The sequence below is a fragment of the Streptomyces sp. NPDC050856 genome (assembly GCF_040653855.1).
Classification (GTDB): domain Bacteria; phylum Actinomycetota; class Actinomycetes; order Streptomycetales; family Streptomycetaceae; genus Streptomyces.
Window position 1 is genome coordinate 1 of sequence record NZ_JBFAGV010000015.1, and the last position, 57,197, is coordinate 57,197.

At 73.8% G+C, this 57,197-nt stretch carries 49 protein-coding genes and 1 pseudogene (1 of these 50 running past the window's edge); 38 read left to right on the forward strand and 12 right to left on the reverse strand.

The annotated features are described in order from the left end of the window. The first annotated feature begins 455 nt into the window (after nt 1-455). From rplM to glmM, 3 genes are all read left to right on the forward strand, one after another. Nucleotides 456-899, forward strand: coding sequence for a 50S ribosomal protein L13 (gene rplM, locus AB0H53_RS15920; RefSeq protein WP_356898578.1), 444 nt, complete (start codon nt 456-458; stop codon nt 897-899). Between the two features lie 41 nt (nt 900-940). Further along, complete coding sequence (gene rpsI / locus AB0H53_RS15925) at nt 941-1,462, forward strand: 30S ribosomal protein S9 (RefSeq protein ID WP_362112484.1); 522 nt, start codon at nt 941-943, stop codon at nt 1,460-1,462. 150 nt (nt 1,463-1,612) lie between these two features. Continuing rightward, nucleotides 1,613-2,971 carry a phosphoglucosamine mutase gene (gene glmM / locus AB0H53_RS15930; RefSeq protein WP_362112487.1) on the forward strand — a complete coding sequence of 453 codons (1,359 nt, stop codon included), beginning with the start codon at nt 1,613-1,615 and terminating at the stop codon, nt 2,969-2,971. Nucleotides 2,972-3,037: 66 nt separating this feature from the next. On the opposite strand, the gene AB0H53_RS15935 is transcribed toward glmM, so the two are convergent. Further along, a complete protein-coding gene (locus AB0H53_RS15935; RefSeq protein ID WP_362112490.1) occupies nt 3,038-3,985 on the reverse strand; it encodes a DUF389 domain-containing protein in 948 nt (315 codons plus the stop codon). 27 nt (nt 3,986-4,012) lie between these two features. After that, nucleotides 4,013-5,002, reverse strand: a complete 990-nt coding sequence (gene coaA, locus AB0H53_RS15940) for a type I pantothenate kinase (protein ID WP_362112493.1) — start codon at nt 5,000-5,002, stop codon at nt 4,013-4,015. 223 nt (nt 5,003-5,225) lie between these two features. On the opposite strand from coaA, the gene glmS reads away from it, so the two are divergent. From glmS to AB0H53_RS15975, 7 genes are all read left to right on the forward strand, one after another. Then, a complete protein-coding gene (gene glmS, locus AB0H53_RS15945) occupies nt 5,226-7,073 on the forward strand; it encodes a glutamine--fructose-6-phosphate transaminase (isomerizing) (RefSeq protein ID WP_362112496.1) in 1,848 nt (615 codons plus the stop codon). Nucleotides 7,074-7,076: 3 nt separating this feature from the next. Next, nucleotides 7,077-7,445, forward strand: coding sequence for a holo-ACP synthase (locus AB0H53_RS15950; RefSeq protein ID WP_362112499.1), 369 nt, complete (start codon nt 7,077-7,079; stop codon nt 7,443-7,445). Between the two features lie 4 nt (nt 7,446-7,449). Continuing rightward, the gene (locus AB0H53_RS15955) at nt 7,450-8,904 is read left to right on the forward strand and encodes an NAD(P)H-hydrate dehydratase (RefSeq protein WP_362112502.1); all 1,455 of its coding nucleotides are present in this window, start codon (nt 7,450-7,452) and stop codon (nt 8,902-8,904) included. 57 nt (nt 8,905-8,961) lie between these two features. Further along, on the forward strand, nt 8,962-10,107 hold the full coding sequence (gene alr, locus AB0H53_RS15960; RefSeq protein ID WP_362112505.1) for an alanine racemase: 1,146 nt from the start codon (nt 8,962-8,964) through the stop codon (nt 10,105-10,107). An 86-nt stretch (nt 10,108-10,193) separates the two neighbouring features. Further along, nucleotides 10,194-11,429, forward strand: a complete 1,236-nt coding sequence (locus AB0H53_RS15965; RefSeq protein ID WP_362112508.1) for an alpha/beta hydrolase — start codon at nt 10,194-10,196, stop codon at nt 11,427-11,429. Then, a complete protein-coding gene (tsaE, locus tag AB0H53_RS15970) occupies nt 11,401-11,916 on the forward strand; it encodes a tRNA (adenosine(37)-N6)-threonylcarbamoyltransferase complex ATPase subunit type 1 TsaE (protein WP_362112511.1) in 516 nt (171 codons plus the stop codon). The genes AB0H53_RS15965 and tsaE overlap by 29 nt, the downstream gene beginning before the upstream one ends. 136 nt (nt 11,917-12,052) lie before the next feature. After that, nucleotides 12,053-12,250: a hypothetical protein gene (locus AB0H53_RS15975; protein WP_362112514.1), complete on the forward strand. Its 198-nt coding sequence runs from the start codon at nt 12,053-12,055 to the stop codon at nt 12,248-12,250. A gap of 153 nt (nt 12,251-12,403) precedes the next feature. On the opposite strand, the gene AB0H53_RS15980 is transcribed toward AB0H53_RS15975, so the two are convergent. After that, nucleotides 12,404-12,967 (reverse strand): hypothetical protein, encoded by a 564-nt coding sequence (locus AB0H53_RS15980; protein ID WP_362112517.1) that lies wholly within the window; start codon nt 12,965-12,967, stop codon nt 12,404-12,406. Nucleotides 12,968-13,068: 101 nt separating this feature from the next. On the opposite strand from AB0H53_RS15980, the gene tsaB reads away from it, so the two are divergent. The 6 genes and pseudogenes from tsaB to AB0H53_RS16010 all read left to right on the forward strand — a co-directional run. After that, nucleotides 13,069-13,722 (forward strand): tRNA (adenosine(37)-N6)-threonylcarbamoyltransferase complex dimerization subunit type 1 TsaB, encoded by a 654-nt coding sequence (gene tsaB, locus AB0H53_RS15985; RefSeq protein ID WP_362112520.1) that lies wholly within the window; start codon nt 13,069-13,071, stop codon nt 13,720-13,722. Between the two features lie 20 nt (nt 13,723-13,742). Further along, on the forward strand, nt 13,743-14,213 hold the full coding sequence (rimI, locus tag AB0H53_RS15990) for a ribosomal protein S18-alanine N-acetyltransferase (protein WP_362112843.1): 471 nt from the start codon (nt 13,743-13,745) through the stop codon (nt 14,211-14,213). Further along, nucleotides 14,206-15,306 (forward strand): tRNA (adenosine(37)-N6)-threonylcarbamoyltransferase complex transferase subunit TsaD, encoded by a 1,101-nt coding sequence (gene tsaD, locus AB0H53_RS15995; protein ID WP_362112523.1) that lies wholly within the window; start codon nt 14,206-14,208, stop codon nt 15,304-15,306. The genes rimI and tsaD overlap by 8 nt, the downstream gene beginning before the upstream one ends. After that, a complete protein-coding gene (locus tag AB0H53_RS16000; protein WP_362112526.1) occupies nt 15,303-15,557 on the forward strand; it encodes a hypothetical protein in 255 nt (84 codons plus the stop codon). Before tsaD ends, AB0H53_RS16000 begins: the two co-directional genes overlap by 4 nt. A gap of 128 nt (nt 15,558-15,685) precedes the next feature. After that, nucleotides 15,686-16,522 carry a polysaccharide deacetylase family protein gene (locus AB0H53_RS16005; RefSeq protein ID WP_362112529.1) on the forward strand — a complete coding sequence of 279 codons (837 nt, stop codon included), beginning with the start codon at nt 15,686-15,688 and terminating at the stop codon, nt 16,520-16,522. Between the two features lie 4 nt (nt 16,523-16,526). Further along, a pseudogene (locus tag AB0H53_RS16010) lies at nt 16,527-16,832 on the forward strand (RNA polymerase subunit sigma-24); the annotation flags it as partial. A gap of 288 nt (nt 16,833-17,120) precedes the next feature. Here the strand turns inward: AB0H53_RS16010 and AB0H53_RS16015 are convergent. Next, nucleotides 17,121-18,299 carry a class I SAM-dependent methyltransferase gene (locus tag AB0H53_RS16015; RefSeq protein WP_362112846.1) on the reverse strand — a complete coding sequence of 393 codons (1,179 nt, stop codon included), beginning with the start codon at nt 18,297-18,299 and terminating at the stop codon, nt 17,121-17,123. Between the two features lie 109 nt (nt 18,300-18,408). Between AB0H53_RS16015 and AB0H53_RS16020 the strand changes: the two genes are divergently transcribed. From AB0H53_RS16020 to groL, 3 genes are all read left to right on the forward strand, one after another. Further along, nucleotides 18,409-19,317, forward strand: coding sequence for a polysaccharide deacetylase family protein (locus AB0H53_RS16020; protein WP_362112532.1), 909 nt, complete (start codon nt 18,409-18,411; stop codon nt 19,315-19,317). Between the two features lie 247 nt (nt 19,318-19,564). Then, nucleotides 19,565-19,873, forward strand: a complete 309-nt coding sequence (groES, locus tag AB0H53_RS16025; RefSeq protein WP_010471835.1) for a co-chaperone GroES — start codon at nt 19,565-19,567, stop codon at nt 19,871-19,873. Nucleotides 19,874-19,990: 117 nt separating this feature from the next. Then, complete coding sequence (groL, locus tag AB0H53_RS16030) at nt 19,991-21,619, forward strand: chaperonin GroEL (protein WP_362112535.1); 1,629 nt, start codon at nt 19,991-19,993, stop codon at nt 21,617-21,619. 93 nt (nt 21,620-21,712) lie between these two features. Here groL and AB0H53_RS16035 read toward each other — a convergent pair whose 3' ends face one another. Both AB0H53_RS16035 and AB0H53_RS16040 read right to left on the reverse strand, forming a co-directional pair. Further along, complete coding sequence (locus AB0H53_RS16035) at nt 21,713-22,486, reverse strand: SDR family oxidoreductase (protein WP_362112538.1); 774 nt, start codon at nt 22,484-22,486, stop codon at nt 21,713-21,715. Between the two features lie 68 nt (nt 22,487-22,554). Continuing rightward, the gene (locus AB0H53_RS16040; RefSeq protein WP_362112541.1) at nt 22,555-23,211 is read right to left on the reverse strand and encodes an MOSC domain-containing protein; all 657 of its coding nucleotides are present in this window, start codon (nt 23,209-23,211) and stop codon (nt 22,555-22,557) included. An 81-nt stretch (nt 23,212-23,292) separates the two neighbouring features. On the opposite strand from AB0H53_RS16040, the gene AB0H53_RS16045 reads away from it, so the two are divergent. Continuing rightward, nucleotides 23,293-24,192 (forward strand): LysR family transcriptional regulator, encoded by a 900-nt coding sequence (locus AB0H53_RS16045; RefSeq protein WP_362112544.1) that lies wholly within the window; start codon nt 23,293-23,295, stop codon nt 24,190-24,192. A 61-nt stretch (nt 24,193-24,253) separates the two neighbouring features. On the opposite strand, the gene AB0H53_RS16050 is transcribed toward AB0H53_RS16045, so the two are convergent. Further along, nucleotides 24,254-24,571, reverse strand: a complete 318-nt coding sequence (locus AB0H53_RS16050; RefSeq protein ID WP_362112547.1) for a WhiB family transcriptional regulator — start codon at nt 24,569-24,571, stop codon at nt 24,254-24,256. A 389-nt stretch (nt 24,572-24,960) separates the two neighbouring features. Here AB0H53_RS16050 and AB0H53_RS16055 point away from each other — a divergent pair, with 389 nt between their 5' ends. The 4 genes from AB0H53_RS16055 (at nt 24,961) to AB0H53_RS16070 (ending at nt 29,365) form a co-directional block, all read left to right on the forward strand. Beyond that, a complete protein-coding gene (locus AB0H53_RS16055; protein WP_003948568.1) occupies nt 24,961-25,572 on the forward strand; it encodes a response regulator transcription factor in 612 nt (203 codons plus the stop codon). A 233-nt stretch (nt 25,573-25,805) separates the two neighbouring features. Next, nucleotides 25,806-26,408 (forward strand): sigma-70 family RNA polymerase sigma factor, encoded by a 603-nt coding sequence (locus tag AB0H53_RS16060; protein ID WP_362112550.1) that lies wholly within the window; start codon nt 25,806-25,808, stop codon nt 26,406-26,408. Nucleotides 26,409-26,613: 205 nt separating this feature from the next. Continuing rightward, on the forward strand, nt 26,614-28,119 hold the full coding sequence (guaB, locus tag AB0H53_RS16065; protein WP_362112553.1) for an IMP dehydrogenase: 1,506 nt from the start codon (nt 26,614-26,616) through the stop codon (nt 28,117-28,119). A gap of 115 nt (nt 28,120-28,234) precedes the next feature. Then, a complete protein-coding gene (locus AB0H53_RS16070; protein ID WP_362112556.1) occupies nt 28,235-29,365 on the forward strand; it encodes a GuaB3 family IMP dehydrogenase-related protein in 1,131 nt (376 codons plus the stop codon). 80 nt (nt 29,366-29,445) lie between these two features. On the opposite strand, the gene AB0H53_RS16075 is transcribed toward AB0H53_RS16070, so the two are convergent. Further along, complete coding sequence (locus tag AB0H53_RS16075; protein ID WP_362112559.1) at nt 29,446-30,690, reverse strand: nucleotide sugar dehydrogenase; 1,245 nt, start codon at nt 30,688-30,690, stop codon at nt 29,446-29,448. A 222-nt stretch (nt 30,691-30,912) separates the two neighbouring features. On the opposite strand from AB0H53_RS16075, the gene AB0H53_RS16080 reads away from it, so the two are divergent. The 8 genes from AB0H53_RS16080 (at nt 30,913) to AB0H53_RS16115 (ending at nt 47,925) form a co-directional block, all read left to right on the forward strand. Then, the gene (locus AB0H53_RS16080) at nt 30,913-32,619 is read left to right on the forward strand and encodes a glycerol-3-phosphate dehydrogenase/oxidase (protein ID WP_362112562.1); all 1,707 of its coding nucleotides are present in this window, start codon (nt 30,913-30,915) and stop codon (nt 32,617-32,619) included. A 1,077-nt stretch (nt 32,620-33,696) separates the two neighbouring features. Beyond that, the gene (locus AB0H53_RS16085; RefSeq protein WP_362112565.1) at nt 33,697-36,417 is read left to right on the forward strand and encodes a serine/threonine-protein kinase; all 2,721 of its coding nucleotides are present in this window, start codon (nt 33,697-33,699) and stop codon (nt 36,415-36,417) included. Nucleotides 36,418-36,524: 107 nt separating this feature from the next. Continuing rightward, nucleotides 36,525-38,957 carry a protein kinase gene (locus tag AB0H53_RS16090; RefSeq protein WP_362112568.1) on the forward strand — a complete coding sequence of 811 codons (2,433 nt, stop codon included), beginning with the start codon at nt 36,525-36,527 and terminating at the stop codon, nt 38,955-38,957. 71 nt (nt 38,958-39,028) lie between these two features. Further along, a complete protein-coding gene (locus AB0H53_RS16095) occupies nt 39,029-40,714 on the forward strand; it encodes a protein kinase (RefSeq protein WP_362112571.1) in 1,686 nt (561 codons plus the stop codon). 201 nt (nt 40,715-40,915) lie between these two features. After that, nucleotides 40,916-42,538, forward strand: coding sequence for a serine/threonine-protein kinase (locus tag AB0H53_RS16100; protein WP_362112574.1), 1,623 nt, complete (start codon nt 40,916-40,918; stop codon nt 42,536-42,538). 45 nt (nt 42,539-42,583) lie between these two features. Further along, a complete protein-coding gene (locus tag AB0H53_RS16105) occupies nt 42,584-44,251 on the forward strand; it encodes a serine/threonine-protein kinase (protein ID WP_362112577.1) in 1,668 nt (555 codons plus the stop codon). Between the two features lie 131 nt (nt 44,252-44,382). Next, nucleotides 44,383-46,059 carry a succinic semialdehyde dehydrogenase gene (locus tag AB0H53_RS16110; protein WP_362112580.1) on the forward strand — a complete coding sequence of 559 codons (1,677 nt, stop codon included), beginning with the start codon at nt 44,383-44,385 and terminating at the stop codon, nt 46,057-46,059. A 54-nt stretch (nt 46,060-46,113) separates the two neighbouring features. Continuing rightward, the gene (locus tag AB0H53_RS16115) at nt 46,114-47,925 is read left to right on the forward strand and encodes a GMC family oxidoreductase (RefSeq protein WP_362112583.1); all 1,812 of its coding nucleotides are present in this window, start codon (nt 46,114-46,116) and stop codon (nt 47,923-47,925) included. A 782-nt stretch (nt 47,926-48,707) separates the two neighbouring features. On the opposite strand, the gene AB0H53_RS16120 is transcribed toward AB0H53_RS16115, so the two are convergent. Beyond that, complete coding sequence (locus AB0H53_RS16120; protein ID WP_362112586.1) at nt 48,708-49,001, reverse strand: chorismate mutase; 294 nt, start codon at nt 48,999-49,001, stop codon at nt 48,708-48,710. Nucleotides 49,002-49,310: 309 nt separating this feature from the next. Here AB0H53_RS16120 and guaA point away from each other — a divergent pair, with 309 nt between their 5' ends. Next, on the forward strand, nt 49,311-50,894 hold the full coding sequence (gene guaA, locus AB0H53_RS16125) for a glutamine-hydrolyzing GMP synthase (RefSeq protein ID WP_362112589.1): 1,584 nt from the start codon (nt 49,311-49,313) through the stop codon (nt 50,892-50,894). 33 nt (nt 50,895-50,927) lie between these two features. On the opposite strand, the gene AB0H53_RS16130 is transcribed toward guaA, so the two are convergent. After that, nucleotides 50,928-51,380, reverse strand: coding sequence for a cupin domain-containing protein (locus tag AB0H53_RS16130; RefSeq protein ID WP_362112592.1), 453 nt, complete (start codon nt 51,378-51,380; stop codon nt 50,928-50,930). Nucleotides 51,381-51,686: 306 nt separating this feature from the next. On the opposite strand from AB0H53_RS16130, the gene AB0H53_RS16135 reads away from it, so the two are divergent. Continuing rightward, nucleotides 51,687-52,205 carry a DoxX family protein gene (locus tag AB0H53_RS16135; RefSeq protein ID WP_362112595.1) on the forward strand — a complete coding sequence of 173 codons (519 nt, stop codon included), beginning with the start codon at nt 51,687-51,689 and terminating at the stop codon, nt 52,203-52,205. Here the strand turns inward: AB0H53_RS16135 and AB0H53_RS16140 are convergent. Both AB0H53_RS16140 and AB0H53_RS16145 read right to left on the reverse strand, forming a co-directional pair. Beyond that, on the reverse strand, nt 52,112-52,375 hold the full coding sequence (locus AB0H53_RS16140) for a hypothetical protein (RefSeq protein ID WP_362112598.1): 264 nt from the start codon (nt 52,373-52,375) through the stop codon (nt 52,112-52,114). The genes AB0H53_RS16135 and AB0H53_RS16140 overlap by 94 nt on opposite strands. Next, a complete protein-coding gene (locus AB0H53_RS16145) occupies nt 52,362-53,717 on the reverse strand; it encodes a PspC domain-containing protein (RefSeq protein ID WP_362112601.1) in 1,356 nt (451 codons plus the stop codon). The genes AB0H53_RS16140 and AB0H53_RS16145 overlap by 14 nt, the downstream gene beginning before the upstream one ends. A gap of 163 nt (nt 53,718-53,880) precedes the next feature. Between AB0H53_RS16145 and AB0H53_RS16150 the strand changes: the two genes are divergently transcribed. The 4 genes from AB0H53_RS16150 to AB0H53_RS16165 form a co-directional block, all read left to right on the forward strand. Next, entirely contained in the window at nt 53,881-55,158 is a 1,278-nt protein-coding gene (locus tag AB0H53_RS16150; RefSeq protein WP_362112604.1) for a PspC domain-containing protein, read from the forward strand. Continuing rightward, nucleotides 55,155-55,838 (forward strand): response regulator transcription factor, encoded by a 684-nt coding sequence (locus AB0H53_RS16155; protein ID WP_362112606.1) that lies wholly within the window; start codon nt 55,155-55,157, stop codon nt 55,836-55,838. The genes AB0H53_RS16150 and AB0H53_RS16155 overlap by 4 nt, the downstream gene beginning before the upstream one ends. A 77-nt stretch (nt 55,839-55,915) precedes the next feature. After that, nucleotides 55,916-57,019 carry an alpha/beta hydrolase-fold protein gene (locus AB0H53_RS16160; RefSeq protein ID WP_362112609.1) on the forward strand — a complete coding sequence of 368 codons (1,104 nt, stop codon included), beginning with the start codon at nt 55,916-55,918 and terminating at the stop codon, nt 57,017-57,019. A gap of 60 nt (nt 57,020-57,079) precedes the next feature. Beyond that, nucleotides 57,080-57,197, forward strand: the 5' end (the start) of a protein-coding gene (locus AB0H53_RS16165) for a hypothetical protein (RefSeq protein ID WP_362112612.1). The gene runs 236 nt beyond the window's last position; only the first 118 of its 354 coding nucleotides appear in the window; the start codon lies at nt 57,080-57,082; the stop codon falls past the right edge of the window.

Genomic DNA, 57,197 nt, shown 5'->3' on the forward strand with positions numbered 1-57,197 from the left:
CCGGTCCGGGAGCAACGGCTCGATCCGCGCCCACTGCGCATCAGTCAACGGCACACCCGGACCAACGACCGACTGATCCAAACGAAACTGCCTAGGCCCGGGCCGGGACGCGACGACGTGCGGAGGCGGCCCGGCGGCGCCCGGGGCCGCGCCGGGCGGGCGGCCCCCGGGGTGGCGCGGAACGGTCGCGGCGCAGGTGGGAGGGGGGCCGGCCGGTGGCGCGGCGCGGGTACCGGGGGGCGGTTTTGACCCGGGTGGGGGAGCGCGCGTATTCTTCTGGTTCGTTATGCGTATTGGCTTGCTCGTTCTCACGTGAGAGGCCGTTACGCCGGTCCACCGGGCCGATGACCAGCGACTGGCACTCGGGTTGCGTCCCCGCCGTGCCGTCAAGGCTGTCGTGATCGTCCGGGTGGCCTTGTCAGGACCCACTCACTGAAGAAGCGAAGGCTACGACCGTGCGTACGTACAGCCCCAAGCCCGGCGATGTGACGCGCCAGTGGCACATCATCGACGCGCAGGACATCGTCCTGGGCCGTCTGGCGACCACCGCCGCCACCCTTCTGCGGGGCAAGCACAAGCCGATCTATGCGCCGCACGTTGACGCTGGTGACTTCGTCATCATCATCAACGCGGAGAAGGTGCACCTGTCCGGCAACAAGCGCACCCAGAAGATGGCGTACCGCCACTCCGGCTACCCGGGTGGTCTGCGTTCCGTCCGTTACGACGAGCTGCTCGCCAAGAGCCCCGAGAAGGCCGTGGAGAAGGCCATCAAGGGCATGCTCCCGAAGAACACCCTGGGCCGTCAGATGCTCTCGAAGCTGAAGGTCTACGCGGGCGAGAACCACCCGCACGCTGCCCAGCAGCCGGTTCCGTTCGAGATCACCCAGGTCGCGCAGTAAGTCCGGCCACCCCCTAAGACGAAAAGAATCTGAGGAGCATCGTGGCCGAGACCACTGTTGAAACCCCCGTCGAGGGCGAAGAGGAGACCTACGCGGAGGTCACGACCTTCGAGTCCGAGGTCCCCGTGGAGGGTGAGTACACCTCCGAGTCCCTCGCGTCCCGCTTCGGCGACCCCCAGCCGGCCGCCGGCCTGGGCCGCCGCAAGAACGCCATCGCCCGCGTCCGGATCGTTCCGGGCACCGGCAAGTGGAAGATCAACGGTCGCACCCTTGAGGACTACTTCCCCAACAAGGTGCACCAGCAGGAAGTCAACGAGCCCTTCAAGGTGCTCGAGCTCGAGGGCCGCTACGACGTCATCGCCCGCATCTCGGGTGGCGGCGTCTCCGGCCAGGCCGGCGCCCTGCGCCTGGGCGTGGCCCGCGCGCTGAACGAGGCGGACGTGGACAACAACCGCGGCGCCCTGAAGAAGGCGGGCTTCCTCAGCCGCGACGACCGCGCCGTCGAGCGTAAGAAGGCCGGTCTGAAGAAGGCCCGTAAGGCCCCGCAGTACAGCAAGCGTTAATCGCCTGCTCGGTCTGCTTCGTACGTACGCCCCGGCGGCACCTCTGTGCTGCCGGGGCGTCCGTCTTTCCATGACCTCGGGCGTATGCGTATAAACGGGCATCAGCGCGCTCAGAGGCTTGCATTTCTCGGAGTATTTCGGAGGACAGCTGTGGGACGACTCTTCGGCACGGACGGTGTGCGCGGTGTCGCCAACGCGGATCTGACGGCGGAGCTCGCGCTCGGTCTGTCGGTCGCGGCGGCGCACGTGCTCGCCGAGGCGGGGACCTTCGAGGGACATCGGCCGACCGCCGTGGTCGGGCGGGACCCGCGTGCGTCGGGAGAGTTCCTGGAGGCCGCGGTCGTGGCCGGCCTCGCCAGCGCGGGCGTGGACGTGCTGCGCGTCGGCGTGCTGCCGACCCCGGCCGTGGCGTTCCTCACCGGCGCGCTCGGTGCCGACCTGGGCGTGATGCTCTCCGCGAGCCACAACGCCATGCCGGACAACGGCGTCAAGTTCTTCGCGCGCGGTGGCCACAAGCTGGCCGACGAGCTGGAGGACCGGATCGAGGCCGTGTACGACCAGCACCGCACCGGTGAGCCGTGGGACCGGCCGACCGGCGCCGGCGTCGGCCGGGTGGCCGACTACCAGGAGGGCTTCGACCAGTACGTCGCCCACCTGCTGAGCGTCCTGCCGAACCGGCTCGACGGGCTCAAGGTCGTCCTGGACGAGGCGCACGGCGCCGCCTCCGGGGTCTCCCCGGCCGCGTTCCAGCAGGCCGGTGCCGAGGTCGTCACCATCGGCGCCACCCCGGACGGGCTGAACATCAACGACGGCTGCGGCTCCACGCACCTGGAGATGCTCAAGGCCGCCGTCCTGGAGCACGGCGCGGACCTCGGCATCGCCCACGACGGCGACGCCGACCGCTGCCTGGCCGTGGACCACACCGGTACGGAGGTCGACGGCGACCAGATCCTCGCCGTGCTGGCCCTGGCGATGCGCGAGGCCGGGACGCTGCGCGGTGACACCGTTGTCGCCACCGTCATGTCCAACCTGGGCTTCAAGCTGGCCATGGAGCGCGAGGGGCTGCGGCTGGTGCAGACGGCCGTCGGCGACCGGTACGTCCTGGAGTCGATGAAGGAGCACGACTACGCGCTCGGCGGCGAGCAGTCCGGGCACGTGATCGTGCTGGACCACGCCACCACCGGTGACGGCACCCTGACCGGCCTGCTGCTGGCGGCACGGGTCGCGGCCACCGGGCGCACGCTGGCCGACCTGGCCGGGGTGATGGAGCGGCTGCCGCAGGTCCTCATCAACGTCAAGAACGTCGACAGGTCCCGGGTGAAGACCTCCGCGGAGCTGGGCACCGCCGTCGCGGAGGCGGAGCGCGCCCTGGGCTCCACCGGCCGGGTGCTGCTGCGCCCGTCGGGCACCGAGCCGCTGGTCCGGGTCATGGTCGAGGCCGCCGACATCGAGCAGGCCCGCTCGGTCGCCGGGCAGCTCGCCGACGTCGTCAAGTCGGCCCTGGGCTGATCCCCGCACACCGAAGGGGCACCCCGCCGGTCGGGCGGGGTGCCCCTTCGGTGTGTGCCGGCCCTCTCAGACGGTTTGCCCGCGGGTCTCCCGCTCGCGCTGCCGCGCCCAGAAGAACTTCTGCGCCACCAGCGTCAGCGTCCCGGCGAGCACGATCGCCAGTAGGTTCAGCAGCAGCTGCTCCACGGAGCCCTTCGTCTGGCCGAGGTCGCCGTAGCCGAGCGCCACGGCGGCGTTGGCGGCGGCCGGGACGGTGGTGACCGAGATGGCGACGCCGACCAGCGCGCCGGACTTCGCCGAGGTCAGCGAGAGGGTGCCGGCGGCGCCCGCGAGCAGGCCGACGACGAAGGAGAACCAGTCCGGCGCGTAGACGAAGCCGGTGTTGGGGCGCTCCGCCCGCAGCCGGTCCTCGGTGAACAGGCCCGCCGCGTCCATCCCCAGGCTGAACAGCACGGTCAGTGCCATCGCCACCGCGAACCCGGCCACCAGCGCGATCAGCGACCGCCCGGCCAGCCGGGGGCGGCGCCGTACCAGCGCCGTGCAGATGCCCGCCAGCGGGCCGAACTCCGGGCCCACCGCCATCGCGCCCACGATCAGGATGGCGTTGTCCAGCACCACACCGCACGCCGCGATCATCGTGGCCAGCGTCAGGAACGCCACATAGGTGACGCTCAGCGTCGACTCCTCGTGGGTGGCCTCCGTGAGCTGGTCCCACAGCACCGCGTCGGCGCCCTCGCCGGGAGCTGCCCGCTCCGCCTTGTCGGCGTGCCGGGAGAGCGTCAGGCCGACGTCGTCCACGGCGATCGAGCCGGTCTCGTGGATGCCCAGCGCGCACAGGTCCGCGAGCAGCTCGTCGCCCGCCTCCCGCGCCACGTCGCACAGCACCAGGTCGCCGGCCGGGTCACGGGCCGCGCCGGGGAGGACGGCGAGGTGGGTGGTCCCGACGGTCCTCTCGATGGCGCGCACGACGTCGTCGGTGCGGTCGGGCGGAACGATCAGACGCAGGTGCAGCACGGCGGGCGCTTCCTTCGGACTCGGACCTCAGAGCTTGCGGAGGGAGAGGCGCTGGACCTTGTGGTCCGGTCCCTTGCGCACGACGAGGGTCGCGCGGCCCCGGGTCGGTGCCACATTCTCCAGGAGGTTCACCCGGTTGATGGTCCGCCAGGTGGTGCGGGCGTAGTCGAGTGCCTCCTCCTCGGTGACCTGGGTGTACTTGCGGAAGTACGAGGAGGGGTCCTGGAAGGCCGTGGCGCGCAGCTTGCGGAAACGATTCAGGTACCAGGACTCGATGTCCTCGGTACGGGCGTCGACATAGACCGAGAAGTCGAAGTAGTCCGCGAGGGCGACCCGGGTGCGGCCGTCCTTGCCCGGCAGCGCGGGCTGGAGGACGTTGAGGCCCTCGACGATGAGGATGTCGGGGCGGCGGACCGTCAGCCGCCGGCCGGGCACGATGTCGTAGATGAGGTGGGAGTAGACGGGGGCGGTGACCTCGTCCTTGCCCGCCTTGATGTCGGCGACGAACCGGGTCAGGGCCCGCCGGTCGTAGGACTCGGGGAAGCCCTTCCTGGAGATCAGGCCGCGCTCCTTGAGCTCCTTCATGGGCAGCAGGAAACCGTCGGTGGTGACCAGCTCGACGCGCGGGTGCTCCGGCCAGCGGGCGAGGAGCGCCTGGAGGAGGCGGGCGACCGTCGACTTGCCGACGGCCACCGACCCGGCGACCCCTATGACGAACGGGGTGCCGCGCTGGGCGCCCTTCTCGCCGAGGAACGTGTTGAGCGCGCCGCGCAGGCTGGCGGTGGCTCCCACGTACAGGTTGAGCAGCCGGGACAGCGGCAAGTAGATGTCACGGACCTCGTCGAGGTCGATGACGTCGCCCAGCCCGCGCAGCCTCTCGACCTCCTCGGCGGTCAGCGGCAGCGGCGTCTTGTCCCGCAGCGCACTCCACTCGGCGCGGGTGAGGTCCACGTACGGCGTGGCCTCCGCCCGGCGGGGGGTGGTGCCGTGGCTGCTGAGAGGCGGCGAGGTGATCACCTGGCCATTGTCGGGGGTGCGGGCGCCCGGTGGGGGGTGGGCTCGGTCACGGTGCGCCCCCGGCCGGCGGTGGCGGGCCGGTGCCACGGTGGCGCACCGGGCCCACGGCCCACGGCCCGCCGTCCGCCGCCCGCCGCCCGCCCCGGGACGGGGCCGTGGCGGGCGGGATCCCGGGGGGCGGCCCTCCGCGTATCGCGGTGGCGGCGGTCGTAGGCTGCTGGCCATGTGCGGAATCGTGGGTTACGTCGGCGGGCAGTCGGCGCTTGATGTGGTGATCGCCGGGCTCAAGCGGCTCGAGTACCGGGGCTACGACTCGGCCGGTGTCGCGGTGCTCGCCGACGGCGGGCTGGCCGCGGCGAAGAAGGCGGGCAAGCTCGTCAACCTGGAGAAGGAGCTGGTCGGACGGCCGCTGCCGGCCGGGTCGACGGGCATCGGGCACACCCGGTGGGCGACGCACGGCGGCCCCACCGACGCCAACGCCCATCCGCACCTGGACAACGCCGGCCGGGTCGCCGTCGTCCACAACGGCATCATCGAGAACTTCGCGGCGCTCCGGGCCGAGCTGGCCGGGCGCGGGCACGACCTGGCGTCCGAGACGGACACCGAGGTGGTCGCGCACCTGCTGGCCGAGGCGCACTCGTCGGTGGCCGACCTCGCCGAGGCGATGCGCCAGGTGTGCCGGCGGCTGGAGGGGGCGTTCACGCTGGTCGCGGTGCACGCCGACGAGCCCGACGTGGTGGTCGGCGCGCGGCGCAACTCCCCGCTGGTGGTGGGTGTCGGCGAGGGCGAGTCCTTCCTCGCCTCGGACGTGGCCGCGTTCATCGCCCACACGCGGTCCGCCATCGAACTCGGCCAGGACCAGGTGGTGGAGCTCCGCCGGGACGGCGTGACGGTCACCGACTTCGACGGGGCGCCCGCCGACGTGCGGTCGTACCACATCGACTGGGACGCGTCGGCGGCCGAGAAGGGGGGCTACGACTACTTCATGCTCAAGGAGATCGCCGAGCAGCCCAAGGCGGTCGCCGACACGCTGCTGGGACGCGTCGACGCCGCCGGTTCGCTGACGCTGGACGAGATCCGCATCCCCGACGCGGTGCTGCGCGAGGCCGACAAGGTGGTCGTCGTGGCGTGCGGGACCGCCTTCCACGCGGGGATGATCGCCAAGTACGCCATCGAGCACTGGACCCGCATCCCGTGCGAGGTGGAGCTGGCGAGCGAGTTCCGCTACCGGGACCCGATCCTGGACCAGCGGACGCTGGTGATCGCGATCTCCCAGTCCGGCGAGACCATGGACACCCTGATGGCGCTGCGGCACGCCCGTGAGCAGGGCGCCCGCGTGCTGGCCGTCTGCAACACCAACGGTTCGACGATCCCGCGCGAGTCGGACGCGGTGCTGTACACCCACGCCGGGCCGGAGGTGGCCGTCGCCTCCACCAAGGCGTTCCTGACCCAGCTCGTCGCCTGCTACCTCCTCGCGCTGTACCTGGGCCAGGTGCGCGGCACCAAGTGGGGCGACGAGATCCGGGCCGTCGTCCGCGACCTGGCCGGGATCGCCGACGACGTCGAGCGGGTGCTGGCCACCATGGAGCCGGTGCGCGAGCTGGCGCGTTCGCTGGCGGACAAGGACACCGTGCTGTTCCTGGGCCGGCACGTGGGCTACCCGGTGGCGCTGGAGGGCGCGCTGAAGCTCAAGGAACTCGCGTACATGCACGCCGAGGGCTTCGCCGCCGGTGAGCTCAAGCACGGCCCGATCGCCCTGATCGAGCAGGACCTGCCGGTGGTCGTCGTGGTGCCGTCGCCCCGCGGCCGGTCGGTGCTGCACGACAAGATCGTCTCCAACATCCAGGAGATCCGCGCCCGCGGCGCCCGGACCATCGTGATCGCGGAGGAGGGCGACGAGGCGGTCGTCCCGTACGCGGACCACCTCGTCCGCGTCCCGGTGACCCCGGTGCTGCTCCAGCCGCTGGTGTCGACCGTGCCGCTCCAGGTGTTCGCGTGCGAGCTGGCGACGGCCCGCGGCAACGAGGTGGACCAGCCGCGCAACCTGGCCAAGTCCGTGACGGTGGAGTGAACGATGATCATCGGGGTGGGGATCGACGTCGCCGAGATCGACCGGTTCGCGGCGGCGCTGGAGCGGACACCGCAGATGGCGGAGCGGCTGTTCGTGGCACGGGAGTTGCTGCTGCCCAGCGGGGAACGGCGGGGGATCGCCTCGCTGGCGGCACGGTTCGCCGCCAAGGAGGCCGTCGCCAAGGCGCTCGGCGCGCCCGCCGGGCTGCACTGGACGGACGCCGAGGTGTGCGTCGAGGACAGCGGGCAGCCCCGGTTGCGGGTGCGCGGAACGGTCGCGGCCCGGGCCGCGGAACTGGGGGTGCGGCACTGGCACGTGTCCCTCAGCCATGACGCGGGGGTGGCGTCGGCGGTGGTGATCGCGGAGGGTTGAGCCCATGCGTACCGCTTACCGTGTGGAGACCGTACGGGCCGCCGAGGCCGAGTCGATGGCGCGACTTCCCGAGGGCGCGCTGATGGGGCGGGCCGCGGCCGGACTGGCCGCCGCCTGCGCCGGGTTGCTGGACCGGGTGTACGGCGCCCGGGTGGTGCTGCTGGTGGGCAGCGGTGACAACGGCGGCGACGCGCTGTACGCGGGCGCCCGGCTGGCCCGGCGCGGGGCGGGCGTGTCGGCGGTGCTGCTCGGCTCACGCGCCCACCGGGCCGGGCTGGCCGCGCTGACCGGGGCCGGGGGCCGGGTGGCCGGCGACCCGTACGCCGCCCTGGCCGGTGCCGACCTGGTCGTGGACGGCATCACCGGGATCGGCGGACGCGGCGGGCTGCGGCCCGAGGCGGCGGCGCTGGTCCGGGCGGCACGCGCGACGGACGCGGTGCTGGTCGCGGTCGACCTGCCGAGCGGGGTCGACGCGGACACCGGGGAAGTGGCCGGCGAGGCGGTACGGGCCGATGCCACGGTGACGTTCGGGGCGTACAAGCCGGGACTGCTGGTCGACCCGGGGCGGGAGCACGCGGGCGCGGTGCGGCTGGTGGACATCGGGCTGGCCCTGCCGCCCGTGCCCGACCTGGAGGCCCCGCAACACGCCGACGTGGCCCGGTGGTTGCCGGTACCGGCCGCCGAGAGCGACAAGTACCGGCGGGGTGTCGTCGGCGTGGTCGCCGGGTCGGCGCGCTACCCGGGCGCGGCGGTCCTCGCGGTGTCCGGAGCCCTGCGGGGCGGCGCGGGCGCCGTGCGGTACGTCGGACCGGCGGGCGAGGCGGTGCTGGCCCGCCACCCCGAGACCCTGGTGCACGCCGGGCCGCCGGGCAGGGCGGGGCGGGTCCAGGCGTGGGTGATCGGCCCCGGCCTGAACGACACACCGGGCGCCGAGGAGGTGCTGGACGCGGACGTGCCGGTCCTGGTGGACGCCGACGGGCTGCGCCTGCTGGACCCGGCCGCGGTCCGCGCCCGGCCCGCCCCGACGCTCCTCACCCCGCACGCCGGGGAGGCCGCGGCGCTGCTGGGCACCCGGCGCGAGGACGTGGAGTCGCGCCGGCTGGAGGCGGTGCGGGAACTCGCGGGGCGCTGGGGCGCGACGGTGCTGCTCAAGGGCTCCACCACGCTGGTGGCCGGCCCCTCGTCCGACACCCCGGTACGGGTCAACCCGACCGGCACCCCCTGGCTGGCCACCGCCGGCAGCGGTGATGTCCTGTCCGGCCTGGCGGGCTCCCTGCTCGCCGCGGGCCTGCCCCCGCGCGACGCGGCGTCGGCCGCGGCCTACCTCCACGGCCTCGCCGCCCGCCGCGCGGCCCGGGGTGCCCCGGTCACCGCGTACGACGTCGCCGACGCCCTCCCGGGGGCGTGGCGGGACGTGGCCGGGCCGGCCGGGCCGGATGCCCCGGGTCCGGCCGCGTGATCGGGGCGACAGCCACGGAAGGCCGGGGCGGCGTGCGCACCTGAGAGACTGGGCGCGATGAGTGAGACACCGCAGCCCCTCCGCGCCCGCGCCGAGATCGACCTCGGCGCCCTGCGCGCCAACGTCCGCGCGCTGCGCGCCCGCGTCGCGCCCCACGCCCAGGTCATGGCCGTGGTCAAGGCCGACGCGTACGGCCACGGCGCCGTGCCCTGCGCGCGTGCCGCGCTGGAGGCCGGCGCCACCTGGCTGGGCACCGCCACGCCCCACGAGGCGCTCGCGCTGCGCGCCGCCGGCATCGACGCCCCTCTCCTGTGCTGGCTGTGGACGCCCGGCGACCCCTGGCGGCAGGGCATCGAGGCCGGACTCGACATGTCGGTGAGCGGCCGGTGGGCACTGGACGAGGTCATCGGCGCGGCCCGGGAGAGCGGCGGCACCGCGCGCGTCCAGCTCAAGGCCGACACCGGCCTCGGCCGCAACGGCTGCCCGCCCGCCGACTGGCCCCGCCTGGTCGGCGAGGCCCTGAAGGCCCAGGCCGACGGGCTGGTCAGGATCACCGGCGTCTGGTCGCACCTCGCCTGCGCCGACGAGCCCGGCCACCCCTCGATCGCCGCCCAGCTCGAGGCGTTCCAGGAGATGCTGGGGTACGCCGAGCGGGCGGGCGCCGAGCCGGAGGTACGCCACCTGGCCAACTCCCCGGCCACCCTCACCCTTCCCGAGACGTACTTCGACCTGGTACGGACGGGTGTCGCCATGTACGGCATCTCGCCCAGTCCCGAGATCGGCACGCCCGCCGACTTCGGCCTGCGGCCGGTCATGCGGCTCTCCGGCAGCGTCGCGCTGGTCAAGCGCGCTCCGGCCGGACACGGCGTCAGTTACGGGCACCACTACGTCACCTCGCGCGACACCACCCTGGGCCTGGTCCCGCTGGGGTACGCGGACGGTGTGCCGCGCCACGCCTCCGGCCGCGGCCCGGTGCTGGTCGGCGGCAGGGTGCGGACGGTGGCCGGCCGGGTCGCGATGGACCAGTTCGTGGTCGACCTGGAGGGCGACGAGCTCGAACCGGGCGCCGAGGCGGTGCTGTTCGGGCCGGGCGACGAGGGCGAGCCGACCGCCGAGGACTGGGCGCGCGCCGCGGACACGATCGCCTACGAGATCGTGACCCGCGTCGGATCGCGGGTACCACGCGTCTATAGGAACGCGTAGGAGCCCGCGGGGGCGCGGAGGAACGCCGACAGGGCGCCGGGCACGCGCGGGAGCGCGGACGGCAGCGAGCAACCTCAGGAGTCGACGTGAGCGAGACCAGCACGGGGGAGGCGGCGGAGGTGGTGGCCCACGTCGTCGCGGAGGCCGCGGCGGGCAACTGGCGCCGCGCGGGTCTGGCGGGGGCCGCGCTCGGCGTGATCGCGGCCGGCGCGGCGGCGGGGGTGGCCGTGGAGCGGCTGACCGTCGGGCGCGGTATGCGCCGCAAGGCCCGGCTCGCCCTGGACGCGGCCGGACCCTACGGCGCCCTGCGCGGCACCCCCGGCAAGGCGTACGCCGACGACGGCACCGAGCTGTACTACGAGACCGACGAGTGCGAACCGGACACCTCGGCGTCCCGCCGGCGCCGCCTGTTCGGACGCCGCACCCCGGCGCCGGTCACCGTCGTCTTCAGCCACGGCTACTGCCTCAACCAGGACTCCTGGCACTTCCAGCGCGCCGCGCTGCGCGGCCTGGTCCGCACCGTGCACTGGGACCAGCGCAGCCACGGCCGCTCGGGCCGCGGCGTCGCCCAGGGCGGACCGGACGGGGTGCCGGTCTCGATCGACCAGCTCGGCCGCGACCTGAAGGCCGTGATCGACGCGGCGGCCCCCGAGGGGCCCCTGGTCCTGGTCGGGCACTCGATGGGCGGCATGACGGTGATGGCGCTGGCCGAGCAGTACCCGGAGCTGGTCCGCCGCCGGGTCGCCGGCGTCGCCTTCGTCGGCACGTCCTGCGGCAGGCTCGGCGAGGTCAACTACGGCCTGCCGGTCGCCGGGGTGAACGCGATACGGCGCGTCCTGCCCGGCGTGCTGCGGGCGCTCGGCTCCCAGACGGAGCTGGTCGAGCGCGGCCGGCGGGCCACGGCCGACCTCTTCGCCGGCATCGTCAAGCGCTACTCGTTCAGCTCGGGGGAGGTCGACCCGGCGGTCGCCCGGTTCGCCGAGCGGATGATCGAGGGCACCCCCATCGACGTGGTCGCCGAGTTCTACCCGGCGTTCAGCGAGCACGACAAGGCCGACGCCCTGGGGGTCTTCGCCGGACTGCCGGTACTGGCGCTGGCCGGCGACCAGGACCTGGTCACGCCGAGCTCGCACACCGAGGCCATCGCCCGCCTGCTTCCGGGCGCCGAACTGGTCATCGTCCCGGACGGCGGCCACCTGGTGATGTTGGAGCACCCGGACACGGTCTCCGACCGGCTCGCGGACCTGCTGGTGCGCGTCGGGGCGGTGCGCGCAGCGGCTAACGTTGGCACGTATGGAAGCACCGCACAGCCAGGCCGCTGAGACCGCACGGAACGCGGCCCGTCTCACCCTCCACTCGCCCGACGAGATGCGGGAGCTGGGCCGCACGCTCGCCCGGCTGCTGCGCCCCGGCGACCTGGTGATGCTCACCGGGGAACTCGGCGCGGGCAAGACCACCCTGACCCGGGGGCTCGGCGAAGGACTCGGCGTACGCGGGGCGGTGACCTCCCCGACCTTCGTGATCGCCCGCGTCCACCCCTCGCTGACCGGCGGCCCCGCCCTCGTGCACGTCGACGCCTACCGGCTGGGTGGCGGCCTGGACGAGATGGAGGACCTGGACCTCGATGTCTCGCTGCCCGACTCGGTGGTGGTCGTCGAGTGGGGCGAGGGCAAGGTCGAGGACCTGTCGGAGGACCGGCTGCACGTGGTCATCGACCGGGTGGTCGGGTCGACCGACGACGACCGGCGGGTGGTGACGCTGACCGGCGTCGGCGCGCGCTGGGCGGACGTGGACCTGCCCTCGCGGTGACGCGGGCCGGGGCCGCCGTACTTTCCGACAAGACGTCGGCATGATGTTGCGCCGTACCTCCGATGCGTGGTCCCATGGGTACCAGATCTGGTTAGGTCTACCTAACCAGCCTGCCCCCGGAGCCTCAGGAGGCAACATGCCGACGCCGAAGCACGATGTGCCGATGCGCGACCTGCTGGCGTCGTGCGCGGCGGCCAGCGCCGTCTCCACGCCGCCGGAAACCGCCTCGGCCGCCGAGGACCGCCAGGACGCACAGGACTCCCGGCACTCCGAGGACGCCCCTGGCCGCCACGGCGCGCCCCGGCCGCGCGACGAGCGCCCCGAGGCGGCGTAGCCGCACCGCGCCGGCCGGGGCTCCGGCACCGGGCCGGCCGGGTGGACCCTTGTTGCCGGGGAGTCCCGGCACCACGCCGGGGAGTTCCGGCACCGGGCCGGGCAGTTCCGGCACCGGGCCGGGCAGTTCCGGCACCGCGCCGCCACGCGGTGGCTACGGGACGACGACGACCTTCGAGTTGACCGTCGCGAACAGCCACATCGCGTCGCCGTCCGCGCGCTTCATCCGGATGCCGCCGGTCTTGCGCGCGGGATCCGGAGTGGGCAGCGTGCCGTTCACCGCCGCGCTGAAGCCGATCGTCACCCCGCCGACGTTCGCGAACCGCACCACGTGCTCGATCTGCACCCCGTCCGACCCGGCCACGGTGCTGGAACGGGACGTCACCGCGTAGGTGCCCGGGGGCGGGTTCACCGTGCTCGGCATCACCGCGAAGGTGCGCGTCACCTTGTCCTTCGCGCCCACCAGCCACACCCGCCGCTCGCTCAGCGCGTACACCACCCGCACGCCCTTGCCCGAGCTCTCCGGGAGGGCCAGCGCGCTGCGGCCCGGCTGCCGGGGGCCGCCCGGGGCGGGCACCGAGGGGGAGGCGGCCGGCGCCTTGGCCTTCGCCGAAAGGTCGGCGGGCGCGGTGGCCGACGCCTGATAGGCGAGGAAGCCGACCGCGACGACCGCCGCCGCGGTGAGCCCGGCCACGAATCCCGAGCTGCTCCTTGCCACGCTGTCACCTCTCCTGCCGAACGTATCGGTGTGACGGTAGCAGCAGCGCATGGTACGGATGGGGCGCCGTGCCCGCCGCCGCGGAGCCGTACGCTGTTCGCGTGCTCTTGCTCGCCATGGATACCGCCACCCCCGCCGTCACCGTCGCCCTCCACGACGGGGACCGCCTCGTCGCCGAGTCCGGCCAGGTCGACGCCCGCCGGCACGGGGAACTCCTGCTGCCCGCCGTCGACCGGGTGCTGAAGCGGGCCGGTCTGGAACTCGACACCGTCACCGGCATCGTCGTGGGCGTCGGGCCCGGTCCCTACACCGGGCTGCGCGTCGGTCTGGTGACGGCCGCGACCTTCGCCTCTGCCCTCGGTGTCCCGGTGCACGGCGTGTGCACGCTGGACGGCCTCGCCTACGCCTCCGGGATCGACGAGCCGTTCGTCGTCGCCACCGACGCGCGCCGCAAGGAGGTCTACTGGGCCCGGTACGACGACCGCCGTACCCGCGTGGGCGACCCCGCGGTCGACCGGCCCGCCGACATCGCCGAGCGGGTGGCCCGACTGCCCGCCGTCGGAGCCGGCGCCCGGCTGTACGGCGAGTTCTTCGCCGACGCCCGTGACCCCGAGCACCAGTCGGCCGGAGCGCTCGCCGCCCTGGCCGCCGAGCGGCTGGCGGCCGGTGAGGCCCTGCTGGAGCCTCGGCCGCTGTACCTGCGCCGCCCCGACGCCCAGGTCCCCAAGAACTACAAGGTGGTCACGCCCAGGTGACCGGGGCCACGCTTCGTGAGATGCGCTGGTGGGACATCGCGCCGGTGCTGGCGCTCGAACGGGAGCTGTTCCCCGACGACGCCTGGTCGGAGGGCATGTTCTGGTCCGAGCTCGCCCACGCGCGCGGCCCCCGGGCCACCCGCCGCTATGTGGTGGCCGAATCCCCCGGGGGGCGGCTCGCCGGGTACGCCGGCCTCGCGGCGGCCGGCGGCCTGGGCGACGTCCAGACCATCGCCGTCGCCCGCGACCAGTGGGGCACCGGGCTGGGCGCCCGGCTCCTGACCGACCTGCTCCAGCACGCCACCGCCTTCGAGTGCGACGAAGTGCTGCTGGAAGTGCGCGTGGACAACACCCGTGCCCAGAAGCTGTACGAGCGCTTCGGCTTCCAGCCCATCGGCTTCCGCCGCGGCTACTACCAGCCCGGCAACATCGACGCGCTCGTCATGCGCCTGAGCGTGCACAACGTACAAGGAACTGAGAGTGATGGCTGACGAACCCCTCGTCCTCGGTATCGAGACCTCCTGCGACGAGACCGGCGTCGGCGTCGTCCGGGGGACGACCCTGCTCGCCGATGCCGTCGCGTCCAGCGTCGACACGCATGCCCGGTACGGGGGCGTCGTCCCCGAGATCGCCTCCCGCGCGCACCTGGAGGCGATGGTCCCGACCATCGAGCGCGCCCTGGCGCAGGCCGGGATCTCCGCCCGCGACCTGGACGGCGTCGCGGTCACCGCCGGGCCCGGCCTGGCCGGCGCGCTGCTGGTCGGCGTCTCGGCGGCCAAGGCGTACGCGTACGCCCTGGGCAAGCCGCTGTACGGCGTGAACCACCTGGCCTCGCACATCTGCGTCGACCAGCTGGAACACGGACCGCTGCCCGAGCCCACCATGGCGCTGCTGGTCAGCGGCGGCCACTCGTCGCTGCTGCTGGCCCCGGACATCACCGCCGACGTGCGGCCCATGGGCGCCACGATCGACGACGCGGCGGGTGAGGCGTTCGACAAGATCGCGCGCGTGCTGGACCTGGGCTTCCCCGGCGGCCCGGTGATCGACCGGCTGGCGAAGGAGGGCGACCCGGACGCCATCGCCTTCCCGCGCGGACTGACCGGGCCGCGCGACCCCGCGTACGACTTCTCCTTCTCGGGCCTGAAGACGGCGGTCGCCCGCTGGATCGAGGCCAAGCGCGCGGCGGGCGAGGAGGTGCCGGTACGGGACGTGGCGGCGTCCTTCCAGGAGGCGGTGGTCGACGTCCTGACCCGCAAGGCCGTACGCGCCTGCAAGGACGAGGGCGTCGACCATCTGATGATCGGCGGAGGTGTGGCGGCCAACTCCCGGCTTCGGGCGATGGCCGAGGAGCGGTGCGAGCGGGCCGGTATCCGGCTGCGGGTGCCGCGGCCGGGACTGTGCACCGACAACGGCGCGATGGTCGCGGCGCTGGGCGCCGAGATGGTGGCGCGCGGCCGGCCGGCTTCCGACTGGGAGCTGTCGGCGGACTCCTCGCTGCCGGTGACCGACCCGCACGTGCCCGGCGACCACGCGCACGGCCACGACCATGTGCACGAGGTCAGCAAGGAGAACCTGTACCCGTGACGGTCACCCTGATGTGGGAGGCCCGCGCGGCGGACGGCCGGGCCGCCGAGCTCCTGGAGTGGGCCCGCGCCCAGCCCCTGCCCGCCCGGCCGGTCCGCCGCGAGACCTTCACCGCCCCCGGCGACCGGGTGCTGGTCCTGACCTGGTGGGACGCCCCGTACGACGCCGAACTGCCCGAGCTGCCGGAGCCGGCCGGGGAGCTGGTGACCCGGCCGGTGCACCGCTGGCGGTTCGAGTCCCACGGGACGTGAGGGACCCCGAGGGATGGTTGGAGCCCCACGGAACGTGAGGGAACCCGAGGGGCACCGGAGGGAACCCACGGCCTGATCCGGCCATCAAGCAGTACGCAGTGGATCGCGTACGAGCATGGGGTCACAGGGTGGGGAAGCGGATCACGGGGGTGGCGGCGCTGGCCGCCGCCCTTCTCCTGTCGGGCTGCGCCGCTTCGGCGCACGGCGGCGCGGCCGGGCCCGCCGGGGCGGCCACCACGGCCCCACCCGCGCACCGCGCCGTGCCCGGGAAGACCTCGGACACCGCCGCCGCCTTCCGGAAGTGGGGCCTGGAACCGCTGGCCGCGCCGCCGGCCCCGCCCAGGGTCAAGCCCGTGCGGACCGGCCGGGGCGGCCAGGTGCCGGTGATCAGCGAGATACCGACCGCCGACAAGGTCGTCTTCCTCACCTTCGACGACGGCGCCGAGAAGGACCCGCGGTTCGTCGGGATGATGCGGGACCTGAAGGTGCCCTTCACCATGTTCCTCACCGACGCCGCCATCCGCGCCGACTACGGCTACTTCAAGCCGCTCAGCGCGCTCGGCAACGGCGTCGCCAACCACACCGTCAGCCACCCCGACCTCCGTACCCTCGGCGCCGCCGCCCAGCAGCGGGAGATCTGCGGCCAGCAGCGGAGGCTGGAGCGGACCTACGGCAGCGCCCCGCGCCTCTTCCGCCCGCCCTACGGAAACTGGAACGAGGACACCCGGGCCGCCGCCGGGCGGTGCGGCGTCGAGGCGATCGTGCTGTGGCGGGAGTCGATGCAGATCACCAACATGCAGTACCAGCGCGGCGACCGGAAACTGCGCCCGGGCGACATCGTCCTGGCCCACTTCCGCGGCCCGAAGGACCTCAAGGGCACCACGATGACCGGGATGACGGCCAACATGCTGCGCCGCATCCAGGAGCAGGGCTTCACGGTCGCCCGCCTCGAGGACTACGTCTGAGGGGTACGGGAGATTTCTCCGGGCCGTGGCCCCGTCCCCGGTCGTCGAGCTGAACCGCGCGGTGGCCGTCTCGATGGCCCAGGGCCCGGCGGCGGCGCTGCCGACGTGGACGCCCTGGCCACCGAACCCCGCCTTGCGGGATTACCACTTGCTGCCGAGCGTACGGGGCGACCTGCTGGCCCGGCTGGGGCGTGCGGCCGAGGCGCGGGCGGAGTTCGAGCGGGCGGCGTCGCTGGCGCGGAACGGCCAGGAGAGGGCCCTGCTCCTCGAACGGTCACAGGCGCCGGCCTCGGGTGGCGCCTCGCGGTAGCCCCCCGCTCCCGCCACCCCTCCACCCGCGCACCCGGCCGGGCCGCGAGGCACCGCTCGCCGACCGGGCGGGCACCGGTGCCTGGGACCGGCCGTGCTGGTCCTGGTCGTCTCGGCGTGGTCTCCGGCGAGCGCCGGGACCGGTCGGCACGCCGGCTGCCGCTCCAGCGGGCGGCCTCGACCGCGTGCCCCCGCGTACGGCACCCGTCACCGCGGTTCCGCCCTGAGGCGTCGCGGGGCCGGAACGGCCCGCGGGGAACTCGCCGGCCCGAAGGGCGGAGTCTCTGGGTCAGGCCGGCCGGCCCACCAGCATGGTGGGCGCGCCCGCCACCCTGGTCAGGAACACCGTCGCCGCGTTCCGGCCCTTGGGCTTGAGCTTGCGGCGCAGTTCCTCCGGCTCGACCGCCGAGCCGCGCTTCTTCACCGTCAGGGCGCCGACCTCCCGTTCACGCAGCAGGGCCTTGAGCCTCTTGAGGTTGAAGGGGAGCTCGTCGGTGATCTCGTAGGCGGTGGCGTACGGGGTGGCACGCAGGTCGTCCGCGGTGATGTACGCGATCGTCGCGTCGACCAGGCCGCCCCCGAGGTGCTCGGCCACCTCCGCGACCAGGTGCGCGCGGATGACGGCGCCGTCCGGCTCGTACAGGTAGCGGCCGACCGGGCGGACCTCGGGGTCGGGCAGGCCGCGGCCGGTCAGGGAGTGGGGGCCCGGCAGCAGGGTGGCGGTCACCGTGCCGGGGCGGGTGCCGAACCAGAGCACCGCCTCCTTCACGTCCCCGCCGTCGGAGACCCACTCGGCCGCCGCGTCGTGCGGGATCGCCTCGTGCGGGATGCCCGGGGCGATCTTCAGCGCCGCGTGCGGGGCCGTACGGGCCGCCTCGACCGCCCAGGACAGCGGCGGGGAGTACGCCTCCGGGTCGAAGATGCGGCCCCGCCCGCCCCGCCGTGCCGGGTCGACGAAGACCGCGTCGTACGAGGAGGTGTCCACCTCGGTGACATCGGCGCGCCGCACCTCGATGAGCCCGGCCAGGCCGAGCGCCTCGGCGTTCGCGCGGGCCGCCTCGGCCGTCAGCGGGTCCCGGTCGACGGCCAGGACGCGGATCCCCGCCCGGGCGAAGGCGATGGCGTCGCCGCCGATCCCGCCGCACAGGTCGGCGACGCTGCGCACCCCGAGCCGGGCGAAGGCGGCGGCGCGGTGTGCGGCGACCGCGCAGCGGGTGGACTGCTCCACGCCGCCGGGCGTGAAGTACATGCGGTACGCGTCCCGCTCGCCGAACTTCGCCACCGCCCGCTGCCGCAGCCGGGCCTGCGCGAGCGCCGCCGTGACCAGCTCGGCGGGGTGCTCGCGGCGCAGCCGGGAGGCGACGGCGAGCTCCTGGGACGGGTCGTAGTCGCGCAGGGCGGCGAGCAGGGTCTGGCCCTCGTCGGTGAGGAGCGCGGAGAAGGCGGCGAGATCGGTCACCCGGCCCATTGTGGGCCAGCCGGGGGATGGTGCGCGGCGGGCGGCGGTGTCGGCCGGCCGACGGGGCCCGGCGCTGACAGGATGCGGCGCCATGCAGCTAGTACGACAAAACCAAAAAATGGGTGCAAAGCGGCTGGGCGTCGTGCTCGCCGCGCTGGCGATCACCGCACTCGGAGCCGGCTGTACCCACGACGGCCCGGACCGGGGCGCGCCCGGCGCCGCCGGGCAGGCCCCGCCCGCCGCCGGCCGGCCCGAACAGGCCCCCGGCGCGGCCGGCGCCCTCGCCGCCTATGTGCGGAAGGTCGAGCGCGCGCACGCCGCGCGCGCCGCCGCCGCCCGGAAGTGGGGGCTGCGCCGGACGCCGCTGGCCGCGCCCCCGCCCCCCGCGGTCAAACCGCGGATCACCTTCCGCAAGGGCTTCGAGGTGGGCGACCCCGGCCTGCCGCCGGTCTTCACCACCGTCCCCACCGAGGACCGGATCGTCTTCCTCACCATCGACGACGGCGCGGAGAAGGACCCCGAGCTGCTGAGGATGATGACCGACCTGGGTGTCCCCTACAGCGCCTTCCTCAGCGACTACCTGGTCCGGGACAACTACGGCTACTTCCGGAAGATGCAGGACCGCGGCGTGGCCCTGCAGAACCACACCATCAACCACCGCTACATGCCCGCCCTCTCGCTCGCGGAGCAGAAGCGCGAGATCTGCGGCCAGCAGGACATCATCGAGCAGCGGTACGGCAAGCGGCCCGCGCTCTTCCGCCCGCCCTACGGCAACTACAACCGCGACACCCTGCGCGCCGCCCGGGCGTGCGGCATCAAGGCCGTGCCGCTGTGGGCTGCCGAGGCGTTCCCCGACCGCATGGAGTGGCGCGAGTGGGACCGGGACCTGCACCCCGGTGACATCGTCCTCACCCACTTCCGGGGCCGGGAGGACTGGAAGGGCACCATGCCGGACATGATCCGCCAGGTGATGAACACCATCACGGCCAAGGGTTACGCGGTGGCCAGGCTGGAGGACTACGTCTGAGGCGCGGCCCCGGCCCTCACCGGCCCTCACCGGTCCTCACCGGCCGTCCCGCGTCCCCGCCACGCGGCGGGGAATTGGCACTCCGCTTGACCGAGTGCTAACCGCGGTCATAGTCTCGGGTCTGGCACTCCCCGCAGGAGAGTGCCAACACAGCGACGGGCAGGTCCGGCACCCGCGACGACGGATCCACCTGGTCGCCACCTCAGACAGTTAACCCCGTGAGATCTCCGAAGGGGGAGGTCGGATCGTGACGACCACCAGCTCCAAGGTTGCCATCAAGCCGCTCGAGGACCGCATCGTGGTCCAGCCGCTCGACGCCGAGCAGACCACCGCCTCTGGCCTGGTCATCCCGGACACCGCCAAGGAGAAGCCCCAGGAGGGCGTCGTCCTTGCCGTGGGTCCGGGCCGCTTCGAGAACGGCGAGCGCCTGCCGCTCGACGTGAAGACCGGCGACATCGTGCTGTACAGCAAGTACGGCGGCACCGAGGTGAAGTACAGCGGCGAGGAGTACCTCGTCCTCTCGGCTCGCGACGTGCTCGCGATCGTCGAGAAGTAATCACCCTGCTTCACCCAGCAGAATTGCTTCGAACTGCGCCCCTGGCCCCCGCTGACAATGCCGGGCGGCGAGGGGCGCGGTTCGTTCACCCGAGTTCCGAGAGGGCTGAAACGCTCCATGGCGAAGATTCTGAAGTTCGACGAGGACGCCCGTCGCGCCCTCGAGCGCGGCGTCAACAAGCTTGCCGACACGGTCAAGGTGACGATCGGCCCCAAGGGCCGCAACGTCGTCATCGACAAGAAGTTCGGCGCCCCCACCATCACCAACGACGGTGTCACGATCGCCCGTGAGGTCGAGATCGAGGACCCGTACGAGAACCTCGGCGCCCAGCTGGTGAAGGAGGTGGCGACCAAGACCAACGACATCGCGGGTGACGGCACCACCACCGCCACCGTGCTCGCCCAGGCCCTGGTCCGCGAGGGTCTGCGCAACGTCGCCGCCGGTGCTTCCCCGGCCGCCCTGAAGAAGGGCATCGACGCCGCGGTCAAGGCCGTCTCCGACGAGCTCCTGGCCACCGCGCGCCCGATCGACGACAAGGCCGACATCGCCGCCGTGGCCGCGCTCTCCGCGCAGGACCAGCAGGTCGGCGAGCTCATCGCCGAGGCGATGGACAAGGTCGGCAAGGACGGTGTCATCACCGTCGAGGAGTCCAACACCTTCGGTCTGGAGCTGGACTTCACCGAGGGCATGGCCTTCGACAAGGGCTACCTCTCGCCGTACATGGTGACCGACCAGGAGCGTATGGAGGCCGTCCTCGACGACCCGTACATCCTGATCCACCAGGGCAAGATCTCCTCCATCCAGGACCTGCTGCCGCTGCTGGAGAAGGTCATCCAGGCCGGTTCCTCGAAGCCGCTGCTGATCGTCGCCGAGGACGTCGAGGGCGAGGCCCTGTCGACCCTGGTCGTCAACAAGATCCGCGGCACCTTCAACGCGGTCGCGGTCAAGGCCCCCGGCTTCGGCGACCGCCGCAAGGCGATGCTCGGCGACATGGCCGCCCTCACCGGCGCGACCGTCATCGCCGAGGAGGTCGGCCTCAAGCTCGACCAGGCCGGCCTGGAGGTCCTGGGCACCGCCCGCCGTGTGACCGTCACCAAGGACGAGACCACCATCGTCGACGGCGGCGGCAGCTCCGACGACGTGCTGGGCCGGGTCAACCAGATCAAGGCCGAGATCGAGACCACCGACTCCGACTGGGACCGCGAGAAGCTCCAGGAGCGCCTCGCGAAGCTGGCCGGCGGCGTGTGCGTGATCAAGGTCGGCGCCGCCACCGAGGTGGAGCTGAAGGAGAAGAAGCACCGTCTGGAGGACGCCATCTCCGCGACCCGCGCCGCGGTCGAGGAGGGCATCGTCTCCGGTGGTGGCTCCGCTCTGGTCCACGCCGTCAAGGTGCTGGAGGGCAACCTCGGCAAGGAGGGCGACGAGGCCACCGGTGTCGCCGTCGTCCGCCGCGCCGCGGTCGAGCCGCTGCGCTGGATCGCCGAGAACGCCGGCCTCGAGGGCTACGTCATCACCGCGAAGGTGGCGGAGCTCGACAAGGGCCAGGGCTTCAACGCCGCCACCGGCGAGTACGGCGACCTGGTCAAGGCCGGCGTCATCGACCCGGTCAAGGTGACGCGCTCCGCGCTGGAGAACGCCGCGTCGATCGCCTCCCTGCTGCTCACCACCGAGACCCTCGTGGTGGAGAAGAAGGAAGAGGAGCCGGCGGACGCGGGCCACGGCCACAGCCACGGCCACTCCCACTGACGCTCGCGCTGACGCGCGCCCAGTGAGCCACGCACCGAGGCCCGGTGCCCCCGTCGCGGGGGCACCGGGCCTCGGTCGTCGAGGCGTGTTCCGCTAGCGCGGACCGTACTTGCGGCCCGCCCGGGAACTCACCCCGCCCAGCAGCCCGCGCGGCGCCAGCTTCACCACGCCCATCAGGGCCTTGTACCGCGGGTCGGGGACGGACAGCGTCCGGCCCCGTGCCAGGTCGGCCAGTGCCTCGGTCACCAGCTTGTCGGCGTCCAGCCACATCCACCGGGGGATGTTGTCGGTGCCCATTCCGGCGCGCTGGTGGAACTCCGTCCGCACGAAGCCGGGGCACAGCGCCATCAGCCGCACGCCGCTGCCCGCCAGGTCCCGCGCCGCGCCCTGGGTGAACTGCACGACCCAGGACTTCGACGCCCCGTATGTGCCGCGTGGTACGAAGGCGGCCACCGAGGCCACGTTCACCACCCCGCCGCGCCCCCGGCCGCGCATCGCATCCGCCGCCGCCGCTGTCAGCCGCAGCACCGCCTCGCAGTGCACCTTCAACATCCTCAACTCGTCGGCCATCGACACTTCGAGGAACCGGCCCTTGTTGCCGAAGCCGGCGTTGTTGATGAGCAGGTCCACCGGCCGCTTCGGGTCCGACAGCCGTGCCTCCACGGCGGCGATGCCCTCCTCCCGGGAGAGGTCGGCGGCCAGCACCTCCGCCTCGATCCCGTGCCGGTCGTGCAGCTCGGTCGCCTGCTCCCGCAGCCGTTTCACATCGCGGGCCACCAGCACCACGTCGCGGCCGTCCGCCGCCAGCCGCCGCGCGAAGGCGGCCCCGATTCCCGCCGTCGCGCCCGTAATCAGTGCAGTCGTCATACGCGGCACGTTAGTGCCAGGCCGCCGGTGCGGTGTACGCGCCCGCCCCGGCCGCGCCAAGGGCCGCCCTAAGGGCGGTACTTGAGCGCGGCCTCCCGGATGTCGGGGTGCAGCGCCCCGCCGGCGGCCAGGGTGCGCGGCAGCAGGTCCCGCTGGAGGGTGAAGGCCCGGAAGGCGAGCCCCACCGTCACGTCGTGACCGGGCCGGTGCACGATCTCGATACCGTCGCCGGCCCGGACCGGGCCCGGCTCGACCACCCTGAAGTAGGCGCCGGTGGCGGCCTGCCGGGTGAAGCGCCGTACCCAGCCGCGCTCGCCCAGCCACCCCGCGAACGTACGGCACGGCACCCGTCCGGAGGTCACCTCCAGCACCAGCTCGCCGCCGACCCGCCAGCGCTCGCCGATCAGCGCGCCGGTGAGGTCCATGCCGCGGGTGGTCAGGTTCTCGCCGAACGCCCCGTCGGCGATCGGCCGGCCCAGTTCGCCCTCCCAGAAGTCCAGGTCCTCGCGGGCGAACGCGTACACGGCCTGGTGCGTCCCGCCGTGGAACCGCAGGTCGCACACCGCGTCCCCGGCCACCCCGCCGGCCCCCTCGCCCCGGGGCCCGGGATCGGCCACCCATACCGGGCCGTCGGCGGGCCGCTTGTCGATCCCGGTCGTGCCGCTCGGCGCGTCGGTGTACGCCACGGCCCGCGGGCGTCCCACATTCACGGAAAGAACCTTCATGGACGCCACGCTAGCGATCAGCCACTAAAAGCAGTCGGACAATATTTCCCACGCGTTCCAAGACAGGCTTATATTGGACAGGTGATCGAAGCCCGCCACCTCCGCGTTCTGCGTGCCGTGGCCACCACCGGGTCCTTCTCCGCCGCCGCGCGCGAACTGGGCTGCACCCAGCCCGCCGTGAGCCAGCAGATGAAGGCGCTGGAGGCCTCCGCGTGCACTCCGCTGCTGATCCGTACGGGCCGTGAGATGCGGCTGACCGAAGCCGGCGAGGTGCTCGTGCGCCACGCTTCGGGCATCCTCGCCGGGCTGACCGCCGCGGAGGAGGAGATCGCCGCCATCGCCGGCCTGCGGGCGGGCCGCGTCCGGCTCGTCTCCTTTCCCAGCGGGAGCTCCACCCTGGTGCCCACCGCCCTGGCGGCGCTGCGCGCCGACCACCCCGGCACCCGGGTCTCCCTGGTGGAGGCCGAACCACCGCGCTCGGTGGAGATGCTGCGCGACGGCGACTGCGACGTGGCGCTGGCCTTCCGGTACGGCGCTCCCACGGCCGAGTGGGAGGACCTGGTGGTGCGCCCGCTCCTCGCCGACCGCCTGGTCGGCCTGGTTCCCGAGGGCCACCGGCTCGCGGACGCCGGAGCGGTGGCCATCGGCGAGCTGGCCGGTGAGTCGTGGATCGCGGGCTGCCCCCGCTGCCGCCGCCAGCTGGTGGAGGTGTGCGAGGGCGCCGGGTTCACCCCGCGCATCGACTTCGCGACCGACGACTACCCGGCGGTGGTCGGCCTGGTCGGCGCCGGGCTGGGGGTGGCGGTCCTGCCGGAGTTGGCCGTCCAGTCGCTGCGCCCGCGCGGTGCGCGCACGGTCGCGGTGGAGCCCGCCGTGGAGCGGGAGATCGTCGCCCTGACGCTGCCGGACCTGGCCAAGGTCCCGGCGGTCGCGGCCACCCTCGACCAGCTGACCCGTACGGCGGCGGGTACGCGCGGATAACGGCCCACGACGCACCCGAGGGCGGCCCCGTGCCGGATGCCGCCCGTGAAAAAACGTTCCTTCAGTTGCGTGTCGCAGGCGTCGACGTCGTGATCAGTCGGTTGCGCGCCCGCCCCATGAGCTCCTCGCGCTCGTCCTCGGTGAGGCCGCCCCATACACCGTAGGGCTCGCGCACGGCCAGTGCGTGGGCCGCGCACTGCGCGCGGACGGGGCACCGCATGCAGACCTCTTTCGCGGAGTTCTCGCGGGCACTCCGCGCCGCGCCGCGCTCCCCCTCGGGGTGGAAGAAGAGGGAGCTGTCGACCCCTCGGCACGCCGCGAGCAGCTGCCAGTCCCACAGGTCGGCGTTGGGTCCGGGAAGGCGGGAGAAATCTGCCATAGCGCATGTCCCCTTGGTACCGGTACTGAGCGGATAGCTGGGTCGATACAGCCCCGACCGTACAACTACTGTCTAAGTAGATGTAAATATGACTCATTGCGAATCTAGCCACAGACACCAGCAAAGTGAAGGAAAAGGCGCTAAATGGGGCATAGCTCTGCGTGAAGCGACGGTGACCTGCGTCGCTCTCCTCCGTGCGCGCCCGTTCACGTAGCGTGCCGAAGGGGCGGGCGGACCCGTAACTCTTTCGAGTGACCGTCGTTGAGAGTGCGGAGGCGGTTGACGGAACAAGCGCTCGGGCAGGCGTCCGAGGGTGTCAACCGCACAGGTGACGATTCGTAACCAGCCTGGAGGCCCAAGGTGACGCGCATCAGCTGCGGAGGACGGCCATGACATCCGTCCTCGTCTGCGACGACTCCCCGCTTGCCCGAGAAGCGCTCCGCCGCGCCGTCGCCACAGTGCCCGGTGTGGAGCGCGTGACGACCGCCGCCAACGGCGAGGAGGTCCTCCGCCGCTGGGGCGCGGACCGCTCGGACCTGATTCTGATGGACGTACGCATGCCCGGTCTGGGCGGCGTGGAGACCGTCCGCCGGCTGCTCTCGGCGGATCCCGGCGCCCGCATCATCATGCTCACCGTCGCCGAGGACCTGGACGGCGTCGCCCTCGCCGTGGCCGCCGGCGCCCGCGGGTACCTGCACAAGGACGCCTCGCGCGCCGAGCTGCGGGCCACCGTCACCCAGGCGCTCGCCGACCCGACCTGGCGGCTCGCCCCGCGCCGGCTGCGGTCGGCCGAGATGGGTGCCGCGCCCACGCTCACGGCCCGGGAGATCCAGGTCCTGGAGGGCATGAGTCACGGCCGCTCGAACGCCGAGATCGGCCGCGAGCTGTTCCTCTCCGAGGACACGGTCAAGACGCACGCCAGGCGGCTGTTCAAGAAGCTGGGCGCATCGGACCGGGCGCACGCCGTCGCGCTCGGATTCCGCTGGGGCCTGGTGCGCTAGCGGGTGGCCGTTCGGATCCCCGTCCGCCGCCCGGCGGACGGGGCGGCGGAGGCCCGATATCTGTTTCCGGCTCGATGCCGCATCCTTGAGGTGTGGAGTTCCTCGGGGACGAGTCGATCGAGCGGGAGGGGAGGGCGCAGGAAATGACGTCCGGCGCGCCTGCTCATAACGCTTCGGTGCACAACTATGGACGCGGTGCCACGGAGTCCCGTCCGCCGGGGCACCATGGACCGATGCGCGACGACGAGACGCCGGAGTCCCACGTGCCCGCCGGGCACGGGACCATCGGCGCACTCGTCCACCGCGCCGTCGAAGGTGACGAGCAGGCCACGCACGATCTCCTGGCCCATGTGCACCCGCTCGCCCTGCGGTACTGCCGTACGCGGCTGAACCGGCTGCCCGGTGACGCGCGCCACTTCGTCGAGGACCTCGCGCAGGAAGTGTGCGTGGCGGTGCTGATGGCGCTGCCGCGCTACAAGGACACCGGCCGGCCCTTCGAGGCGTTCGTGTTCGCCATCGCCGGTCACAAGGTCGCCGACCTCCAGCGGGCCGCCATGCGGCACCCGGGGTCCACCGCCGTGCCCTCCGACGAGATGCCCGAGCGGCCGGACGACTCGCTCGGCCCGGAGGAGCGGGCGCTGCTCAGCGACGACGCGGAGTGGGCCAAGCGGCTCCTCGCCAACCTCCCGGAGAACCAGCGCGAACTGCTGGTGCTGCGGGTGGCGGTGGGGCTCACGGCCGAGGAGACCGGCCAGATGCTCGGCATGTCCCCGGGCGCGGTGCGCGTCGCCCAGCACCGCGCGCTCAGCCGCCTGCGCGCGCTGGCCGAGCAGTGACCGCCACCGCCGCGCGTACCGCCCGGTGCGCCGGCCCCGGCCGGCACGCGCGCGCCGGGTCCGGACGTCCGTCCGCGCGCGCCGCCCTTGCGCCGTACGTGTGAACGTCCAAACATCCTGGGTGATCTTGCTGGTGGAATGAGACACCGCCGGAGCCCGTTAGCATGGACATCCGCACCGATCAAGGCCATTTGGGGAAGGTGTCATGACTGCCAACGTCGACGGAGTGCCCGAGAAATTCGCGACACTCGGGCTGACCTACGACGACGTGCTGCTGCTGCCGGGCGCGTCGGACATGGCGCCCGACCAGATCGACACTTCCTCGTACATCTCCAAGAACGTCCGGGTGAACATCCCGCTGCTGTCGGCGGCGATGGACAAGGTCACCGAGGCCCGGATGGCGATCGCCATGGCGCGTCAGGGCGGTGTCGGTGTCCTGCACCGCAACCTGTCCATCGCCGACCAGGCCAACCAGGTCGACCTGGTCAAGCGCTCCGAGTCCGGCATGGTGACCGACCCGATCACCGTCCATCCGGACGCGACGCTCGCCGAGGCCGACGCCATCTGCGGCAAGTTCCGCATCAGCGGCGTCCCCGTCACCGACCAGGCGGGCAAGCTCCTCGGCATCGTCACCAACCGCGACATGGCCTTCGAGACCGACCGCGCCCAGCAGGTGCGCGACGTCATGACGCCCATGCCGCTGGTCACCGGCAAGGTCGGCATCACCGGTGTCGACGCCATGGAGCTGCTGCGCCGGCACAAGATCGAGAAGCTGCCGCTGGTCGACGACGCGGGCATCCTCAAGGGCCTCATCACGGTCAAGGACTTCGTCAAGGCCGAGAAGTACCCGCACGCCGCCAAGGACAAGGAAGGCCGGCTGCTGGTCGGCGCCGCCGTCGGTGTCGCGGGCGACGCCTTCGAGCGCGCCCAGGCGCTGGTCGAGGCGGGTGTCGACTTCATCGTGGTCGACACCGCGCACGGCCACTCCCGGCTGGTCGGCGAGATGGTCGCCAAGATCAAGTCCAACTCCGCGGTGGACGTCATCGGCGGCAACGTCGCCACCCGCGACGGCGCCCAGGCGCTGGTCGACGCCGGTGTGGACGGCATCAAGGTCGGGGTCGGCCCCGGCTCCATCTGCACCACCCGCGTCGTCGCCGGCATCGGCGTCCCGCAGGTCACCGCCATCTACGAGGCGTCCCTGGCCGCCAAGGCGGCCGGCGTCCCGGTCATCGGCGACGGCGGCCTGCAGTACTCCGGCGACATCGCCAAGGCGCTGGTCGCGGGCGCCGACACGGTGATGCTCGGCTCGCTGCTGGCCGGCTGCGAGGAGTCGCCGGGCGAGCTGATGTTCATCAACGGCAAGCAGTTCAAGTCGTACCGCGGCATGGGCTCGCTGGGCGCCATGCAGTCCCGCGGCGAGCAGCGGTCGTTCTCCAAGGACCGGTACTTCCAGGAGGGCGTCGCCTCCGACGAGAAGCTGGTGCCCGAGGGCATCGAGGGCCAGGTGCCCTTCCGCGGCCCGCTCTCCGCGGTCGTCCACCAGCTGGTCGGCGGCCTGCGCCAGTCGATGTTCTACGTCGGCGGCCGGACCGTCCCCGAGCTCCAGGAGCGCGGCCGGTTCGTCCGGATCACCTCGGCGGGCCTCAAGGAGAGCCACCCGCACGACATCCAGATGACCGTCGAGGCGCCCAACTACAGCAGCAAGCGGTAACGCCGCGCGTCGGGGGAGGGGCGGCCGGGAATGCCCGGGCCGCCCCTCCCGCGCGTGTCGGGGATACTGGAGTCGGCAGACACCAGCGCCGAGCAGAAGCGAAAGGCCACACAACGTGACTGAGATCGAGATCGGGCGCGGCAAGCGCGGCCGCAGGGCGTACGCGTTCGACGACATCGCCGTCGTACCGAGCCGGCGCACCCGGGACCCGAAGGAGGTCTCGATCGCCTGGCAGATCGACGCCTACCGCTTCGAGCTGCCGTTCCTCGCCGCGCCGATGGACTCCGTGGTCTCCCCGGAGACCGCCATCCGCATCGGCCGGCTCGGCGGGCTCGGTGTGCTGAACCTCGAGGGCCTGTGGACCCGGTACGAGGACCCGCGGCCGCTGCTCGACGAGATCGCCGAGCTGCCCCCGGAGAGCGAGGCCGCCACCCGCCGCCTCCAGGAGATCTACGCGGCGCCGATCAAGGAAGAGCTGATCGGACAGCGCATCAAGGAGGTGCGCGACTCCGGCGTGGTCACCGCCGCGGCGCTCTCCCCCCAGCGCACGGCTCAGTTCTCCAAGGCCGTGGTGGACGCCGGTGTCGACATCTTCGTCATCCGCGGTACGACCGTCTCCGCCGAGCACGTCTCCGGCGCGGCCGAGCCGCTGAACCTGAAGCAGTTCATCTACGAGCTGGACGTCCCGGTCATCGTCGGCGGCTGCGCCACCTACACCGCCGCCCTGCACCTGATGCGCACCGGCGCGGCGGGCGTGCTGGTCGGCTTCGGCGGCGGTGCCGCGCACACCACCCGCAACGTGCTGGGCATCCAGGTGCCGATGGCCACGGCCGTGGCGGACGTCGCGGCCGCCCGCCGGGACTACATGGACGAGTCCGGCGGCCGGTACGTCCACGTCATCGCGGACGGCGGCGTGGGCTGGTCCGGCGACCTGCCGAAGGCCATCGCGTGCGGCGCCGACTCGGTGATGGTGGGCTCCCCGCTGGCGCGGGCGACCGACGCGCCGGGCAAGGGCCACCACTGGGGCATGGAGGCCGTCCACGAGGACGTGCCGCGCGGCAAGCTGGTGGACCTCGGCATCGTCGGTACGACCGAGGAGATCCTGACCGGTCCCTCGCACTCCCCGGACGGGTCGATGAACTTCTTCGGCGCGCTGCGGCGGGCCATGGCCACCACGGGCTACAGCGAGCTCAAGGAGTTCCAGCGCGTCGAGGTGACGGTCGCGGACGCGCAGCACAAGCGCTGACGCGCCGGACCCCCTCCTCCCCGCGCGGGTCGACGGGGCCCGCACCGGCCGGTGCGGGCCCCGTCGGCGTACCGGGGGTCTCACAGCCGGTGCGCGGCGCCCGCCGGGGTGGTGCCGCGGGTGTCCAGCAGCAGCTGCGCCTTCACCGCCAGGCCCTGGAGGTCGTACGTGCGGTGGTGCTGGAGCAGGACGGTGAGGTCGGCGCCGGCCGCCGCCTCGTACAGCGAGTCCGCGCGGGGAACGGGCAGGTGGCGGACGCGCCAGTCGGCCACGTACGGATCGTGGTAGCTGACCACCGCGCCCATGTCCATCAGCCGGCGGGCGATCTCGGTGGCGGGTGAGCCCTCCTGGTCGGCCAGGTCGGGCTTGTAGGTGATGCCCAGCAGCAGCACGCGCGCACCGCGCGCGGACTTGCCGTGCTCGTTGAGGAGCGTGGCGCAGCGCTGGATGACGTACTGCGGCATGCGCTCGTTGACCTGGCCCGCCAGTTCCACCAGCCGCAGCGGGCGGTGACCGCCGATGGTGTCGACCGGGACACCGTGGCCGCCGACGCCCGGGCCCGGCCGGAACGCCTGGAAGCCGAAGGGCTTGGTCTCGGCGCACCTGATGACGTCCCACAGGTCGACGCCGAGCTCGTGGCAGAGCACCGCCATCTCGTTGACCAGGGCGATGTTGACGTGGCGGAAGTTGGTCTCCAGCAACTTGACGGTCTCCGCCTCGCGCGGTCCCCGGGCGCGCACCACCTTGTCGGTGATACGGCCGTAGAAGGCGGCGGCCGACTCGGTGCAGGCCGGGGTGAGCCCGCCGATGACCTTGGGGATGTGGGCGTAGCCGTGGGTGCGGTTGCCCGGGTCCAGGCGGCTGGGGGAGTAGGCCAGGTGGAAGTCCCGGCCGGCCCGCAGGCCCGAGCACTCTTCGAGCAGCGGGCGCAGGAAGTCCTCCGTGGTGCCGGGGTGGACGGGCGACTCCAGCAGCACGGTGGTGTTCGGGCGCAGCCGCGCGGCCAGCGCCCGGGCCGCCTCGGCGACCGCGGTCAGGTCCAGGGCCCGGCGGTCGGCGCCCAGCGGGGTGGGGGCGCAGATGACGGCGGTACGGACCCGGCCCAGCTCGGCCGGGTCGGTGGTCGGCCGGAAGCCCCCCGAGAGCATCCGGCGGACCTCCGAGGCGGCGAGGGAGCCCTCGACCGGGGTGCGCCCGGCCGCGAGCTCCGCCACGGGGCGCGGGTCCGTGTCGTAGCCGATCGTGCCGATACCGGCGGCTGTGGCGGCTTGGGCAAGGGGCAGTCCGAGGTGACCGAGGCCGATGACGGCGAGGTCTGCTGGCATGGGTGGGCCGTCCTTCCCAATAGCCGGAGGGGACGAGACGCGCAAGCCCGGTGGACAGAACGCGCGAGTGCAATGTCAGACTAGGCGTAAATATGACCGTTATGTGGCATTGCGCGGCCGTGTACGCCCGAGTGTTGTCCACAGGCGGTGGCTGAAGTCGGATCCCCGGGACAGAATCAAGTCTGTGAGCCGGACCACACGGGGGTACGACGGGAGGCAGCCGTGAGGACAGCGACACTGGGACCCGCAGAGCGCGCCGAGGCGCTGGCGGCGATGGCCGAGCGCGAACTGGACGTACTGGTGGTCGGCGGCGGGGTGGTCGGCGCCGGGACGGCTCTCGACGCGGCGACGCGGGGCCTGGCGACCGGGCTGGTCGAGGCCCGGGACTGGGCGTCGGGGACGTCCAGCCGGTCCAGCAAGCTGATCCACGGCGGGCTGCGCTACCTGGAGATGCTCGACTTCGCACTCGTACGGGAAGCGCTGAAGGAGCGCGGCCTGCTGCTGGAACGGCTGGCCCCGCACCTGGTGAAGCCGGTGCCCTTCCTCTACCCGCTCCGCCGCAAGGGCTGGGAGCGGCTCTACGCCGGCTCCGGCGTGGCGCTGTACGACGCGATGTCCGTGTCCTCCGGGCACGGCCGCGGACTGCCCGTGCACCGGCACCTGTCCCGGCGCCGAGCGCTGCGCGTCGCGCCCGCGCTCAAGCGGGACGCCCTGGTCGGAGCCCTGCAGTACTACGACGCCCAGATGGACGACGCCCGGTTCGTCGCCACGATCGTCAGGACCGCCGCGGGCTACGGCGCGCACGTCGCCAGCCGGGCGCGGGTCGTCGGCTTCCTCCGCGAGGGCGAACGCGTGGTGGGCGCCCGGGTGCGGGACGTGGAAGGCGGCGGGGAGTACGAGGTACGGGCCAAGCAGCTCGTCAACGCCACGGGTGTGTGGACGGACGACACCCAGGCCCTCATCGGCGAGCGCGGACAGTTCCACGTACGGGCCTCCAAGGGGATCCACCTCGTGGTGCCCAAGGACCGGATTCACTCGACCAGCGGACTGATCCTGCGGACCGAGAAATCGGTGCTCTTCGTGATCCCGTGGGGACGCCACTGGATAGTGGGCACCACCGACACCGACTGGGACCTCGACAAGGCCCACCCGGCCGCGTCCAGCGCGGACATCGACTACCTGCTGGAGCATGTGAACAGCGTTCTCGCGGTGCCGCTCACCCGCGACGACGTCGAGGGTGTGTACGCGGGACTGCGGCCGCTGCTGGCCGGCGAGTCCGACGCGACCAGCAAACTGTCCCGCGAGCACACCGTCGCCCACCCCGTGCCCGGGCTGGTCGTGGTGGCGGGCGGCAAATACACCACGTACCGGGTGATGGCCAAGGACGCCGTCGACGAAGCGGTGCACGGGCTGGACACCCGGGTGGCCGCGTGCGTGACCGAGGACGTGCCGCTGCTGGGCGCCGAGGGGTACCGGGCCCTGTGGAACGCGCGGGCCCGGATCGCGGCCAGGACCGGACTGCACGTGGTCCGGGTGGAGCACCTGCTGAACCGGTACGGCTCGATGGTGGAGGAGGTGCTCGACCTGATCGCCGCCGACCCGACCCTCGGCGAACCGCTGGCCGCGGCCGACGACTACCTGCGGGCCGAGGTCGTCTACGCCGCCTCCCACGAGGGCGCGCGCCACCTCGACGACGTACTGACCCGGCGGACGCGGATCTCGATCGAGACCTTCGACCGGGGCACCCGCAGCGCCCGGGAGTGCGCCGAGCTCATGGCGCCGGTGCTGGGCTGGGACCGGGAGCAGGTCGAGAAGGAGGTGGAGCACTACACGAAGCGGGTGGAGGCGGAGCGCGAGTCCCAGCGGCAGCCGGACGACCTCACGGCGGACGCGGCCCGGCTGGGCGCACCGGACATCGTGCCGCTGTAGGCGCCCCTTCCCCCTCCGGTGACGGCGACGGCGGCGGGCAGCCGGGTCACCGGGCGGCCGGGCCGTCGGGCCGCCGACGGGTCGCCGGGTCGCTACCGGGCCGCGGGCGCTCCGGACGAGCGGGCCGCTGGGGGACGGGGCTCTGCGGCCCCGCAGAACCCGGCCTCCAGCAGGGCGGGTTCCGGCCTCCGCGACCGCCGACGGCCGGGTGTGGACGCGATCGAGGTCGCCGAGCGTGCTGATCATTCCGCCCGCCGCGCCGGCGGTACGCGGGTCGGGTGGGCCGGCCACCCGCCCGGCCGAGTCGTACGCACGGCCGTGCGCGCGGGCAGGGTGGTGCGGGAACCGGGAAAGGAGGTGCCGGTGAGGTGGAGCGGGACGATGAGGCGCCGCCGTGCCTGGGCCGCGTAGGAATGGCCGACTGTCCTCCCGATGACCAGGCCGAGCAGTGGGTAGGTGGGTAGTTGGTGTGGGAGTACGCGTACGAACCGAGCGGGCCCGACGGGTGGGCCAGCGCCGCGCGTACCGCCGCACGGGCGCTGGTCGGCAGGCCGTCCGTGCGGTCGGCGCCGGTGGCGTAGTCGTACAGCCCGCTGGTGTGGGTCGGCAGTGCGCGAAGCGTGATGCGGCGTCCCGGCCGGGCCGGGCAACAGCCCGGGCAGATGGCGGCCCACCGGGTCGTCGACGCCCAACCGGCGCTCGGCGTCGAGCTGGAGCACGACCGTCGAGCTGAACGTCCTGGTGAGGCCGCCGGCCCGGAAGTGGTCGGCGCGGCGGCGGGCGCGTGGCCCGCGGAGACGAGCCGCGACAGCACGGGGGGAGGGGAAGCGGGGGCGGGCCCCCGGGCAGGGACCCGGCGCTCAGCCCGAACAGGGCTGTGACCAGCGGAGTGACGATCCGCTTCCGGAGCAGTGGCATGGTGGGACCCGTTCCTCCTGGTCCGTCCTGGCCGACCACGGACCCGGGAGAATCGCCGGTCCCGGAGTGAGAGACAATGGACGCTCTTCCAGGGCGGGTTACCGCATCGCGCGGGAAGCGGCAGGCGCGGGCGAGGATCAGGGATCGCAGAGGGGACGCATGTCGGAAGCGGAGCAGTCGCGGGACGTGGCGCGGGAACCTCAGCGGGACACGGTGAAGCCGGGCCGCGAACCGGACACCGCGCCCGAAACCGGACGGGACGTCAGCGATGCCGCCCGCCCTGGTGCCGGAGCGGATCCCGGCACGGACGGCGCGAAGGGCGCGGGCACCGGTGGCCGGGCGGAGGCTGACGCCCCATCGGGCGCCGCCGGGACCGGGACCGGAGGCCGCGCGGAAGCCGGTGCGCGGCCCGGCGCGGGGTCCGGCGCGGCATCTGGCGCCGGGTCAAGTACCGAGCCGGGTGGGGAACCCGGGGGCGGGTCGGATGGTGGGTCGAACGTGAGGTCTGGCGTGGCAGCGGGTGGCGGTTCAGGCGCCGGATCCGGCGTGGCGCCGGACGCCGAGCCGGTCGGCGGGGCGGGCGACGGCCCGGCCGCGGAGGCCGGCGGCGGTCGGGCCGGGAAGCGGGACATGGGCTCCGGGGCGGCGCCCGGTACCCCCGACCCGGCGCCGGCCGGGCGGGAGGGCGCGCGGGACAGGGTCCCGGCGGCGCGCTCCGGCGGAACGGGGCCCACCGGCGCGGGTGCCGGCACCGGGTCCGCAGGCACCGGGTCCGCGGGGACCGGGGCCCCGGGGCCCGCCGGGTCCGGTTCCGGCGCGGCGTCCGGGACCTCCCGGTCCGCCGGCTCCGGTTCGGGTGCCGAGCCTGCTGACGGCGCGTCGGCGGCGAAGCCCGGCGCCGGTACGGGCGCGGGCAGCGGTGGCGGTGGCGGACGCGGAACGGTTCCCGGGGCGCGGACGGCACAGGGCGCGGCCAAGGGCCGCGCGACCGGTGAGGGACGGCTGCTCGCCGGGCGCTACCGGCTCGGTGGCGTCCTCGGACGCGGCGGCATGGGCACCGTGTGGCGGGCCGTCGACGAGACACTCGGCCGCACCGTCGCGGTCAAGGAACTGCGTTTCCCCAACAGCATCGACGAGGACGAGAAGCGCCGCCTCATCACGCGCACCCTGCGCGAGGCCAAGGCCATCGCCCGGATCCGCAACAACGGCGCGGTGACGGTCTACGACGTGGTGGACGAGGACGACCGGCCCTGGATCGTCATGGAGCTCATCGAGGGCAAGTCCCTCGCCGACGCGGTCCGCGAGGACGGCGTCCTGACCCCCAGGCGCGCCGCCGAGGTCGGACTCGCCGTGCTCGACGTGCTGCGCTCCGCGCACCGCGAGGGCATCCTGCACCGCGATGTGAAGCCGTCCAACGTCCTGATCGCGGACGACGGCCGGGTGGTGCTCACCGACTTCGGCATCGCGCAGGTGGAGGGCGACCCGTCCATCACCTCGACGGGCATGCTCGTCGGCGCGCCCTCGTACATATCGCCGGAGCGGGCCCGCGGCCACAAGCCCGGCCCCGCCGCCGACCTGTGGTCGCTGGGCGGTCTGCTGTACGCGTCCGTGGAGGGCTGCCCGCCGTACGACAAGGGCTCCGCCATCGCGACGCTGACCGCGGTGATGACCGAGCAGCTCGACCCGCCGAAGAACGCCGGGCCGCTGGAGGAGGTCATCTACGGCCTGCTGGCCAAGGACCCGGCCCAGCGGCTGGACGACGCGGGCGCCCGCGCACTGCTCAACGCCGTGATCCACGCGCCCGAGCGGCCCGTCGCCCCGGCCGTCCCCGAGCCGTCGCCGGAGGCGACCCGCGTCGTACCGCTGCCGCCCGTACCGCCGGAGAAGCCCAAGGAGGCGGGCGACGCGGCGGCGGAGCGGGTGCGCGAGGCGCTGCGCTCGGTACGGCAGGCGGCCACCGCCACGGCGGCGAAGGCCAAGCCGGAGCCGAGGCGGAACGCGGGGTCCGAGCGGTACGGGACGCCCGCGGCGGCAGCGGCGACGAACCCGGCCGAGCGGCGGTCCGGCCCGCCGGCGCCGGTGCGGGCGGCCCCCATCACCGATGTGGTGTCCCGCCGCACCCTGGTGGTCATCGCGGTCGTGGTCGTGCTCGCCGTGATCGCCGCCGTGCTGGCCTTCGCGCTGGGCGGCGACGACGAGCCGGGCAAGGGGCAGGGCGACCCGCGGCCGGGCAGGACCGCGTCGGCCGGTGCCACCTCCGGTCCCGCCACGTCCGCCGGGACCGCGGGCAACGACGACCGGCCCGACGGCGGCACGGGCAAGGAGACGGGCGGCGAGCAGCCCGGCACACCCGGTACGCCCGGCCAGGGCGGCCCTTCCGGCGGTACCAAGCCGTCCGGTACGCCCGGCGGCGGCGTGACGCTGCCGGCCGGGTACACGACGGTCAGCAACGACCAGTTCCACTTCTCCATGGCGATGCCGTCCGGCTTCCGGATGACCCGGATAGCGGGCCAGAACTCCGGCGGGGTGTTCAGCGCCGACGGCGGGTTCCCGCGCGTCCAGGTCGACTTCACCGGCAGCCCGAAGAACGACGCGGCCGCCGCCTGGAACAGCGCGATGGCCGCGGTGGCCGCGACCAGCAACGGTTACCGCCACCACGGCATCCGGCCGGTCGAGTACAACGGCTACCCGACCGTCGCCGACTGGCAGTTCGAGCGCACGCAGGGCGGTCAGCGGGTATGGGTGCTCAACAGGGGCTTCAAGGTCGACGCCACCCATGGGTACTCGATCATGATCACCTGTGAGTCCGGGGAGTGGAAGGGCCCGGAGTGCACCACGCTGCGGAACACGGCGTTCGCGACGTTCAGGCCCAAGGACTGACCGGGCCACGTATCGTGAGTGCTCGTGGACCGTACGCGGCCGACCGGAACTGACGGTCCCGTCCGGCCGGAGGGACCGGGGGAACAGCGCGCTCGTGGGGAGGCGTCGTGGACGACTACGCGGGAAGGATTCTCGCCGACCGCTACCGCCTGCCGTTGCCGCCCTCGGACGAGTACGAACTCGTCCAGACCCGCGCGTTCGACGCGTACAGCGGTCAGGAAGTGCTCGTCCGGCAGCTGCCGTTGCCCGAGGTCGTCGAGGCCGAGGTGCTGGACGGGGAGGGCGCGCCGGGGCCGGCGGCGGCGCGCCGGGCGCCCGGGCGGACCACCCGGCGGCCCGCCGATCCGGCGGTGCGCCGGGCCGTCGAGGCGGCACAGGCCGCCGCGCAGATCCCCGACCACCCGCGCCTGGACCAGGTCTTCGACGTGTTCGCGGAGGCCGGCTCGCTGTGGATCGTCAGCGAGCTGATCCCGGCGAGGCCGCTGGCGGCACTGCTGGCCGAGCAGCCGCTCGACCCCTACCGGGCGGCCGAGATCGCCTCCGACGTGCTCACCGCGCTGCGGGTGCTGCACGCCCATGGCTGGACCCACCGCAACATCACCGTCCGCACCGTACTCATCTGTGACGACGGGCGCGTGGTCCTGACCGGCCTCGCGGCGGGCGCGGCCGAGGAGGCGCTGTGCGGGTACGCGCCGGTGCCCCTTTCCGACGACGACCCGGCGCCCCACCCTGACCCCGACTTCGGCCCAGGCCCCGACCCCGGCTTCGGCCCGGAGCTCGACCCCGGCTTCGGCGCGGACCCGGCGCCCGAACCCCCGGCGGCGGAGCCCGCCGCCGGTGTACCGCCCGCCCGGGCCGGCGCCGTCGCCGCGTACCGCGCCGGGGTGCGCGCCGCCGCCCGTGCCCATGAGGCGGGCCTCGCGGCCCCCGGGCGCCGCGAGCCCGAACCCCAGTGGTGGTCCACGCCCCAGTCCGCCGCCGCCCTCGCCGACACCGGCCCGGAGACCGGCCCCGACGACGACGCCGAGGACGAGCCGTACGAGCAGGACGGGGCCGGTGACGGGCCGCGCCGCGCCCTGCTGGCCGGTGTCTGGCACGACGGCCCGGCGTCGTCCCGCCCGGTGCCCGCGGGCGGCTCCCGGGCCGCCGGGTCCGCCGACGCGCTGCGCGCCGACGCCCAGCGGCAGGCCCGCCGGCCCGAGCCCGCCCCACCCGCCGGGCACGGCGAGGAGATCGTCGCGGGCGCCACGGACACCTACCGCGGCCCGGCCACACCGCTGGCCGCCGAGCGCGCCCGCCAGGCCCGGATCGCCGTCGTGGGCGCGGTCACCGAGCGCTGGGCGCCCGAACAGGCGGGCCCGGTGCACGGGACCTGGCAGCTCGCCCCGCCCATCGGCCCCGCCACCGACCTGTGGGCGCTCGGCGCGCTGCTGTACCGCGCCGTCCAGGGCCACGCCCCGTACCCCGAGGAGAGCGCGGCCGAGCTGGTCCAGATGGTGTGCGCGGAGCCGCCCGCGTACGCCGAGGAGTGCGGCCCGCTGCGCCCGGTGGTCGAGTCGTTGCTGCGCCAGGACCCGACCGAGCGGCCCGACGTGGAGGAACTGCGCGGCTGGCTGCGCTCGCTGATCCGGTCGGCCCCCGAGCCGGACGCGGGCATGGACGTGGTCCCGATGCCGTCCGTCGACGCCACCCGGCTGCCGGTGGTGCGCCGCCGGGGCGAGTTGGTGCGCAGGTGGCGTGCCGGGGCGCCGGACACCGTCCACGGCCGCCACCGCCACCGGAAGACCAAGGGCGGCAGGAGCACGGGCGCCGGGGGAGCGGAGAGGCCCGGTCCGGGGGTGAGCGCCGCCGGGGCCACCCGGGCCCCGCGTGCCCTCGGCCGCACGCTGCTGGTCGCCATCCTGCTGGTGCTGGCCGCCGCCGTCGCGTACGCCGCGGTGTTCATGCCCAAGGCCCAGCCGCAGGACCGGCCGCGCCCGGAGGAGCCGCTGCCCCGGCCCACCGCCACCGCGCCCACCCCCGGCACCCAGGCCCCCTCGCCCAACGCGGTGACGCCCAGCGCCGTGACGTCCGGCGTGCCGCGGCTGGCCGCCGGGTACGTGGTGCGCGACGACCCCGAGGGCTTCCGCGTCGGTGTCGCCGAGGACTGGCGGCGCAGCCCCATCAACGACGTGGGCCAAGTCCGCTACACGGACGGCGACTACACCCTGATCGTGGTGCCCGGCCGGGACACCGTCCAGCAGGGCGGCGGCGACCCGCTGGAGTACCAGCGCACCAGGGAGCGCGAGCTCCAGCCGTGGCGCGACTCCTCCTGGGCGACCGCCTCCGGCCTGCGCCGGGTCGACGTCGGCCGACAGTCCATGGCCGAGGGCCAGTTCACCTGGCAGGACGCCAACGGCCGTGAGGTGTACGTCCGCAACCTCGCCCTGGTCATCGGCGACCGCTACCACGTCATCCAGGTCATCGGCCCGGAGAGCCAGCGCGACGAGGTGGCGGAGATCTACCAGCAGGCCGTCACGGCGTACCGCTCCGCCCGTTAGAGGACGGCCCCGGCGTTCCCAAGCCCCCCAACCCTCCGTAACCTGTCAGCCGAGGCAACGGGCGGGGGCAAGTGGAACAATCTCAGGACACGGGCGCGGGTCTGGTACTGGCCGGGCGCTACCGGCTGGGCGAGAGCATCGGCCGAGGCGGTATGGGCAAGGTCTGGCGCGCCCACGACGAGGTGCTGCACCGGACCGTGGCCGTCAAGGAACTGACGGCGGGGAAGTACGTCTCCGAGGCCGACCGGGCCGTTCTGCACGCCCGTACGCAGAAGGAGGCGCGGGCCGCCGCCCGGATCACCCACCCCGGTGTCGTCACCGTCCATGATGTGCTGGAACACGACGAACGCCCCTGGATCGTCATGCAGTACGTCGACGGGCCCTCCCTCGCCGACGCGGCCAAGGAGGCCGACGAGGGCCGTGTCGAGGCGCGTGAGGTGGCCCGTATCGGCCTGCACGTGCTCGGCGCGCTGCGCGCCGCGCACGCCGCCGGGGTCCTGCACCGGGACGTGAAGCCCGGCAACGTGCTGCTGGCCAGGGACGGCCGGGTCCTGCTCACCGACTTCGGGATCGCCGCCATCGAGGGCGACTCCACCATCACCCGCACCGGGGAACTGGTCGGCTCCATCGACTATCTGGCACCCGAGCGGGTCCGGGGCGGCGACCCGGGGCCCGCCTCCGACCTGTGGTCGCTGGGCGTCACGCTGTACGCGGCGGTGGAGGGCAGTTCCCCGTTCCGCCGTACCTCGCCCATCAGCACCATGCAGGCCGTGGTGACCGAGGAGCCGCCGCCCGCCGAGCACGCCGGGGCACTGGCCCACGTGATCACCGCGCTGCTGCGCAAGGACCCGGCCGGGCGGCCCGGCGCGGCCGAGGCCGAACGCATGCTGCTGGACGCGATGGAGGGCCGCGCGCCGGCCGCCGCCCACGCCTACGTACCGACGCAGCGGGTGTCGCGGGAGGAGCTGACGGCCGCCACGGTGCGGGTCCCGGACGGCGAGGGCTCCGGGTCCTCGGCGTCCCGCCCCGGGCCGGACCCCGGGGCGGAACAGCGGCCCCATCCGGTCCACCGGCAGCCGCAGCCCCGGTCCGGTGCCGGGCCGGAGGGCTCGCCCCCGGCCGGCGACGGTGTCCGCCCGCCCGCCCGGCGCTGGCGCGCGGCCGTGCTGGTGGTGGTGCTGGCCGCCGTGGTGGGCGGCGCGGCCGGCTTCGCGGTGATGCGGTACGGGAACGACGGCTCCACCCGGGCCCGGGGCGACGTGACGCTCGACACCGGCACCGGGCTCCCGGCCGTGTCGGAACCCCCGGAGGGCTGGCGGAGGGTCACCGACCCGGCGGGTTTCAGCCTTGTCGTACCCGACGGCTGGCGGCGCCAGGTGAACGAGGGTCAGATCGACTACACCCCGGACGGTGGCCGCCACCGCCTCCGGATCAGCGTCGATGCCTCACCCGACTTCGAGAACCCCCGGCTCCACATGCTCGATGTGGAGGAGAATCTGAAGAAACGATTGCCGCAGTATGCGCGGAAGCAGCTGCGGGCGAACACGTTCCGTGATCAACTGGAATCCTGTCTGTGGGAGTTCACCTGGGTCGAGGAGAAGAACCACCCCGAGAAGCGGCACGCGATCGACCAGGTGTATTACACGGACGACGGAACCGAGTACGCGCTGTACATGTCGTCTCCCGACGCCGACTGGCCGACCACCAGGGAGCAGTTCGACATCGTGCTGCGCGGCTGGCGTCCCGCCGAGGAGTGACCTCGGCGCGAGCAGAGGGGATGTGCCGTGTCCTTCGGACCGCGGGGATCAGGGGGACCGGACGGTCCTGACCGGCCGGAAGGGTCCACGGGACCGGAGGAGCCCGGCGGACCGGCGGGACCGGCCGACCGGGCGGCGGGGGGAGAGCGGCGGCGGGTCGCCGGGCGTTACCGGCTGGACTCGCGGCTCGGCCGGGGCGGCATGGGCACCGTCTGGCGGGCGTACGACGAACTGCTGGGCCGGCGGGTGGCCGTCAAGGAGCTCCACGTGGACGCGGGCACGGCCCCGCACTCGGTACTGCGGGAGGCCCGCGCGGTCGCCCGGGTACGCAACCCGCACGTCATCGTGGTGCACGACGTGGTCCTCGAAGAGGGCGTCCCGTACATCGTCATGGAGCTCGTCGACGGCGTCTCGCTCGCCCAGCGGATGGCGGTGCGCGGGCCGGTCTCCGCACCCGAGGCGGCGCGGATCGGGCTGGCGCTGCTCAGCGCGTTGCGCGCCGCGCACGCCCTGGGGGTGCTGCACCGGGACCTCAAGCCCGCCAACGTCCTGGTGGAGGAGGCGACCGGGCGCGTCGTCCTGACCGACTTCGGCATCGCCCAGCTCGCCGGGTCGACCACCATCACCGACGCCGGGACCTTCGTCGGCTCGCCGGAGTACACCGCGCCGGAGCGCATGCAGGGCGCGCAGGCCGGCCCGGAGACCGACCTGTGGTCGCTGGGGGCGCTGCTGTGCGCCGCGCTGACGGGCCAGTCGCCGTTCCACCGCGACTCCCTGGGCGGGGTGCTGCACGCGGTGGTGGAGGAGGAGGTGCGCCCGCCCCTGGCGGCCGGGCCGATCCTGCCCGCCGTACGGGGGCTGCTGGAGCGCGACCCGCGGTGCCGGATCGGCGCCGTCGAGGCGGAGCGGCTGCTGAGGGCGTACCTGGAGACGGGCACCACCCCGGAGTACGTCCCGCTGGACCCGCCCGCGCAGCCGCCGCGGCCCCGGCCGCCGCTCTCCCGGTGGGGCGGCAGGCGCCACACCCCCGCCCCGCCGCGCGACCCGCGCACCGGCCCACGGCCCGGCTACCCGGGGTACGCCTCGCACCCCACCGGGACGCACCCCGTCGGCACCCACCCGGCCGGGGCGCACCCCACCGCCACGCACCTGACCACGCCCCCCGGCGCGCAGTCCCGCGCCCGCGGCGCCACGCCCCTGGTGGCGACCGCGCTGCTCGCCGCCCTCGCCGGGGCGGGCGCGGCCGGTGTGCTCCTGCTGCGCGGGGAGGGCGAGGGCGGCGGTGGACGGACCGCGGCGCCCCCGCCGGTGACCACCGTGACCACGGTGACGGCCACGCCCCCGGCGGGCCCGGCGGGCCAGGGCGGCACCGCCGCCCCGGTGCCCGAGGGGTACCGCAGCGTCCTCGACCCGCAGGGCTTCTCGCTGACCGTCCCCGAGGGCTACGAACGCTCCGCCGACGACCGGCGGGTCTATTACACGTCGCCTGATCAGGCGTTCCGTATCGGGGTCCGGACCCAGGCCCCCGTCCCCAGCGGGCCGCTCGGCACCATGCGCCTGGCCCACGCCAACGGTCCGCGCACCCACCCGGGCTACCGGGACGCCAGGGTCGTCGCCACCACGCACAACGGGCTGCCCGCCGCGCTCTGGGAGTTCGTCTGGGACGGCTTCTCCTCGCAGGAGGACTCCCGGCGCACGTACGACCTGTGCTGGGACGAGAGCGGCCGGATGTACGACGTGTGGGTCTCGGGGCCGGTGACCAGGCGGGACGAGGTCAAGCGCCACTTCGACACCCTGCTGGACTCGTTCGTGGTGGAGCGCTGACTTCCGGCCGTTCCGCCTCGCCGTGGATCTGCCAGGATGTGCGCCATGACGAACCACGGGGGACGAGCCGACGAGCCCACGAGCTACAGCCTGCAGCCACCCGCCCCGGCCCCGCGGACCGACCCGTACGCCGCCCAGGTGCCGCCGCAGGGCACGCCGCACCCGCCCACCCGGCCGGCCGGTACGGCACCCCCCGCGCCGGCCGCCGCACCGGTGCCGGAGTCCGGCGCCGGCCGGGTCGTCGGCGGCCGGTACCGGCTGGTGGCCCGGCTCGGCCACGGCGGCATGGGCACCGTGTGGCGGGCCCACGACGAGGTCGTGGACCGTGAAGTGGCCGTCAAGGAGCCCCGGGTGCCGGACCACGTCGACGACCGGGAACGCGCCAACGTCCACCTGCGCATGCAGCGGGAGGCCCGCGCCGCCGCCCGGATCGACCACCCCGCCGTGGTGACCGTGCACGACGTCGTCGTGGAGGACGGCAGGCCGTGGATCGTGATGGAGCTGGTGCGCGGCCAGTCACTCGCCGACCGGCTCCAGGAGGGCACGCTCGACGTCCGTGAGGCCGCCCGTGTCGGGCTCGCCGTGCTGGGCGCGCTGGACGCCGCCCACGGGGCGGGGGTGCTGCACCGGGACGTCAAGCCGGACAACGTGCTGCTGGGCCGGGGCGACCGGGTCGTCCTGACCGACTTCGGCATCGCGCAGGTCGAGGGGGAGCAGGGGCTGACCGAGACCGGGTCGTTCGTCGGGTCACCGGAGTTCATCGCGCCGGAGCGGGTGCTGGGGCAGCGGCCGGGCCCCGAGTCGGACCTGTGGTCGCTGGGCGTGGTGCTGTACGCGGCGGTGGAGGGCATGTCCCCGTACCGGCGCTCCAACACGCCCGCCACCCTCCAGGCGGTGCTCTCCGCCGAGCCCCAGACGCCCGCGCGCGGCTCCGGCGCGTTCGGCACGCTCGTGATGCAACTGCTGCGCAAGGACCCCTCGGCGCGGCCCGGCGCGGCCGAGGTCCGCGCGGTGCTGGAGGCGGTGGCCCGGCCGCCCCGCCGGACCGCCGTCGCCGGGCCGTACACCGGGGCCGCCGGGAGCGACGCCGCGAGCGCCTGGGTGCCGCCGGCCCTCCGGGGCAACCGCAAGGCCGCGTACGGGCTGCTGGTCGGGGTGCTCGCCGCCGCGCTCGCCCTGGTCCTGATCGTCGCCGACCCCTTCGCGGGCGACGAGCTGCCCGCCGACTGGATCGTCCGGCCGGAGAACGAGGTCGTCTCGGCGGAGGTGGCGGTGCCCAAGGAGTACCGGCGGGTCGAGGGGGACGACGCCTCCAGCGTCGCCTACCACGACCCCAGCGGTGTCTTCGGCATCCACCTGGAACGCGTCGACCTGGCCGAGGACGAGGACGCCCTGGCGCCGGACCCCGCCAAGTGGGCCGCCCACTACGACGCGGGCGGCAAGTACGGCACCGAGATCAAGGCGGCGGACACCGAGACCAGGAGCGTCCAGCACCAGGGCAGGAACGCCTCCGAGGTGATCGTGGACTTCACCCCGCCCGGGGCGTCCGGCGACGACCCGGTGCGCCACCGCTGGCACGAGCGGTACATCGTCAAGGACAAGAACGTCTACTGGCGGCTGCGGGTGTCCATGCCGGCCGAGGGCAGGGCCGCGCGCGACGGCGAGGCGCTGTACGACCAGGTCGTCCAGCGGCTGCGGTTCCAGGGGCTGTGACCGTCCGGCGCGGGCGGGCGAGGCGCTGATCAGCGCTTATGTGCCAGCGAACGCTGGCACGGTGTGAGCGGCCGTGAAAAGCTGTTACCGGCGGGTACCGAAAGGGTCGCGCGGGGCTTACCCTCGCCCCCATGACGGACACGCCCCAGACGGACCCGGCCCCGACGGACTCCTCCCCGGCGGGCCCCGCCCCGGCGGGCCGACCGGCCGGCGCCGCGGCTCCCGGCCGGAACCCGGTCGCCCCCGCCCCGGCCGGTGCCCGCACCGCCGCCGACGTGGTCACGCCCGAAGTGGTCGCCCAGCTCACCCGGGGCGTCATCGGCTCCGGCCGGACCGCCAACCACACCCCGTTCACCGGTGAGCGGCTGGCCGAGCTGCCCGAGTCCACCCCCGAGGACGTCGCCGGGGCGTTCGCGCGCGCCCGCGCCGCCCAGCCGGTCTGGGCGGCGACGCCGGTGCGCGCCCGCGCCGCCGTCCTGCTGCGCTTCCACGACCTGGTCCTCCAGCGGCAGGGGGAGGTCCTGGACCTCATCCAGCTGGAGACCGGCAAGGCCCGGCTGCACGCCCACGAGGAGGTCCAGGCGGTCGCCGTCGCGGCCCGGCACTACGGGCGCCGCGCCGCCGCCTACCTCCGGCCGAAGCGGCACACCGGTGTCGTACCGGCCCTCACCAAGGTCACCGAACTGCGCCAGCCGCGCGGTGTCGTCGGGCAGATCGCGCCCTGGAACTACCCCCTGGAACTGTCCGTCGGCGACGCGCTGCCCGCCTTCGTCGCCGGCAACGCGGTGGTGATGAAGCCCGACACCGGGACGGCGCTGACCGCCCTGTGGGCCCGGGACCTGCTCATCGAGGCGGGCCTGCCGGCCGAGGTCTTCCAGGTCGTCATCGGCGAGGGCCCGGTCGTCGGTCCGGAGGTCGTCCGGCACGCCGACTACGTCTCCTTCACCGGTTCCACCCGCACCGGCCGCGAGGTCGCCCGGGGCGCCGCCGACCGGCTCGTCGGCGTCTCCCTCGAACTGGGCGGCAAGAACGCCATGCTGGTCCTCCACGACGCCGATGTGGAGAAGGCCGCCGCGGGCGCCGTACGGGCCTGCTTCTCCTCGGCCGGCCAGCTCTGCGTCTCCATCGAGCGCCTGTACGTCCACGAGTCCGTCGCCGACGCGTTCACCGAGCGCTTCGTGGCCCGGACCAGGGCCATGCGGTTGGGCAACTCCCTGGCGTACGGCGCCGACATGGGCTCCCTGGTCGGCGAACGGCAGCTGCGGACGGTCACCCGGCACGTCGAGGAGGCCGTCGCCAAGGGCGCCACCCTCCTCACCGGCGGTGCCGCCCGCCCCGACATCGGCCCGCTGTTCTACGAACCGACCGTCCTGGAAGGCGTCGAGGAGCCGATGGCCGTGTGCACCGAGGAGACCTTCGGGCCCGTCGTCTCCCTCTACCGCTTCACCGACGAGGACGAGGCCGTCGAGCGCGCCAACGCCACCCCGTACGGCCTCAACGCCAGTGTCTGGACCAGGGACGGCCGCCGCGGCCACGCCGTCGCCGCCCGCCTGCGCACCGGAACCGTCAACATCAACGAGGGGTACGCGCCCGCCTACGGCAGCGTCCAGTCGCCGATGGGCGGGATGAAGGACTCCGGTCTCGGCCGGCGGCACGGCTCCGAGGGCATCCTCAAGTACACCGAGGCCCAGACGGTGGCCCAGCAGCGCCTGATCCCGCTCGCCCCGTCCCTCGGCATGGACGACGAGAGGTACGCGGAGTTCATGACACGTTCCCTGAAGGTGATGAAGGCCCTGCGCCTGCGCTAGCCGGGCGTCCCCGCAACCCGCCCCTTCCCGCCCTCTCCGGTACGAGGAGTGCCCATGCCTCAGGTCCCGCCTGCCCAGAACCAGGAAGCCGCCCCGGCGGAAGCGGCCTACGACTACGACGTCGTCGTGGTCGGCTCCGGCTTCGGCGGCTCGGTGGCGGCCCTGCGCCTGACCGAGAAGGGCTACCGGGTCGGGGTCCTGGAGGCGGGCCGCCGCTTCACACCCGAAACCCTGCCCAGGAACTCCTGGGACCTGCGCAACTACCTGTGGGCGCCGGCCCTCGGCCTCTACGGGCTCCAGCGCGTCCACCTGCTCGGCAATGTGATGGTGCTCGCGGGCGCCGGAGTCGGCGGCGGCTCCCTCAACTACGCCAACACCCTCTACGTACCGCCCGAGCCGTTCTTCCGGGACCGGCAGTGGGCCGCCATCACCGACTGGCAGGCCGAACTCGCCCCGTACTACGACCAGGCCAGGCGGATGCTGGGAGTGCGGCTCAACCCCACCACGACCCCCTCGGACGTCCACCTCGAGGCGGCGGCGCGGGCGATGGGCGTCGGCGACACCTTCCACCTGGCGCCGGTGGGCGTCTTCTTCGGTGACGGCGAGGACGCCGACGGCACGGCGAGGGCCCGACCCGGCGAGAGGGTCCCGGATCCCTACTTCGGCGGCGCCGGTCCCTCCCGCCGCGCCTGCACCGAGTGCGGCGAGTGCATGACCGGCTGCCGGCACGGCGCCAAGAACAACCTCACCGAGAACTACCTCCATCTCGCCGAGCGGGCCGGGGCGGTCATCCACCCCATGACCACGGTCACCGCCGTCACCGAGGACCCGGACGGCGGCCACCGCGTCACCACCGTCCCCACTCACCGCCGCCGCAAGGCCGCCCCCCGGACGCTGCGCGCCCGGTACGTGGTCGTCGCGGCCGGCACCTACGGCACCCAGACCCTGCTGCACACCATGAAGGACCAGGGGCTGCTGCCGCGCCTGTCCGACCGCCTGGGTGAACTCACCCGCACCAACTCCGAGGCCCTGGTGGGCTCCCAGACCACCGACCGGCGCTACCGCCGGCGGCACGGCGCCGCCCGGGCCGACTTCACCCGGGGCGTGGCGATCACCTCGTCCATCCACCCCGACGAGAACACGCACATCGAACCGGTCCGCTACGGCCGGGGCTCCAACGCGATGGGCTCCTTGTCCATCCTCCAGGTGCCCTACGCCGAGAAGCGGGTACGGGCCTGGCTCGGCAACGTCGCCCGGCACCCCCTGCTGGCCCTGCGCTCGCTGTCCAACCGCCGCTGGTCGGAGCGGACCATCATCGGCCTGGTCATGCAGTCGCTGGACAACTCCCTGACCACCTACCGCAAACGCGAGGGCATCGGGAAGGGACTCCTGACCGCCCGCCAGGGCCACGGCGCTCCCAACCCCAAGCAGATCGCCGAGGGCACCCGCGCCGCCTCGCTGCTCGCCGAGGAGATCAACGGCTTCGCCGGCTCCAACATCGGCGAACTGGTGGGCACCCCGCTCACCGCCCACTTCCTGGGCGGCTGCCCCATCGGCGCCGCGCCGGACGACGGTGTCATCGACCCGTACCACCGCCTGCACGGCCACCCGGGCATCTCCGTCGTCGACGGCGCCGCCGTCTCGGCGAACCTCGGCGTGAACCCCTCGCTCACCATCACCGCGCAGGCGGAACGCGCCATGTCCTTCTGGCCCAACAAGGGGGAGGCGGACCCCCGCCCGCCGCAGGGCGAGCCCTACCAGCGCCTCGCCCCGGTCGCCCCGGTCGCCCCGGCGGTACCGGCGGACGCCTTCGGCGCTCTGAGGCTGCCGTTCCTGGGCATCCCGGCGGTCCCGCCGAAGAAGTGACCCCGGCCCCGGGGCCGAAGAAGTGACCCCGGCACGGGAAGGGCGCTGCACCCCCCTCCGAGTGCAGCGCCCTTCCCCTGTCCCATGGGCGTTGACACATGGATGACCCACAAACCGGTGAATTGGTTGCCCGGCGATCGACAGAAATCTCATGTGTCACGCGTCACAGGCATGTGCGGGCGGGCGATGCCGCACCAGAGGGCCCCGCGCCGGTCCTGGCGGGGCCCTCGATCCCGCCGCCCGGGCGTGCCGGGGAGAGCCTGGCCGGACACCGCCCCGGGTGGTGCTCCGAGGGGTGCTGGACGGCCGCGCCGGACGCGGGTCAGAGGCCGGACCGGGCGCGGGTCAGGTCGGACCGGACGCGGCCGGCCCCGGGCGTCCCCGGAGCCGGCCGCTCTTTCGGTGACCGGGCTGCTGTCCCCTGCCGTCCGGTCACGCGCGCCGGGGCGAGGTCCCACGGCGTGCCATCGGCACGCCACACGCCCCGGCGGAGCCACGCGTGGTTCCTTCGGCCCGCCCCTGGCTGGCACGGACACCGGGACCAACGAGGCCCGCGCGGGTGCGGGCACGCGCCGTACGGGTGAGAGCGGCCCCGCACGCGGGCCGGCGCGGTCCCGGGCGCCCCGCGCCGCCGGACCTCGCCCACCGCCCGACCCGCTGCGACTCGCCCACCGGGCGACCCGCGGTGACCTCGCCGACCGGGCGATCGCCGCGGCCCGGGGTCCGCGCCGTCCCCGCGCACGCCCGCCCGGCAACCCGTCACCGGGGGCGTGCCGGCCGCCTCACACCCGGCCCCGGCACAGCTCCAGCACCGTCATCGCCAGCGAGGTGCCGGGCTTGCCCAGCGCCTCGCGGTAGTGGCCGAGCACCTCCATCTCGCGCGCGAGGTGCACCCGGCGCCCGCCCGAGGTCAGACGGGCCTCCTGGATGACGGCCGAGACGGCGATCCGCTCCTGGATGAGGCCGATGATCCGGTCGTCGAGCGCGTCGATGCGCTCGCGGGCGTCCCGGACCAGGCGCGCGGCGTCGTCGGTACGGGCGCCGGTCTTGTCGGTGTCGAGGTTCACTGCGGTCATGGCGGGGGTCCTCTGCGTCCGGCCCCGGGGCTGTGACCCGGCCCGGAGAACGACGAGGCGCCCCGGGCCTTGTCGGCCCGGGGCGCCTGGGAAGTCGCTCGTCAGTTGCTCAAGCAGCACGACCACGGCAGCCGGACGGGCCGGGTGCCATAGGTAAAGACGAAGGTCGGGAGCTTGCGCATGCGCCCAGTATGGGCCATCCGCCCACCGGGTCGAGCCCCGGTTCGGATGGTGAGACAAAGGGTGTCCCCCGCCCGGCCGGTAGAATCGACTACACAGACCCCTCAATCCCGCCGGAAGGCCGCCGTAGTGTCATCAGCGAATCCCGCTGCCGCGCCCGACGCCGTACTCGTCGTCGACTTCGGCGCGCAGTACGCCCAGCTCATCGCCCGCCGCGTCCGTGAGGCCCGGGTCTACAGCGAGATCGTCCCGTCCACCATGCCGGTGGCCGAGATGCTGGCCAAGAACCCGAAGGCGATCATCCTCTCCGGCGGCCCGTCCTCCGTGTACGAGGAGGGCGCCCCCCAGCTCGACCGTGAGATCTTCGAGGCCGGCGTCCCCGTCTTCGGCATGTGCTACGGCTTCCAGCTCATGGCGAAGACCCTGGGCGGGCAGGTCGACAACACCGGCGCCCGCGAGTACGGCCGTACGCCGCTGCGCGTCACCAGGAACAGCTCCACCCTCTTCGAGGGCACCCCGGCCGAGCAGCCGGTGTGGATGTCGCACGGCGACGCCTGCTCCGCCGCTCCCGACGGGTTCACCGTCACCGCCTCCACGGACGTCGTGCCGGTCGCCGCCTTCGAGAACGACGAGAAGAAGCTGTACGGCGTGCAGTACCACCCCGAGGTGATGCACTCCACGCACGGCCAGCAGATCCTGGAGCACTTCCTCTACCGGGGCGCGGGCATCGAGCCGGTGTGGACCACCGGCAATGTCATCGAGGAGCAGATCGAGGCGATCCGCGCGCAGGTCGGTGACAAGCGCGCCATCTGCGGGCTGTCCGGCGGCGTGGACTCCGCGGTGGCGGCGGCCCTCGTCCAGAAGGCCATCGGGCCCCAGCTGACGTGCGTGTACGTCGACCACGGCCTGATGCGCAAGGGCGAGACCGAGCAGGTCGAGAAGGACTTCGTGGCCGCCACCGGCGTCCAGCTCAAGGTCGTCGACGCGCAGGAGCGGTTCCTGGCGGCGCTCGCCGGGGTCTCCGACCCCGAGGAGAAGCGCAAGATCATCGGCCGGGAGTTCATCCGGGTCTTCGAGCAGGCCCAGGCCGAGATCGTCGCCGAGGCCCCCGACGACCAGCCGGTGGAGTTCCTGGTGCAGGGCACCCTCTACCCGGACGTGGTCGAGTCCGGCGGCGGCACCGGCACCGCCAACATCAAGTCGCACCACAATGTGGGCGGCCTGCCCGAGGACCTCGAGTTCAAGCTGATCGAGCCGCTGCGCAAGCTGTTCAAGGACGAGGTCCGGATGGTCGGCCAGGAGCTCGGCCTGCCGGACGAGATCGTCCAGCGCCAGCCGTTCCCCGGCCCCGGCCTGGGCATCCGGATCGTCGGCGAGGTCACCCCCGAGCGCCTGGACCTGCTGCGCGAGGCCGACGCCATCGCCCGTGAGGAGCTCACGGCGGCCGGCCTGGACACCGAGATCTGGCAGTGCCCGGTGGTCCTGCTCGCCGATGTCCGCTCGGTGGGCGTGCAGGGCGACGGGCGCACCTACGGCCACCCGATCGTGCTGCGGCCGGTCTCGTCCGAGGACGCCATGACGGCGGACTGGACGCGGATGCCGTACGACGTGCTGGCGAAGATCTCGACGCGGATCACCAACGAGGTGAAGGACGTCAACCGCGTGGTGCTCGATGTGACGAGCAAGCCGCCGGGCACCATCGAGTGGGAGTGACCCCACCAGGTCACCCCCTCCCGGAGCCGTCGCTCACTCCTCGTGGGCGGCGGCTTCGAGCGTGAAGTCGTCGTAGTGGAAGCCCGGCGCGACGACGCAGCTCACCAGGACCGCCTCGTCGCCCGCCGGCTCGGCGGACTGCCAGCAGCCGGCCGGGACCAGGAGCTGCGGCTGCTCGCCGGTCTCGACCGAGGGGCCGAGCACCAGGGGCTCCCCCTCGCCCGAGGGGGCGTCGCCGGTGCCGCCCAGGGTCAGCCGCAGTGGCCCACCGCGGTGCCACAGCCACAGCTCGTCGGAGCGCACCCGGTGCCACCGGGAGCGCTCGCCGGGGTGGAGCAGGAAGTGGATGCCCGTCGCGTGGGCGCGCGGCCCGGGGTAGCCCTCCGGGGTGGTGGAACCGGCCGTCCGCCAGGTCTCCCTGAACCAGCCGCCCTCCACATGGGGCTGGAGGCCGAGCAGCGCGACGAGAGGTGAGGTGTCCGTCATGGCCGCATCCTCCCCGGCCGGCCCCCCGGCCACTCGCCGGGCCCGGCGGCGCTCGCGCCGCTCGCGTTGAGGGGCGTGCCCTGCCGGCACCGGGAGCACACGCCGGCACCGGTGAAAAGCGGGCACGGGCCGGGCCGTGTGGATGCGCCGGCGCACCCGCGCTCGGACCTCGCGCCGCCGGGCACCTCGCACCCGGGAGGGAGGCGGGCCGCCGGTGTGAGCGGTGGCCGGGTACGCCGCGTATCCATGGACGTGGAGGCCCGGGACAATCGGACCCGGGGCGACTGCGTGGAGAGGCGGACCGGAATGACGCACACCTACCGGACGGCGGGGACGACGCCGAGGTACGACCAGCCGCGCGGGTGGCGGGCCGGTGCCTCCCGGTACGCCCTGCTGCCGCTGCGCGTCTTCCTCGGCGTCACCTTCGTCTACGCCGGCCTCGACAAGCTCACCGACGGGAGGTTCCCGGCCGCTTCGGGCGCCGGATCGGTCGGGGACACCATGCGGGCCGTCCGGGACACCTCCGCGTGGCCCTGGCTGGTCGACCTGGCGCTGCGCGGCCCGGAGGGCTTCGGGTACGCGATGGCCCTCGGTGAGCTGGCCGTCGGGGTGGGGACCCTGGTCGGGCTGTTCGCGCGGCTCGCGGCGGCCGGCGGGGCGCTGATCTCGCTGAGCCTGTGGCTGACCGTCAGCTGGGCCTCCGACCCGTACTACTACGGCAACGACCTCGCCTACCTGATGGCGTGGCTGCCGCTGGTGCTGGCCGGGGCCCCGGTGCTCTCACTCGACGCGGCCCTGGCCGCGCGGCGGCGTCGGACGCGGTAGTGCGCCCAGGTCGCGGTGGCCGCGAGGAGCAGGCCGCCCGACAGCAGGGGCACCACGGCGTACCAGGGGGTGTGCCAGGAGCCGGCGGCGTCGCCCCCGTACAGCGCGGCGACGGCCAGGCCGGTGGCGCCCGCCACCAGCCGGCCGGGGCGGAACTCATGAAGCAGCACGGGTGACCTCCACCTGTCCGACGGCCGCGTTGAGTACCAGGTCCAGGGTGCCCGCCGGGGCCGAGCCGCCGGGCGGCGGGATCGTCCGGGTCACCTCCCGGTCCGGCGCGATGTCGATGTCGCGCGCCGGGTCCGACGGCAGCCGCAGGTCACCCAGCCCCACCTGGGCGCGCACCTCGACGGTCACGTCCCGGGGTACGACGATCCGCAACTGTCCGGCGCCGACCTCGGCGGCGACCCGCACCGTCCGCCCGGCGGGCACGGCCACGGCCGACAGGTCCAGGGTGCCGACGCTGGTGTCCAGCTCGTAGCGGGGGCGCACCTCCGCCACGCTCGCCGGCCGCCACTGCGTCCGCGCCCAGTCCGTGTCGATCTGCTTCGGCACCAGCGAAGCGCCCGCCAGCAGCAGGGCGGTGACCACTGTCATGAACACCGTGCCGAAGCCGGTGCGGCCCAGGAACGAACTGACCACCAGGCCGAGCGCGAACACCGTCAGCGCGCACGCGAGACCCAACTGCAGGCAGGTACCGAGCGGCTGCTCGCCCCACCGGGCGGCCGTACCGGCCCCGCCCGCCAGCAGCGCCAGCAGCAGCACCGGGCCGCCGATGGAGCGCGGGCCGCGCGAGGCGGGCACGGCCCCGGCGGCCGGGCGGGGCGGCCACCGGCCGCCGGCGGGGGCACCGCCCGCCGGCCCGGCCCCGGCCGGTACGTCACGGGCCGGCGGATCGCCCGGCGGCGGGTCGGCGGGTGACATGTCCGGCGGCCCCCACAGGTAACCGAGCGCCACCGGTCCCGTCGTACCGTCCTTCACGATCGGGTCGCGCCACCAGGACGGGGCGTCGGGGGGCGGCGGGGCCTTCGTCTCGGGCGGGGCCTCCGCCACCGCGTGCGCCGTCGCCGGGTCCAGCGGGGCCTCCGCCTCGACGGCCAGCCGCCGGCGCCGCGACCAGACGGCCGCGCCGCCCACCGCGATGACCAGCAGCAGCGAGAAGGACACCGTGCCGCTGGTGGCCATGGTGGACAGGAACAGCCCGCACCCGGCGAGCGCGGTCAGCACCGCCGTGAGCGAGGCCCCCGCGACCCGGCCGGACAGCAGCCGTCGTGCCTCGTTCTCGTCCTCGCCCTCCGCCGGTATCGCCAGCCAGGCGAAGCCGTAGAGAATCAGCCCCATGCCGCCGGTCAGCGCGAGCACCGCGACGCCGATCCGGAAGATCACCGGGTCGAGGCCGCAGTACCGGCCGAGCCCGCCGCACACCCCAGCCACCCCTTTCCGCCCCGGCGTGCGGCGCGGCGGCGGACGCGTCGGCTCGGTCTCCGGCGGGACGGACGTCGTGCTGGTCATACGTCCATGGTGGCGGGCGGGGCGGCCCGGCGGCACCGGGGCCGACCCTGGCCCGTCCCTGATATCTCCCCGGCGGCCCGCCCGGTGGCCGGGCCCCCTCGTCAGGGTCGGAATGGGGGCCGACCCTGATGACCGACCCGCCCCGGCGTGTGACGATCGGTCCATGCCCGCCGTGACCCGCCCGCCCGAGACCGACCCGCAGCCCCCCGTGCGCAAGCTCTACCGCAGCGCCGACGGGCGGATGCTGGGCGGTGTGGCGCGCGGCCTCGCCGGCCACCTGGGGCTGCCCGTCATCTGGGTCCGGCTGGTCTTCCTGGCCCTGTTCCTGGCCGACGGGTACGGCGTCCTGCTGTACGCCCTCTTCTGGATCGTCGTCCCGCTGGGCGTCGGCGGCCGGGCCCACCGGTCCTCCCTCTTCGCGACCGCGCCCGACGGCCGGCGCCGGCTGCGCAGACCGGACAAGGTCCAGACCACCGCCCTGATCGCCCTGCTGGTCGGCGGCGTGGCCTTCGTCAGCAACGTCAACGTGGCCGGCGACGGCAACCAGTACGTCTGGCCCACCCTGCTGGTCGGCCTGGGAGTGGTCCTGGTCTGGCGGCAGGTGGACAACGCCCGCCGCGCCCGCTGGACCGAGTACGGCCGCCGCAAGCGGCTGTTCCAGCTGGCCCGGGGACTGGCCGGGGTCGCCCTGGTCGGGATGGGCCTGACCGTCTTCATGGTGGTGCGCGGCTCCGCCGCCCAGCTCGGCACCGCGCTGACCGCGGCCGTGGCCGTCCTCGCCGGGATGGCGCTGCTCGCGGGGCCCTGGCTGGTGCGCATGACGCAGGACCTCTCCGAGGAGCGGACCATGCGCATCCGCGCCCAGGAGCGTGCCGAGGTCGCCGCCCACGTCCACGACTCCGTCCTGCACACCCTCACCCTGATCCAGCGCAACGCCGAGGACCCGGGCGAGGTGCGCCGCCTGGCCCGTGCCCAGGAGCGGGAGCTGCGCGACTGGCTGTACAAGCCGGACGGCATGGGCAGGGCGGGGGAGGAGGACGAGGAGCCCGGCACCCTGGCCGAGGCCGTCAAGCGGGCCGCCGCCGAGGTCGAGGACGAGCACGGCGTCCCCCTGGAGGTGGTCGTGGTCGGCGACTGCCCGCTCGACGAGAAGCTGGCCGCCCAGTCACAGGCAGCGCGTGAGGCGATGGTCAACGCCGCCAAGTACGGTGGCGGGGGCGGGGCCGTCCAGGTGTACGCGGAGGTCGAGGGGCGTACGGTCTTCGTCTCCGTACGGGACCGGGGGCCGGGCTTCGACCTCGACTCCGTACCGGCCGACCGGATGGGCGTCAGAGAATCGATCATCGGCCGGATGCAGCGCAACGGAGGCACCGCGCGGCTGCGGTCGGTGCCCGGGGAAGGCACCGAAGTGGAGCTGGAGATGGAGAGGGCGGACGGATGACCGAGGAAAGCACGGAACCGCGTCACGTGCGGGTGGTGCTCGTCGACGACCACCGGATGTTCCGCACCGGTGTGCAGGCCGAGATCGGCCGCACCGAGGAGACCGGCGTGGAAGTGGTGGGGGAGGCCGCCGACGTCGACCAGGCCGTGACCGTGATCACCGCCACCCGTCCCGAGGTGGTGCTCCTCGACGTCCATCTGCCGGGCGGCGGCGGGGTGGAGGTGCTGCGCCGCTGCGCGCCGCTGATGGGCGCGGCCCGCAACCCGGTTCGGTTCCTGGCCCTTTCGGTGTCGGACGCCGCCGAGGACGTCATCGGCGTCATCCGGGGCGGCGCCCGTGGCTACGTCACCAAGACGATCACGGGGAAGGACCTGGTCGACTCGGTCTTCCGGGTCCAGGACGGCGACGCCGTCTTCTCCCCCCGGCTGGCCGGATTCGTGCTGGACGCGTTCGCGTCGACCGACGCGCCGCCGGTCGACGAGGACCTGGACCGGCTCACCCAGCGCGAGCGCGAGGTGCTGCGGCTGATCGCACGCGGATACGCGTACAAGGAGATCGCCAAGCAGCTCTTCATCTCGGTGAAGACGGTCGAGTCGCACGTCTCGGCGGTGCTGCGCAAGCTCCAGCTCTCCAACCGGCACGAACTGACCCGGTGGGCGACCGCCCGTCGCCTCGTCTAGCGCCTCCCCGGGCCATGATGCAACCGGTACACATGACCTGCAACCTCTTCGAGCGTGGAACGCTCTGACCTTCCGTGATGAGTCTGACGGGTACCCCCTTCTTCGTGACGGCGATCGCGCTGGCCGTGGTTGCCGTCCTGCTGCCCCTCGCGCTGTGGAGCCGGGTGCGCGGACCGGCCCTGGTGCGCGGCGCCGTACGGCTGCTGATGCTGGGGTTCGCCCAGGCCACCGCGCTGCTCCTGGTCTTCGTGATGGTCAACAACAGCAACGCCCTCTACGACAGCTGGGGCGACCTGCTGGGCACCACCGACCACGTCGACACCGCACCCGACCTGGGCCGCGACGGCATGGGCGGGGTGCGGCTGGCCGAGCTGCCGAAGGCCCGGCAGAAGTTCCAGCCGGCCGAGGACCCGATCCTGGGCCCCGGGGTCCAGGTCACCAGGTTCGCCGGACGGGTCTCCGGCGTCAGCGCCGAGGTCTACGTCTGGCTGCCGCCGCAGTACGACGACCCCGCCTACCGGGACAAGAAGTTCCCGGTCGTCGAGGTCTTCCCCGGCTACCCCGGTTCCCCCAAGGCCTGGTTCGGCACCCTCAAGGCGCAGCAGCAGCTGCGGCCGATGATGGAGAGCGGCGAGATCGCCCCCTTCATCATCGTCGCCCCGCGCACCACGCTGATCGACGCCGACCACGGCTGCGCCAACATCCCGGGCCGGATCAACGCGGACACCTGGCTGAGCGTCGACGTCCGCAAGATGGTCATCGACACCTTCCGGGCCTCCGGCAGGGCCGACGGCTGGGCCGTGGCCGGCTACTCGGCCGGCGGCCACTGCGCCGCCAAACTCGCGCTCGCCCACCCCGACCGCTACCGCGCCGGAGTGAGCCTGTCCGGCTACAACGACCCGGCCGCCGAGAAGGCGTCACTGGCCGGGCGGGACCCGGAGCTGCGCCGCGCCAACAACCCGCTGGAGATCCTCAAGTCCGCCCCGGAGCCGCCGCGCACCGCCCTGTACCTCTCGGGCGCCAACGGCGACGGCCTCCAGTCGGGCCTGGCCCTGCGCGGCTACGCCCAGGCCCCGACGACGGTGAAGGTGGTCGAGGTGGCCGGCGCGCACGACACGGGCGTCTGGAAGCGGCAGGTCCCGGACGTCTTCCGCTGGCTGACCCGGTACGTGAAGCCGTAACCGGCAACCGGCCGGACCTGGCCGAGGGCGGGCGGACCCGCCCCGGTTAGGCTCCGGCCCATGGACGTACTCATCAATGTCTTCGTCGCCCTGCACATCATCGGTATCGCCTCCCTGCTGGGCGGCTTCCTCACCCAGATGAAGGCGATGGGCGCGGGTACGGCACGCTTCGTCCCCG

Bases quoted from the DNA above. Each gene is read 5' to 3' on its own strand.
- AB0H53_RS16150 (WP_362112604.1), top strand. From the start codon at position 53,881: ATGCCCGCCGTGACCCGCCCGCCCGAGACCGACCCGCAGCCCCCCGTG.
- AB0H53_RS16040 (WP_362112541.1), bottom strand. From the start codon at position 23,211: ATGAAGGTTCTTTCCGTGAATGTGGGACGCCCGCGGGCCGTGGCGTAC.
- AB0H53_RS16085 (WP_362112565.1), top strand. From the start codon at position 33,697: ATGTCGGAAGCGGAGCAGTCGCGGGACGTGGCGCGGGAACCTCAGCGG.
- AB0H53_RS16160 (WP_362112609.1), top strand. From the start codon at position 55,916: ATGAGTCTGACGGGTACCCCCTTCTTCGTGACGGCGATCGCGCTGGCC.
- AB0H53_RS15950 (WP_362112499.1), top strand. From the start codon at position 7,077: ATGATCATCGGGGTGGGGATCGACGTCGCCGAGATCGACCGGTTCGCG.
- AB0H53_RS16020 (WP_362112532.1), top strand. From the start codon at position 18,409: ATGGGTGCAAAGCGGCTGGGCGTCGTGCTCGCCGCGCTGGCGATCACC.
- AB0H53_RS15955 (WP_362112502.1), top strand. From the start codon at position 7,450: ATGCGTACCGCTTACCGTGTGGAGACCGTACGGGCCGCCGAGGCCGAG.
- AB0H53_RS16155 (WP_362112606.1), top strand. From the start codon at position 55,155: ATGACCGAGGAAAGCACGGAACCGCGTCACGTGCGGGTGGTGCTCGTC.
- AB0H53_RS16035 (WP_362112538.1), bottom strand. From the start codon at position 22,486: ATGACGACTGCACTGATTACGGGCGCGACGGCGGGAATCGGGGCCGCC.
- AB0H53_RS16055 (WP_003948568.1), top strand. From the start codon at position 24,961: ATGACATCCGTCCTCGTCTGCGACGACTCCCCGCTTGCCCGAGAAGCG.
- groL (WP_362112535.1), top strand. From the start codon at position 19,991: ATGGCGAAGATTCTGAAGTTCGACGAGGACGCCCGTCGCGCCCTCGAG.
- alr (WP_362112505.1), top strand. From the start codon at position 8,962: ATGAGTGAGACACCGCAGCCCCTCCGCGCCCGCGCCGAGATCGACCTC.
- AB0H53_RS16015 (WP_362112846.1), bottom strand. From the start codon at position 18,299: ATGGGCCGGGTGACCGATCTCGCCGCCTTCTCCGCGCTCCTCACCGAC.
- AB0H53_RS16100 (WP_362112574.1), top strand. From the start codon at position 40,916: ATGGGCACCGTCTGGCGGGCGTACGACGAACTGCTGGGCCGGCGGGTG.
- tsaD (WP_362112523.1), top strand. From the start codon at position 14,206: ATGGCTGACGAACCCCTCGTCCTCGGTATCGAGACCTCCTGCGACGAG.
- AB0H53_RS16060 (WP_362112550.1), top strand. From the start codon at position 25,806: ATGCGCGACGACGAGACGCCGGAGTCCCACGTGCCCGCCGGGCACGGG.
- AB0H53_RS16120 (WP_362112586.1), bottom strand. From the start codon at position 49,001: ATGACCGCAGTGAACCTCGACACCGACAAGACCGGCGCCCGTACCGAC.
- AB0H53_RS16075 (WP_362112559.1), bottom strand. From the start codon at position 30,690: ATGCCAGCAGACCTCGCCGTCATCGGCCTCGGTCACCTCGGACTGCCC.
- AB0H53_RS16135 (WP_362112595.1), top strand. From the start codon at position 51,687: ATGACGCACACCTACCGGACGGCGGGGACGACGCCGAGGTACGACCAG.
- guaB (WP_362112553.1), top strand. From the start codon at position 26,614: ATGACTGCCAACGTCGACGGAGTGCCCGAGAAATTCGCGACACTCGGG.
- AB0H53_RS15975 (WP_362112514.1), top strand. From the start codon at position 12,053: ATGCCGACGCCGAAGCACGATGTGCCGATGCGCGACCTGCTGGCGTCG.
- AB0H53_RS16130 (WP_362112592.1), bottom strand. From the start codon at position 51,380: ATGACGGACACCTCACCTCTCGTCGCGCTGCTCGGCCTCCAGCCCCAT.
- tsaE (WP_362112511.1), top strand. From the start codon at position 11,401: ATGGAAGCACCGCACAGCCAGGCCGCTGAGACCGCACGGAACGCGGCC.
- AB0H53_RS16145 (WP_362112601.1), bottom strand. From the start codon at position 53,717: ATGACCAGCACGACGTCCGTCCCGCCGGAGACCGAGCCGACGCGTCCG.
- AB0H53_RS16105 (WP_362112577.1), top strand. From the start codon at position 42,584: ATGACGAACCACGGGGGACGAGCCGACGAGCCCACGAGCTACAGCCTG.
- rimI (WP_362112843.1), top strand. From the start codon at position 13,743: ATGCGCTGGTGGGACATCGCGCCGGTGCTGGCGCTCGAACGGGAGCTG.
- glmS (WP_362112496.1), top strand. From the start codon at position 5,226: ATGTGCGGAATCGTGGGTTACGTCGGCGGGCAGTCGGCGCTTGATGTG.
- AB0H53_RS16115 (WP_362112583.1), top strand. From the start codon at position 46,114: ATGCCTCAGGTCCCGCCTGCCCAGAACCAGGAAGCCGCCCCGGCGGAA.
- AB0H53_RS16110 (WP_362112580.1), top strand. From the start codon at position 44,383: ATGACGGACACGCCCCAGACGGACCCGGCCCCGACGGACTCCTCCCCG.
- AB0H53_RS16050 (WP_362112547.1), bottom strand. From the start codon at position 24,571: ATGGCAGATTTCTCCCGCCTTCCCGGACCCAACGCCGACCTGTGGGAC.